The sequence below is a fragment of the Rhodococcus sp. ACS1 genome (genome assembly GCF_002300155.1).
GTDB lineage: Bacteria > Actinomycetota > Actinomycetes > Mycobacteriales > Mycobacteriaceae > Rhodococcus_F > Rhodococcus_F koreensis.
The window spans coordinates 228,571-286,241 of record NZ_NSDZ01000004.1 but is presented as its reverse complement, the minus strand read 5'-3'; the positions used below and the strand labels follow the sequence as shown (position 1 = coordinate 286,241).

44 protein-coding genes and 3 pseudogenes (1 of these 47 running past the window's edge) are annotated in these 57,671 nt (G+C 61.9%); 31 read left to right on the top strand and 16 right to left on the bottom strand.

Annotated elements, in window-relative coordinates:
- Positions 1 to 863, bottom strand: the 5' portion of a protein-coding gene (locus CJ179_RS13650; protein ID WP_095861894.1) for an aspartate ammonia-lyase. It extends 586 nt beyond the left edge of the window; 863 of the gene's 1,449 nt are visible here — the first part of the coding sequence; it begins with the start codon at positions 861 to 863; the stop codon falls past the left edge of the window.
- 243 nt (positions 864 to 1,106) lie between these two features.
- Between CJ179_RS13650 and CJ179_RS13645 the strand changes: the two genes are divergently transcribed.
- Positions 1,107 to 1,757: a GntR family transcriptional regulator gene (locus CJ179_RS13645; protein ID WP_095861893.1), complete on the top strand. Its 651-nt coding sequence runs from the start codon at positions 1,107 to 1,109 to the stop codon at positions 1,755 to 1,757.
- A gap of 234 nt (positions 1,758 to 1,991) precedes the next feature.
- Here the strand turns inward: CJ179_RS13645 and CJ179_RS13640 are convergent, their stop codons facing one another.
- Positions 1,992 to 2,330, bottom strand: coding sequence for a glycoside hydrolase family 3 C-terminal domain-containing protein (locus CJ179_RS13640; protein ID WP_257015660.1), 339 nt, complete (start codon positions 2,328 to 2,330; stop codon positions 1,992 to 1,994).
- 497 nt (positions 2,331 to 2,827) lie between these two features.
- Entirely contained in the window at positions 2,828 to 3,559 is a 732-nt protein-coding gene (locus tag CJ179_RS13635) for a TetR family transcriptional regulator (protein ID WP_095861892.1), read from the bottom strand.
- A 1,029-nt stretch (positions 3,560 to 4,588) separates the two neighbouring features.
- Here CJ179_RS13635 and CJ179_RS13630 point away from each other — a divergent pair.
- From CJ179_RS13630 to CJ179_RS13600, 7 genes and pseudogenes are all read left to right on the top strand, one after another.
- Positions 4,589 to 5,719 carry a 3,4-dihydroxy-2-butanone-4-phosphate synthase gene (locus CJ179_RS13630; protein ID WP_095861891.1) on the top strand — a complete coding sequence of 377 codons (1,131 nt, stop codon included), beginning with the start codon at positions 4,589 to 4,591 and terminating at the stop codon, positions 5,717 to 5,719.
- Between the two features lie 162 nt (positions 5,720 to 5,881).
- Positions 5,882 to 7,048, top strand: a complete 1,167-nt coding sequence (locus CJ179_RS13625) for an LLM class flavin-dependent oxidoreductase (protein WP_095861890.1) — start codon at positions 5,882 to 5,884, stop codon at positions 7,046 to 7,048.
- A 490-nt stretch (positions 7,049 to 7,538) separates the two neighbouring features.
- A complete protein-coding gene (locus CJ179_RS13620; RefSeq protein ID WP_095861889.1) occupies positions 7,539 to 8,069 on the top strand; it encodes a flavin reductase family protein in 531 nt (176 codons plus the stop codon).
- 515 nt (positions 8,070 to 8,584) lie between these two features.
- Positions 8,585 to 8,860, top strand: a pseudogene (locus tag CJ179_RS54020) (alcohol dehydrogenase catalytic domain-containing protein); the annotation flags it as partial.
- Between the two features lie 56 nt (positions 8,861 to 8,916).
- On the top strand, positions 8,917 to 9,231 hold the full coding sequence (locus CJ179_RS53770; RefSeq protein WP_306454242.1) for a hypothetical protein: 315 nt from the start codon (positions 8,917 to 8,919) through the stop codon (positions 9,229 to 9,231).
- Positions 9,232 to 9,895: 664 nt separating this feature from the next.
- Positions 9,896 to 10,273, top strand: a complete 378-nt coding sequence (locus CJ179_RS51370; RefSeq protein ID WP_179377582.1) for a DUF2889 domain-containing protein — start codon at positions 9,896 to 9,898, stop codon at positions 10,271 to 10,273.
- Between the two features lie 1,007 nt (positions 10,274 to 11,280).
- Positions 11,281 to 14,601, top strand: coding sequence for a protein kinase (locus tag CJ179_RS13600; protein WP_095861887.1), 3,321 nt, complete (start codon positions 11,281 to 11,283; stop codon positions 14,599 to 14,601).
- 421 nt (positions 14,602 to 15,022) lie between these two features.
- Here CJ179_RS13600 and CJ179_RS13595 read toward each other — a convergent pair whose 3' ends face one another.
- Positions 15,023 to 15,790, bottom strand: a complete 768-nt coding sequence (locus CJ179_RS13595; protein WP_072938731.1) for an SDR family NAD(P)-dependent oxidoreductase — start codon at positions 15,788 to 15,790, stop codon at positions 15,023 to 15,025.
- A gap of 479 nt (positions 15,791 to 16,269) precedes the next feature.
- Here CJ179_RS13595 and CJ179_RS13590 point away from each other — a divergent pair, with 479 nt between their 5' ends.
- Positions 16,270 to 17,820 carry a 3,4-dihydroxy-2-butanone-4-phosphate synthase gene (locus CJ179_RS13590; RefSeq protein WP_179377581.1) on the top strand — a complete coding sequence of 517 codons (1,551 nt, stop codon included), beginning with the start codon at positions 16,270 to 16,272 and terminating at the stop codon, positions 17,818 to 17,820.
- Complete coding sequence (locus CJ179_RS54015; protein ID WP_095861885.1) at positions 17,729 to 18,094, top strand: DUF3263 domain-containing protein; 366 nt, start codon at positions 17,729 to 17,731, stop codon at positions 18,092 to 18,094. The genes CJ179_RS13590 and CJ179_RS54015 overlap by 92 nt, the downstream gene beginning before the upstream one ends.
- A gap of 389 nt (positions 18,095 to 18,483) precedes the next feature.
- On the opposite strand, the gene CJ179_RS13580 is transcribed toward CJ179_RS54015, so the two are convergent.
- Complete coding sequence (locus CJ179_RS13580) at positions 18,484 to 20,142, bottom strand: class I adenylate-forming enzyme family protein (protein WP_095861884.1); 1,659 nt, start codon at positions 20,140 to 20,142, stop codon at positions 18,484 to 18,486.
- A gap of 152 nt (positions 20,143 to 20,294) precedes the next feature.
- Here CJ179_RS13580 and CJ179_RS13575 point away from each other — a divergent pair, with 152 nt between their 5' ends.
- From CJ179_RS13575 to CJ179_RS54005, 8 genes and pseudogenes are all read left to right on the top strand, one after another.
- A complete protein-coding gene (locus CJ179_RS13575) occupies positions 20,295 to 20,978 on the top strand; it encodes a TetR/AcrR family transcriptional regulator (protein WP_257015489.1) in 684 nt (227 codons plus the stop codon).
- Positions 20,979 to 22,469: 1,491 nt separating this feature from the next.
- Positions 22,470 to 23,765, top strand: a complete 1,296-nt coding sequence (locus CJ179_RS13565; protein ID WP_143548898.1) for a CdaR family transcriptional regulator — start codon at positions 22,470 to 22,472, stop codon at positions 23,763 to 23,765.
- A 566-nt stretch (positions 23,766 to 24,331) separates the two neighbouring features.
- The gene (locus CJ179_RS13560; RefSeq protein WP_095861880.1) at positions 24,332 to 25,540 is read left to right on the top strand and encodes an NAD(P)/FAD-dependent oxidoreductase; all 1,209 of its coding nucleotides are present in this window, start codon (positions 24,332 to 24,334) and stop codon (positions 25,538 to 25,540) included.
- A 37-nt stretch (positions 25,541 to 25,577) separates the two neighbouring features.
- Positions 25,578 to 25,898 carry a 2Fe-2S iron-sulfur cluster-binding protein gene (locus CJ179_RS13555; protein WP_095862659.1) on the top strand — a complete coding sequence of 107 codons (321 nt, stop codon included), beginning with the start codon at positions 25,578 to 25,580 and terminating at the stop codon, positions 25,896 to 25,898.
- A 37-nt stretch (positions 25,899 to 25,935) separates the two neighbouring features.
- The gene (locus tag CJ179_RS13550; RefSeq protein WP_095861879.1) at positions 25,936 to 27,141 is read left to right on the top strand and encodes a cytochrome P450; all 1,206 of its coding nucleotides are present in this window, start codon (positions 25,936 to 25,938) and stop codon (positions 27,139 to 27,141) included.
- A gap of 39 nt (positions 27,142 to 27,180) precedes the next feature.
- A complete protein-coding gene (locus CJ179_RS13545) occupies positions 27,181 to 28,116 on the top strand; it encodes an alcohol dehydrogenase catalytic domain-containing protein (RefSeq protein WP_095861878.1) in 936 nt (311 codons plus the stop codon).
- A 36-nt stretch (positions 28,117 to 28,152) separates the two neighbouring features.
- Positions 28,153 to 28,422: pseudogene (locus tag CJ179_RS54010) on the top strand (hypothetical protein); the annotation flags it as partial.
- Between the two features lie 3 nt (positions 28,423 to 28,425).
- A complete protein-coding gene (locus tag CJ179_RS54005; RefSeq protein ID WP_373560150.1) occupies positions 28,426 to 28,641 on the top strand; it encodes a hypothetical protein in 216 nt (71 codons plus the stop codon).
- Positions 28,642 to 28,684: 43 nt separating this feature from the next.
- Here CJ179_RS54005 and CJ179_RS13535 read toward each other — a convergent pair whose 3' ends face one another.
- The gene (locus CJ179_RS13535; protein WP_095861877.1) at positions 28,685 to 29,890 is read right to left on the bottom strand and encodes an IS4 family transposase; all 1,206 of its coding nucleotides are present in this window, start codon (positions 29,888 to 29,890) and stop codon (positions 28,685 to 28,687) included.
- A gap of 27 nt (positions 29,891 to 29,917) precedes the next feature.
- Here CJ179_RS13535 and CJ179_RS13530 point away from each other — a divergent pair, with 27 nt between their 5' ends.
- The 3 genes from CJ179_RS13530 (at position 29,918) to CJ179_RS13520 (ending at position 33,815) form a co-directional block, all read left to right on the top strand.
- Entirely contained in the window at positions 29,918 to 30,397 is a 480-nt protein-coding gene (locus CJ179_RS13530) for a beta-ketoacyl synthase N-terminal-like domain-containing protein (protein WP_143548897.1), read from the top strand.
- Positions 30,398 to 30,774: 377 nt separating this feature from the next.
- Positions 30,775 to 32,205 carry a 3,4-dihydroxy-2-butanone-4-phosphate synthase gene (locus CJ179_RS13525; protein WP_257015488.1) on the top strand — a complete coding sequence of 477 codons (1,431 nt, stop codon included), beginning with the start codon at positions 30,775 to 30,777 and terminating at the stop codon, positions 32,203 to 32,205.
- Between the two features lie 443 nt (positions 32,206 to 32,648).
- Positions 32,649 to 33,815 carry an LLM class flavin-dependent oxidoreductase gene (locus CJ179_RS13520; RefSeq protein WP_095861875.1) on the top strand — a complete coding sequence of 389 codons (1,167 nt, stop codon included), beginning with the start codon at positions 32,649 to 32,651 and terminating at the stop codon, positions 33,813 to 33,815.
- 240 nt (positions 33,816 to 34,055) lie between these two features.
- Here CJ179_RS13520 and CJ179_RS13515 read toward each other — a convergent pair whose 3' ends face one another.
- Both CJ179_RS13515 and CJ179_RS13510 read right to left on the bottom strand, forming a co-directional pair.
- Positions 34,056 to 35,171, bottom strand: a complete 1,116-nt coding sequence (locus CJ179_RS13515) for an LLM class flavin-dependent oxidoreductase (protein WP_095861874.1) — start codon at positions 35,169 to 35,171, stop codon at positions 34,056 to 34,058.
- Between the two features lie 60 nt (positions 35,172 to 35,231).
- Entirely contained in the window at positions 35,232 to 35,633 is a 402-nt protein-coding gene (locus tag CJ179_RS13510; RefSeq protein WP_095861873.1) for a nuclear transport factor 2 family protein, read from the bottom strand.
- 241 nt (positions 35,634 to 35,874) lie between these two features.
- Here CJ179_RS13510 and CJ179_RS13505 point away from each other — a divergent pair, with 241 nt between their 5' ends.
- A complete protein-coding gene (locus tag CJ179_RS13505; RefSeq protein ID WP_095861872.1) occupies positions 35,875 to 38,544 on the top strand; it encodes a LuxR C-terminal-related transcriptional regulator in 2,670 nt (889 codons plus the stop codon).
- Positions 38,545 to 38,608: 64 nt separating this feature from the next.
- Here CJ179_RS13505 and CJ179_RS13500 read toward each other — a convergent pair whose 3' ends face one another.
- Both CJ179_RS13500 and CJ179_RS13495 read right to left on the bottom strand, forming a co-directional pair.
- Complete coding sequence (locus CJ179_RS13500) at positions 38,609 to 39,172, bottom strand: carboxymuconolactone decarboxylase family protein (protein ID WP_257015486.1); 564 nt, start codon at positions 39,170 to 39,172, stop codon at positions 38,609 to 38,611.
- 101 nt (positions 39,173 to 39,273) lie between these two features.
- Entirely contained in the window at positions 39,274 to 40,935 is a 1,662-nt protein-coding gene (locus CJ179_RS13495) for a class I adenylate-forming enzyme family protein (protein ID WP_095861870.1), read from the bottom strand.
- Positions 40,936 to 41,294: 359 nt separating this feature from the next.
- Here CJ179_RS13495 and CJ179_RS13490 point away from each other — a divergent pair, with 359 nt between their 5' ends.
- Entirely contained in the window at positions 41,295 to 42,011 is a 717-nt protein-coding gene (locus tag CJ179_RS13490; protein ID WP_257015485.1) for a TetR/AcrR family transcriptional regulator, read from the top strand.
- Between the two features lie 103 nt (positions 42,012 to 42,114).
- Here CJ179_RS13490 and CJ179_RS13485 read toward each other — a convergent pair whose 3' ends face one another.
- The 4 genes from CJ179_RS13485 to CJ179_RS13470 form a co-directional block, all read right to left on the bottom strand.
- Positions 42,115 to 42,891 carry an enoyl-CoA hydratase-related protein gene (locus CJ179_RS13485; protein ID WP_095861869.1) on the bottom strand — a complete coding sequence of 259 codons (777 nt, stop codon included), beginning with the start codon at positions 42,889 to 42,891 and terminating at the stop codon, positions 42,115 to 42,117.
- A 16-nt stretch (positions 42,892 to 42,907) separates the two neighbouring features.
- Entirely contained in the window at positions 42,908 to 43,768 is an 861-nt protein-coding gene (locus CJ179_RS13480; RefSeq protein WP_095861868.1) for an enoyl-CoA hydratase-related protein, read from the bottom strand.
- Positions 43,765 to 44,247, bottom strand: coding sequence for a nuclear transport factor 2 family protein (locus tag CJ179_RS13475; RefSeq protein WP_095861867.1), 483 nt, complete (start codon positions 44,245 to 44,247; stop codon positions 43,765 to 43,767). Before CJ179_RS13475 ends, CJ179_RS13480 begins: the two co-directional genes overlap by 4 nt.
- 165 nt (positions 44,248 to 44,412) lie before the next feature.
- A complete protein-coding gene (locus tag CJ179_RS13470; protein WP_095861866.1) occupies positions 44,413 to 44,922 on the bottom strand; it encodes a nuclear transport factor 2 family protein in 510 nt (169 codons plus the stop codon).
- A gap of 377 nt (positions 44,923 to 45,299) precedes the next feature.
- Between CJ179_RS13470 and CJ179_RS13465 the strand changes: the two genes are divergently transcribed.
- Genes CJ179_RS13465 through CJ179_RS13455 form a run of 3 tightly spaced genes read left to right on the top strand, consistent with a single transcriptional unit; the run spans position 45,300 to position 49,851 of the window.
- Entirely contained in the window at positions 45,300 to 46,124 is an 825-nt protein-coding gene (locus CJ179_RS13465; RefSeq protein ID WP_095861865.1) for a mycofactocin-coupled SDR family oxidoreductase, read from the top strand.
- Positions 46,125 to 46,159: 35 nt separating this feature from the next.
- Positions 46,160 to 46,672, top strand: a complete 513-nt coding sequence (locus tag CJ179_RS13460) for a flavin reductase family protein (RefSeq protein ID WP_373560141.1) — start codon at positions 46,160 to 46,162, stop codon at positions 46,670 to 46,672.
- On the top strand, positions 46,669 to 49,851 hold the full coding sequence (locus CJ179_RS13455; protein ID WP_095861863.1) for a carboxyl transferase domain-containing protein: 3,183 nt from the start codon (positions 46,669 to 46,671) through the stop codon (positions 49,849 to 49,851). Before CJ179_RS13460 ends, CJ179_RS13455 begins: the two co-directional genes overlap by 4 nt.
- A gap of 552 nt (positions 49,852 to 50,403) precedes the next feature.
- Here the strand turns inward: CJ179_RS13455 and CJ179_RS13445 are convergent.
- Positions 50,404 to 52,365: an NAD(P)/FAD-dependent oxidoreductase gene (locus CJ179_RS13445; RefSeq protein WP_257015483.1), complete on the bottom strand. Its 1,962-nt coding sequence runs from the start codon at positions 52,363 to 52,365 to the stop codon at positions 50,404 to 50,406.
- Between the two features lie 293 nt (positions 52,366 to 52,658).
- Here CJ179_RS13445 and CJ179_RS13440 point away from each other — a divergent pair, with 293 nt between their 5' ends.
- The 5 genes and pseudogenes from CJ179_RS13440 to CJ179_RS13420 all read left to right on the top strand — a co-directional run bounded on the left by CJ179_RS13440 (position 52,659) and on the right by CJ179_RS13420 (position 57,209).
- A complete protein-coding gene (locus tag CJ179_RS13440) occupies positions 52,659 to 53,984 on the top strand; it encodes an MFS transporter (protein WP_095861862.1) in 1,326 nt (441 codons plus the stop codon).
- 46 nt (positions 53,985 to 54,030) lie between these two features.
- On the top strand, positions 54,031 to 54,279 hold the full coding sequence (locus CJ179_RS54000; RefSeq protein WP_218834814.1) for a nuclear transport factor 2 family protein: 249 nt from the start codon (positions 54,031 to 54,033) through the stop codon (positions 54,277 to 54,279).
- Between the two features lie 53 nt (positions 54,280 to 54,332).
- Positions 54,333 to 54,458: pseudogene (locus CJ179_RS53995) on the top strand (hypothetical protein); the annotation flags it as partial.
- Positions 54,459 to 54,573: 115 nt separating this feature from the next.
- Positions 54,574 to 55,350 carry an SDR family NAD(P)-dependent oxidoreductase gene (locus CJ179_RS13425; protein ID WP_095861861.1) on the top strand — a complete coding sequence of 259 codons (777 nt, stop codon included), beginning with the start codon at positions 54,574 to 54,576 and terminating at the stop codon, positions 55,348 to 55,350.
- 665 nt (positions 55,351 to 56,015) lie between these two features.
- On the top strand, positions 56,016 to 57,209 hold the full coding sequence (locus CJ179_RS13420) for a flavin reductase (RefSeq protein ID WP_179377578.1): 1,194 nt from the start codon (positions 56,016 to 56,018) through the stop codon (positions 57,207 to 57,209).
- Between the two features lie 134 nt (positions 57,210 to 57,343).
- On the opposite strand, the gene CJ179_RS13415 is transcribed toward CJ179_RS13420, so the two are convergent.
- Positions 57,344 to 57,538, bottom strand: a complete 195-nt coding sequence (locus CJ179_RS13415; protein WP_257015482.1) for a hypothetical protein — start codon at positions 57,536 to 57,538, stop codon at positions 57,344 to 57,346.
- Between the last annotated feature and the right edge of the window lie 133 nt (positions 57,539 to 57,671).

The window sequence follows — 57,671 nt, the reverse complement described above, 5'->3', positions numbered from 1 at the left end:
TTGGACAGTTTCACGGCGACACGTTTGAGGATGCCGGAGACCTGGACGAATGCTCCGCAATCCTGGGTAGCCTCGATGAGATTGCCTGCCGGGACGACCGGTTCACCGGTCAACTCACGCAAATAGTTGCAGGCGAGCGCGGAGTACTCGGGATGGCCGTTGATCCCGGTGCCGATGGCGGTGCCACCGAGGTTGGATTCCAACAGCAGAAGCGCTCCCTCGGAGAGCCGGGCGCAGTCCTCGTTCAACATGATCGAGTAGGCCGCGAACTCCTGACCCAGGGTCATCGGTACCGCGTCCTGCAGTTGGGTGCGACCCATCTTGACGATGTCGTCGAATTCGATCGACTTGCGCTCGAACGACTCCGCGAGCCGGCCGAGCGACGCGATCAACCGCCGGAGATGCTCGACCAGCGCCAGCTTGATCGCGGTCGGATACACGTCGTTGGTGGACTGCCCCAGGTTCACATGAGTGAGGGGGTCGAGTTCGGTGTAGGCGCCGCGTCCGAACCCCAGGATCTCGAGGGCACGATTCGCAATGACCTCGTTGGCGTTCATGTTCGACGAGGTACCCGCTCCGCCCTGGATCGGGTCGATCGGAAACTGGTCGAACAGCGCCCCGCCGCGGATCTCCGCGCACGCGGCGACAATGGCATCGGCGCGCCGGTCATCGATGAGACCCAGGTCTCGGTTCGCTTGGCAAGCAGCCTGTTTCACTGTCGCCAGCGATGCAACCAGCGCCGGGTACTGACCGATCGCTGACCCGGTGATCGCGAAATTCTCCATCGCGCGGGTGGTGTGGACGCCGTAGTACGCTCGCGCCGGTACCGCCAGATCTCCAATCGAGTCGTGCTCGATCCGCACATCGCACTCGCTCAACTTTTCCACCAACACCTATTCGCCGTTCTACTCGACAGGGTCTATGACGTCGATCGCCGCTCGTCGAACAGTACACCACATCCAATATATTGGTTTAGTGACGGAAGATGTTCTCGGCGTCTTCACGGCAAGGGCGCCCGGCGCTCGCCCACGCGCCCCCAGGAGCGTGCGGCCTGCAGAGTTACAGTATCCAGTATGTTGCGTGATAATCCGGTGGAGCGCCCTCGCATGAGCGACGTCGCGTTCGAGCGGATCTGCGACGCGATCGTCACCGGTGAACTCGCGCCCGGATCCAAGGTCAAAGACAGCGAACTGGCTGAACATCTCGGCTTGAGCCGGACCCCGGTCCGTGAGGCGCTTGCACGGCTGATCGACACCGGACTCGTCGAGGCCAAACCCGCCGCCTTCACCCGGATCACCCCGCTGAACCGCGCCGACGTCGAATCAACGCTCGCAGTGATGGAAGTTCTGGACCAGCTGGCCGTGAAGACGGGGGTTCCCAACCTCACCGACGACATGATCGCCGTGATGCGCAGCGCCAACGACGACCTCGCGCAGGCGATCAAGGCCAACGACATCAGTGCCGCTCTCGCCGCGGACGACACCCTTCACGGCATCATCGTCGAGGCGGCCGCCAACCCACTCCTCAAGCGGCTCATGCACCAGGTGCACCCGCAGATCCACCGGATCTACTACCGCAAGTTCTCCAGCCTCCGCGGCTGGCAGGACGCCATCGAACACCACGACAAACTGATCGCCCTGTGCGCAACCCGGGACGGCGAAGCGGCGGCCGAAGTGTCCTCGCAGCACCGGCGATTCCTGGGCGGTCTGATCGGCGAACTCTTCGACATGGACGAGTCCGCCTCCGACACGTCGTAACCAGCTACAACAGACCGGCCCGCCGCGGGTGATCACTCGCGGCGGCCGTTCGGCGCGCTGGACCAACGCATCCAACTGCTCAGTGCCGATCGGGCTGCCCGGGAATACCGCGACGCGGTTCAACGGCATCGACGCGGCCATGCGCAGCAGTGCCGGGTCGTCGAACACGCCCGACCCGGCAGTCGCCGCCTTCGACGACCAACCGCGATAGCGCCGCATCGAAATAGCGCCACCTCACGTCCGTCCCGGGGCCGGTGTTCGTACCTTCAGCGCAACCTCGAGTCCGGCGGCGGTCGGCGTCGCGGTGGCGGCCGAATAGTCGACGCTCGAATACGAAAGGCCATACTCAAAAGGGAAACTCACTGACACCTCCCTCCGACCGTAAAACCGGTAGCCGACGAACAGACCTGACCCGTACAGCACGGGCCCGCCGCGCCCGGAAGTCGAGGTACGCCGGGCATCCTCGAGTCGGAGGGGGATCGTCTCGGCCAGCCGGCTCGATGGGTAGACCACCCCGAAGAGCACGTCGGCGACGGCTCCCCCACCGGCGTGACCGAGGAGCCAGCCCTCCATGATCGCGGGGCCCGCCCGGCCCAACGCGACAGTCGCACGACGCTACCGTTGCATGATGGCGGGATTGCGGCCCGGCGCGGACGATCTCGACGCGGCACGGGCGGCTCGCCGTCGACAGCGCGCCGGGATGAGCGCCCAGTACATCGCACAAATCATGGACCACTTGCACTCTCGATAGATGCGGCGGTTCGAGACTGTAGGTTGACACTTTTCACCGCAAAACAACGCAACAACATCTGACCGTCTGGCCATCACGTGACACGTACAACCTGCACCGCAAACCGGGAGGGGCGTTTCAACGACCGGCCAAACCCTGTGAAGCTTCCACGGTTGCTTGCTCGCCGAGCGTCAGGAAGTGGTGTTTGGGACACAGAACGCCGGCAGGGTCCTCACCTGATGTCAGGAAATGACCAGGAGCAATCCCGGTCATTGCCAGGCTGTTGCATCATTGCGATGCGTCGCCTACCCCGAGAGATTCGTATCAGACACACTGGAAGTCAACTACCTTGTTGATTATGTGAACGAGGGCGAGGGCTGATCCCGTCCGACGACTCGATTTCCCACGGTCCAGCAGTGGATCCCACAAGGGGATGCCTACCCATTAGTGCCGAGTGGGCTTGCTCGAAGTTGATCCAGGCCTGCAGAGGCTGGCTGATCAGCGCAAACGTCGCATCGAGCCGCGCCAGTGTTTGTGTGGACGACTCGCCAGTTGCTGAGCTCTCCCGGAAGCCGGCGAGATATGCCGCTTGCAAAGCGCCGCCGACAGCAGCGGGTACGACGTCGGTCGCACGCGAGCCTGTTCTCGCGGCCACATAGCGACTGATGGCCTCACCCCAGGCTTGCCAGTGGGCAGCTTCGCCGTCTCTCAGCTCCGGCGTGGTGTCGAGTAGCTCGAACCGCTTCATCCAGGTGCCCTCGTCATCAGCTACCCCGCCGGTGGCTTCCATCACGGCCTGACGGATCGCTGCCATCACCGGAAGTTCGAGGTCTGCCGAGTTCAAGGCATCCTCCGTCGCTCGGATGTACTCGTCGAAGACCCACCAGACCAGCTCAGACTTGGACCCGTAGTAACGGAAATAGGTCGTCTTGCTGATGCCGCAAGCGACTGCAATCGCCTCGATGCTGGTACTCGAGTAGCCGTCCCGCAGAAACAACCCGATTGCGCGCTGCTCGATCTCGAGTCGCGAACTTCGACGGGGACGCCCTCGTGCACTACCGCGGTTCGTCATGGTCAATCGAGCATACCGACCGGCATTCAGGGATCGGTTGAGAGTTGGGTCACCAAATCTTTTCGGAACCTGGTACCGTTAATGCCGTCAGCAAGACCATCAGCGCGCGTGGGCAGGACCCGCGCGCCCGGCGAAAGGAGTCGAACGCGCCAGCCAAGCTAAAGAATGATGCACCCGCAGGGCCACGCGCGCCGCGCCCGTCGCCGGCAGGAACAGGTCGGCGGGCGTCCAACGCGTAGTCGATGTGTCGATGCCACCAAGCGGGCTCGCAACTGCGTTGCGGATGCAGCAAGGAAGATGCAGCAACTCGATTCGTGACGCCAACGCGCTGCGGCATCGATCAGGTTGCTCACACGAATCGATGCGCACCACTTCGCAGTCGATCGTGTCGAAACAGCCTGCAGTCCCTGCAATTTCGACCGTGCGACCCACGTCCAAAATTTGAATAGCTAATAATGCTGCACTGCAGCACTTTCGGCGACTCTTTCACGAAATCATCGAATCTTCGAGATGGGATCGAGCCAGATTCGCCCAAAATGGATCCCCCTCAGGACTCACCCGCAAGTTCGAATTCCCTTCCATCCGAGATGGATATATCACGGGCGACGGTGACGAGTGCGGCGCATCCGAGTCTACAAGCGCGGAATCGGTTCATACACATCATGTCTCGCGGTTCGCGGCTACCCTTTTCCACATCGGCCATCCTCGAGACACGCTCGTGCGTGCCCCCCACGCTAGACGCAGCCGTGGTCGACATCCGGGCGAGTCGAACTCGCTCGACGGTGCGGTCGACACCCGGTCAACTATATTGCTCGCCAATACATCTCGAACCCATCAAGGCCTTCGGGATCCGTCGGCGTTCCTCCACTTCATACCAAGCGCAGTGCCTGAAAGTAGCGACCGCCAACAGGCAAACCCCAACTCCAACAAGTAAACCAAGACAAAATGTCTACGTTGATGTTGACACATCGCAGAATCTTTGCGACGCTCGTCACAGTGCACATGCCATCGCAAGAATCGAGGCCACAGATGGATGATCCGACCACCCGTGTTCAGCGGGCAATGTCCGAGCTTTACGCGGGACGGCCAGTGGTCTTGACGGGCGCGAACCCTGCCGACGACGCGCACATTCTGATTGCAGCCGAGAAGTCGACGGTGGAATCCGTCTCGTTCCTTGTGCGATACGGTTCTGGCCTCGTGTGCGCAGCGCTGCCTGGCAGCGAGTGCGACCGCCTCGAACTCGCACCCATGATCGGCGCGGACAGGAATCGTGCAAACACCGAATACACCGTGAGCATCGACGCCACTGGATCCGGTACCGGCATTTCTGCAGCCGACCGAGCACGCACCCTCCGGATGCTGGCCGACAGCTCCAGCGCGGTCGGCGATTTCACCAGACCAGGACATGTCCTTCCTGCCCGAACAGCACCTGGGGGTGTGCTCGACCGTCGAGGTCCGGCAGAAGCGGCCGTAGACCTTGCAACTGTGGCAGGACTTCGTCGAGCCGGCGCATTTACCGCTCTCGTCTCCGAGGATGATCAGACCTTGATCGCCGAGACTGCCGAGGCCGAGCGTTTCGCCGACGCGCATGATGTCGCTGTTGTCTCGCTCGAGGACGTAGTCGCATACCGGCGCACAATGGAATCACACCTGCGGACTCAGTTCGCAGTCGTACGGAATTCTGACTACGGGCACATTCACTGTGTCGGCTATCGCAGCGATGTGTCCGGCGTCGAGTATGTGGCGTACTCAATCGATTCTTCACCTTCGGCCACCACTCCGCTGGTGTGTTTCGAGCAAGAGGTTGATCCCGCACCCCACTTGTCGACAGGAGTTGCCACAGCCGCACTGGCGGCGGTCGCCGAAAATGACTACGGCACAGTGATTGTGGCGAGGCGCAACGACGGCCGAGCGAGCACCGCAGACATCCGCGCGGATCTGGCCGAGATCGTGCGAGACTGCGGCTACTGCTCCCCCTTCCTGCGTAACTTTCCCGCAGTGGAGCGCGCCCTGACGTTGCAGCTCAACGGAAGCATCAGCAACCCCGTGGCCGTACCTGACAGTGCGATCGATGCAACTCGTGCGCAAATTGAACGCGGTTGTGCCGCATACGACGAGTTGTTGGGCCACATCGGTGCAACACACTTTCAGACGGCATGACCTGAATCAGCGTGGCCACCGAGGCTGACGCTCGCTCATTCGAAGAGGACCATATCTGCCTTTGGAGGCGCCGTCCGAATGTAATCCGACGAGACAGCACGGAGCTGTCGACACGACCCTACAAAAGCTCACTCATGATGGCGAAATACTAGGAGAACAAACATGGAATGCGGAATCTTTCACACCCCCTACATGCGCCCGGGACGCAAGGACAAGGAGACGTTCGATTACTCACTGTTGCTTGCTTCTGCAGCCGACAAGTTCGGCTACCGCGACTTCATGGTCGGCGAGCACGGCATGCAGGCGTGGGAGAACATTCCCAATCCTGAACTTCTGATCGTCGCTGCTGCGCAGATCACCGAGCGGATGCGTTTCGCCCCCATGGCGCACATCGTGCCGCTACACAATCCGTCCACGCTCGCCGTACAGGTCGGCTATACCTCGCAGCTGCTCGAAGACCGCTACTTCCTCGGCGTCGGCGCCGGCTCGTGGGAGAATGAGGCCGTCCTTCGCGGCCAGCCAGGCGACCTCTCCGAAGCCCATCCGCGACTGATGGAAGGGCTCGAGGTGATGGACAAGGTCTGGCGTCAGGAACCGTTCGACTTCGAAGGCAAGTACTACAAGGCATCGCGGCTCGACGCCCAGATCGATCCGGGCAGCGTCGCATCGCACGGCTCCTTCAAGACCAGGGAAGGCGAGGAGTATCACCTGACTGCCGACCATTCCCCTCATGGTGGTGCAGATGGCCTCGAGATCGCAGTGACGGGACTGAGCAAGAACTCGCCGTCACACCGACTCGCCGGCGAACGCGGCTGGACTCCAATTTCCTTCTATGGCGGGTCGGAGCTGCTGAGGTCTCAGTGGAAGACGTACTCGGAAGCGTGCCAATCCGTCGGTGCGACGGCACAGGGATCCAAGTTCAAGATCGCACGCGACGTGTTCGTCGCCAGGACAGACGAAGAGGCGAAGGAAAAGGCGAAGAACGGTGCGATCGGGTATGCCTGGAAGAAGTATTTGATGCCGGTGTACCAGAAGTACCGGATCCTGCAGGGATTCATCGACGACGCCGACCACAAAATCGATATCGACGATGTCGACCTGGACTACCTCGCCGACAACGTCTGGCTCTGCGGAAGCCCCGAGACGGTTATCGCCAAGATCGAGAAGACGTTCGACCTGGCAGGATTCAGATACGGCCAGATTGCCGTCAACACCCACGATGCCTTGGACGACCCCGCACCCTGGGTGGAGTCTCTCCGCCTCTTCGCGACGGAAGTTATTCCGCACATCCCAGTCGAGGGCACTCACGAAACCGTGGCCGTCAGCTGACAACTGCTCAGCCCACCCTGACCACGGGATCGAACGGGCCTGGAGGATGAGGGCAGCCTCGGGCGCAAAACCGAATTCATGATCGCACAACTCGGGAAATCGCGAGCACCGGTTTCCCGAGTTGTGCATATCTCTGCGCTCCACCATGAACACGGCCTACCTCCCCGAGCGAACCGACCGTCCGGTGCAACGGACAGGCAAGCACGATAGCCGATTCGACGGCACCGGCCGAAGCACTCGGGCGATCGACAGCGAGACGGTTGAGCGAGCGCCACGGCGATCACATTCGCTGCCGTTCGTGCACTGCACCACAGGCATTCAACCAATGTCGGACGCATGCACACAGACTCCATCTACACGTACGTGGATCTCATCAACATTATGGTTGACACAGTCAGACCGTGCAGGCAAGCTACGGAGAAGCGACGCGCATCACACCCAGGTGGATTCGATAGCAATGTTGCATTCACAGACGATTGGATAGCACGCTATGAACTCGAAGGCTTCGCTGGCCTTGAATGATGACCGCGTGATCGATCCTCGACAGTTTCGCGACATCCTCGGCCACTTCCCCACAGGAGTGGTTGCGGTGACAGCGGCGGACAATGAGGGCCGCCCCGTCGGCATGGCGGTGGGATCGTTCACCTCCGTTTCGCTTGATCCGCCTCTCGTTGCCTTCCTTCCGGACAAGTCGTCGTCCACATTTCCGAAAATTCGTGCTGCCAAGCGGTTCTGTGCGAATGTACTGGGATCGGACCAACAGGACGTGTGCCGCAACCTGTCCCGCAAGGGCAACGACAAATTCACCGACGTCGAATGGGCCCCGACACCATCGGGAATGCCCCGCATTCTGGGCTCCTCGGCTTGGATCGACTGCGAGATAGCCGCTGTGCACGATGCGGGCGATCACCACATCGTCGTCGGCCGCGTGGACCACCTCGAACTCGACACTCCCGAGTCACCCCTCATCTTCTTCCAAGGCCGATACGGCGCCTTCGCTACCGCCGAAACGCACGCATGACCGGGTATCCCGTCGCCGATCGTCGCGAGGTTCGATCCACATCACGCGCACGCTTTCCGCACCAATTGTTGCGCTACTGAAGGGTTCCGGCGCAGTAGCCGGTCGCGATGATGCCCTGGTCACCGAATCGGCGATCTCACGGCTAACCTCGTCGCGATACCCCGCAGGTCGACAGCGACGCGACCACGACTCCGCCCGCGCAGATGCCGTCGAGCGTCGACACCAGCGAGGCTGGTGCACCGCGCGGGGATAACCTGGGCGACCTGGACCGCTCGTCGTCGCGCGATGCGCCGCCGACACCCGCCCGCAGAACTCGAGACTCTCACCCCGGCCGACGGACCGCACCCACGTGCGGCGCGATGTTCCGAGCCGTTTCGGTCACGCTGCGCCTACCTCGATCGCATGCAATACATGCAGTCCCGTGTCGGTCAACTGGAGTGTTGACTCCAGTGTGAAGTTGACTGGACGTTCCGGTCATTGCCACTGGATTCTCCCCTCGAGAAAGCGAGCTCGTCATGTCCACCGCCCACGCGGCTGTCCTCGTCGGCCCCAATAATGACGAGACCTGGGAGGTCAATGTCCCCGAGCCCGCACCAACAGGGGCGCTTGTCCGTGTTGTGGTCGGTGGAGTGTGCGGGAGCGACGCCCACATCGTTACCGGCGATGCCGGCGTGATGCCATTCCCGATCGTCCTCGGCCATGAGGGTGTCGGCAGGATCGAGAAACTCGGCGTCGACATCACTACGGATTACGCTGGCGTACCGGTTGAAGTGGGTGATGTGGCGTACTGGGCGCCAATCGCTCTGTGCCACAGATGTTATTCGTGCGCGATCCTCGACAACACTCCATGCGAGAATTCTCGGTTCCCGAGAAGGCAGACCTACCCAACTGGGGCAGCTACGCAGACGTCGCTTGGTTGCGATGGGAGAGGATCCCCGTGTCACCGCGACTGCTCACCGCAAAAAATGTCCAGATCACCGGGGCAACATTCCGGAAACCCAGGCACTATTACGGCGCCGTACAGCTGGTCGCACGGTGTCAGGACACCGTGCCGTTGTCGAGCCTGGTCACTCACCGCTTTTCCATCGACGACGCAGGCGCAGCGTTGAAAGCGATCCGCACCGGAGCGGTCATCAAGGCTGTCATCGACCCATCCCTCTGACCCTACGATCGAAACCCACCTAACAGTCAGTCGGTCGACTCCGTCCGACGCCTTACCTGACCAAGGAGTAAAGATGCTGCCCAACGGAATTGCTACTGAGGGGCACCCGCGGGCAGCGCTGCCGCCGCGAGCTCAGGGCTCGATTCGGCGCACCACGAGCATCGACGTGCTCCATGTACAAGACCCACCCGATCATGTTCAGTTCACCTGCGGAGGAAGAGATCTCCTCACTCGGCGCGGCGGCCATGAAACGATCTCCGAAACATCGTTCACGATCACAATGACGAAGCGTGACGGTATGGTCGATTCGGTGGTGGTACCACACTCGTCATCGGAAGTCCGTCGACTCGTAGGAACAGGTCTGCGTCGAGGATTCCGGAAAGCGGTGGCTGAAGCCGATGTAGCGCAACCTGGCTCGATCACCTCTCAGCTCCTCGACGACCTTCCGGTCGCCCTGGTCGTGTCCGGCTATTCCACCGCAGTCGCGGGCGCTCAAGTTCGCGAGCAACCCAACCTCGACCGCATCGATGTGTGCATGGGATGGCGCCAAGGCGGGACCGTCGATCTCGAGCTTGCCCGGTCTGGGGCGATCCCGATTCCACACGGACCCATCGTCCCCGCACTCGAGGACCACGACGCAGCAGCATGGCATCGACTTCCGTCGTTGGACCACCACGCAGTTCGCCGGTTGCGACGAACCGATGTCGTCAGGGACATCCGAGGGTGGAGGGTCGACGCGTCGTTCCGCGACAGCCACACCGACGGGACCGGGATAGAGACTGTGATTCACGAGTACGACTTGCACGCAATAGTCGAATTCTCCACAGACGAAATCATCGAAGCGCTCGCCACGCCGAGGGTCTTGCCATATCTCGAGTGTCCTGTAGCGGCCGCGGCGGTGCAGAACATCATCGGCATGCCGGCATCCGATGCCCGGCGGACGATACCGTCGTTGATTTCGGGGGCGGCGTCGTGCACACATCTAAACGATTTGCTGCGGACCCTCGCCGACGTGCCGACCCTGGGTAGACACCTGCCTTGATCGGTTCGCCCGCGAGCCGATCACGTCAACCCGGGCCCGGTGTCTGACGTCGTTGCGCTGCCCAGACCTAGGTACCGTCACTGCGGCCATGAAAGAGGCGGTGCAACCGCTCATCGTCGGCGCGAAGATGAACCGGCTGGCTGGCCACGGCCAGCAGCAATGGCATCCAGGCGATACGGGCGGCCGGAGTGCGACGAGTGCAATCGGTGCTGCGATTCCGATGCCGTGGTAATCAGGTATGAGGCCAATGAGTACGGTTGCGATGGAGATCAGCAGGACGATCGCCGACAGGGTCCGTTTGCGGCCGATGCGATCACCGATCGGACCCCTCACGAATCTCCCAGCTGCCGGGTCACGAACGCGCGGGCGAAAACGGCGAACGCGCTCAGTAGCGCGACGACGGGCTCCGCGTTGGGGAAGAATGCCTTCGCGATGATCGGTGCCATCGACCCGTAGATCGCGAAGTCGTAGTACTCGATGAAAGTGCCGGCGGTGGCTGAGCCGATGACGCGCCGTAGGGAGCTTGCCCTCGAGCGGGGGTGTCGTGTTCCGATGGAGGGTGAACGCCGAGTTCCGGAGTAGTGACCAGATTCAACCGTGTCCGCAACAAACGGGCCGCGGACTGCATTCAGCGCGCATTTGCGCACGCGGCTCGAGTCGACAGGACCCGGTCAAGAGTGACTCGTCGAGCTCGCCGATTCTGGAGCAGTACCCTGCAGGATGCTGCACGAATAGATCGACTCTGAAGATCTGTTGCCCATGGGCCCTGAGTGCACGCGATCCACCATCACGGCAGCGTCCCGCCGCGATAGACACCTTCGTTATCGCGGCCAGACCGATTGGTCTGGCCGAATGTCACTCATCGTTCGAGAAATCCATCGCAATCATCAAGAATCGATATCCTGAAGGAACAACCTTCTGAGGTGAGTGGCGTGTTTGAGTCCTCGAGACCCATACCGATCGGATTCTGCGCTCGACGCTGTCTAGGACGGTGAGAGGACTTTCCTATGGCCGCCGATGATCCCTTCCAGACGGAGAAAGCACTGACTCCATCGGTCACGGAGGAGCTGATCGCGGCCGGGTTCGAAGATGCTCACGAAATCGGACGGGGCGGCTTCGGTGTTGTCTACCGATGCCTGCAGCCGTCGCTGGACCGCACCGTGGCAGTCAAGATCCTCGAAGCCGACCTGGACGAGGAGAATCGGGCCCGGTTCTTCCGTGAACAACGGGCAATGGGCCGCCTGACGGGTCACCCAAACATAGTCACCGCCCTGCACGTCGGTGTCACGGGGACCGGCCGTCCCTACATCGTGATGCCATATCACCCAAAGGACTCCCTCGAGGCACGGATTCGCCGCAATGGGCCGCTACCGCTAGAGGACGCGCTCCGGGTGGGGGTGAAGATAGCGGCGGCGGTGGAATCCGCGCACCGGGAGGGCATCCTGCACCGGGACGTGAAACCCGCGAACATCCTGCTCACTGATTTCGACGAGCCGGCGCTGACCGATTTTGGCATTGCCCACGTTTCCGGCGGCTTCCAGACCGCCACGGGCACCGTGACCGGCTCGCCGGCCTTCACCGCACCCGAGGTTCTCAGCGGCGACCCTCCTAGCGAGTCATCGGACGTCTACAGCCTCGGCGCCACCGTGTTCTGCGCCATCACGGGGCATGCGGCATTCGAGCGCCGCAGTGGTGAGCAGGTAATCGCCCAGTTTTTGCGGATCACGACCCAGCCGGTACCGGACCTACGCGAGCAGGGCATCCCAGACGAGGTGAGCGAGGTCATCGAGCGCGCGATGGCCGCAGACCCGGAGACCCGTCCCGCTACCGCCGCCGCATTCGGTGACGAACTGCGCCGGATTCAACGCGTCTATGGGTTCCCTGTCGATGAGATGGCCTTGTCCGGCGGCGTCGGCGCTGCAGGCCACGATCTGGACTTAGCGAGTACAGCCACTCAACCTGCGGAGTCCACGCCGGCTCACCGCACATCGTCGCCTGCCGTACGAGCCTCGGTGGGAGACCTACCTCTCGCGCTCACCAATTTCGTTGGTCGCCGTAACGAGCTGGCCGAAACGAAGAGCATGCTGTCAGCGTCACGTTTGGTGACGTTGACCGGTATCGGTGGTGTCGGCAAGACACGTCTCGCCCTACGGGTGGCCGCTGATGCCCGGAAAGGATTTGCCGACGGGGTGCGGTGGGTCGAGCTGGGTGAGTTGCAGGATGAGTCGTTGGTCGTGGGTGTGGTGGCCGCCGCTCTCGGGGTGCGGGATCGGTCCGCTCGCCGACTCGACGACATCGTGGCGGAGTTTCTCACTCCGCAGCACCTGCTGCTCGTGCTTGACAACTGCGAGCACGTAGTGGATGCGGCCGCCGCCCTGACCGAGAAGCTGCTGCACACCTGCCCAGAGCTGCGGGTTCTGACCACCAGCCGCGAAGCCCTCGCCCTCGGTGGCGAGGCGGTGCTCCGGGTGCCGCCGCTGGCGGTCCCCGCCTCCGAACGGACGCCGACCCTGCGCGGGCTCCCTCAGTACGATGCGGTGACTTTGTTCGTGGATCGGGCCTCCGCCGCGGTACCAGGGTTCGAACTCACCGAGGACAATCGCGGCGCGGTGTCCCTGATCTGCCAACAATTAGACGGCCTGCCCCTGTCGATCGAGTTGGCGGCGGCACGATTACGAGCGATGTCGCCCCAGCAGATCCTCGAGCGGCTCACCGACCGCTACACTCTGCTCACACGCGGCAGTCGCGGCGCACCCACACGCCAGCAGACGCTACGACTGTCCATCGACTGGAGTCACGACCTGTGCACGCCGCAGGAACAGCAGCTGTGGGCCCGACTGTCGGTGTTCGCAGGCAGCTTCGAACTCGACGCGGCCGAGGACGTTTGCGCCACGGATCTCGACGCGGGTGATCTGCTCGATGCGGTGACCTCGCTAGTCGACAAGTCGATCCTGATCCGAGAGGACGCAGTCGCGGTGGTGCGGTTCCGGATGCTCGAGACTTTGCGAGACTACGGCCGGGAGAAGTCCGAGCAGTCCGGGGAGCATCCCGAATTGCGCCGCCGTCACCGGGATTGGTACCAGCAGTTGGTGTTACAGGCAGAGGCTGAGTGGATCAGCCCCCGCCAACGGGAGTGGATCGGACGCCTCGAGCGGGAACAGGCGAATCTGCGTAGCGCGATGGAGTACTCCCTGTCGGAGTTTCGGATATCCGACCCCGGCAGTGATACGGCAGGACTGCGAATCGCCGCCTCGCTGTTCCAGTTTTGGCTCTCCCGCGGCCTTCTCAGCGAGGGACGGCATTGGCTGAGCCGTACGCTTGATTGTCTGCCAGAGCAGCCGACCGCCGCACGAGTCGAAGCGCTGTACGCCGACAGCATCCTGGCCGAACTGCAGGGCGAGATCTCCGCCGGAGCTGCGCGAGTCGACGAGGCGCACGACCTGGCCGAGCAAATGGCTGACCCAGTAGTCCACGCGCGCGTCGCCCATGCCGAAGGACTCCTGGCCCTCTACAGCGGCGATATACCCCGTGCCTGCGCCCGCCTGGAGGAAGCCCTCGAGGTTTTCGGCGCCCACAGCAACCTGTCAGATCAGGTGTGGATTCTCTTGATGCTCGGTCTGGCGTACGAATTGCAGGGAGACGCTTCTCGTGCCATCGACTGCCATGAGCAAGTACTCGATACCACCGAAGCTCACGGCGAATCAGTGTTTCGGTCATATGCGCTGTGGGCCATGGGGGTGGCCGTATTCCAGCAGGGCGATCGTGATCGTTCGGGTCGGTTACTGAAGCAATGCCTACATCTAACCCGGCTGTTGGACGAACCTCTCACTGCCGCCGTGGCCCTGGAGGCGCAGGCGTGGATCGCCGTCGGCGAGGACAACGCACGACGTGCAGCCGTCCTGCTGGCCGCGGCCCAGGCACTGGGCCGGTCAGTAGGCAGTTCCTCGGTGCTGTTCCACAACCTGCTTCCGCACCATGAGCACTGCGAGCAGCAGATCCGACGGGTACTCGGCGAACGAGCGATTGAGGCGGCGTATCGGGAGGGGGCGGCCATGAACTTCGAAGAGGCCGTGGCCTTTGCCCTAAGCGAGCACACCTCGCCTGCGTCGCCGCGCAGCGATCATACGACAAGCTTGACAAAGCGTGAGCGTCAAGTCGCCGACCTAGTCTCCAAAGGCCTGACCAACAAGGCCATCGCCACCCAACTCGTAGATTCCCGGCGAACCGCGCAAGGCCACGTGGAAAACATCCTCACCAAACTCGGTTTCACCTCGAGAGCTCAGATCGCGGCATGGGTTGTAGAGCATGCACAGGGTGAGCATGACTGAACCACCTGGCCATCCTGGCGGACAACTCTGACGAGACCGCATCTCGACCAGCACTTCTGTCTACGTTACCGTTGACTCCGGCACAGTGGGTGCGTCCTCACGACTAGAGTCATCTACAGAGCGGTAGCGCCCGTCGGTGTCAGCGGGCGGTGAAACGGTGTCAGCGGGCGGTGAAACATCATCCCGGCCGCCCTCAGATACAACTCGAACGAGCCGCATGGGCGTGAGCCCGTCGGAGTAGGCCTCCCTACAAGCCCGTCCAGTTCACAGATGTGCCGCCGGATCTCGATCGGAGTTGCGCGGACGAGGCGAATCCAGTTGTGACGGAAGATGAGTCCGTCGTGTCGAACGTTCGACCGGCCCGCCACGTCACAGCACTGAACGATAAACCGAAACCCACAGCCAGGCAGCGACGTTCGTACTACCGCGGCGCCATGCGCAGGGCGCCGTCCATACGAATGGTCTCACCGTTGAGGTAGTCGTGTTCGACGATCATCTGGACGAGTTGTGCGTACTCGGCGGGCTGTCCGAGGCGGGACGGGAACGGCACGCCGGCTTCGAGGCCCTTGCGGTATTCGTCGGTGACACCGGCGAGCATGGGGGTGTCGATGATGCCGGGGGCGATGGTGTTGACGCGGATGCCGAACTGGGCGAGGTCGCGGGCGGCGGGGACGGTCATGCCGTGCACCCCGCCCTTGGATGCGGAGTAGGCGATCTGGCCGATCTGGCCCTCGAATGCGGCGACGGATGCGGTGTTGACGATGACGCCGCGCTGCCCGGACTCGTCGACGGTGTCGGTCTTGGAGATGGCGTCGGCGGCGAGGCGCAGGACGTTGAACGTGCCGAGCAGGTTGACGGTGATGACGGTGCGGAACAGTTCGAGGTCGTGCGGGCCCTTCTTCGACAGAATGCGGCCGGCCCAGCCGACGCCGGCGCAGTTGACGACGATGCGCAGCGGCAGGCCCGACTCGACGATCGTGTCGATCGCGGCCTGGACCTCGTCGCCGCTGGTGACGTCGGTGGCGAGGAGGGTGACGCCGTCGGGGACGGTGTCGCCGGCGCGTTCGATGGACTGCTGCAGGTCCAGTCCGAACACGGTGGCTCCGGCGTCGGCGAGACGCTTGGCGGTGGCGGCACCGAGGCCCGAGGCTGCTCCGGTGACCAGTGCGGCGGTTCCCTGAATTTCCACAGTTCGCATCCTTCGTTTCCGGCGACCTCGGTGGGCCGCCTCATGCTGAAGCGCACCGCCTGTGCGGAGCGCCCCTACTACCTTCTGTGCGGGGGCCTTGTGAGACGGCGGCAATGAGACGATAGCCGCCGAGTTCTTCGGCGGGGGCGTCAGGTTAGCGTGCCAACCAACCTTTCGCGCCGACCTAGGCAATAGACCACGCCCGCGACGGCGAGATGTCAATGCAATCTCCGACCCCTCAGCAACCACCCAGCCCTTTCGACGAGCACGCACCTTGCAATGGCAACTCGGACTCCCCATACGACCCCCAAACCGCCAGCCCAATCTAAACATCTACGTTGATGTTGACTCAATTCGGAAAAGTTGCGATCCTTGTCACAGAAGGAATCCGCGCATTAGTTCGGCAGTAACACAGTCTCCGATATTTCCTTCTACCGCTGGCAGCAAGAGAATGGAGATCCACCGATATGGCTAGTTCGATGACGCGGGTACAACAGAGCCTCTCCGACCTCGCTGCCGGCCGGCCCATCGTGCTTGCGCCCGGCCCGACCGGTGATCCCGATGGATATCTACTTCTTGCCGCGGAGAAGGCATGGCCGGCTTCTGTCGCGTTCCTCGTCCAGCACAGCTCCGGCTTCATCTGCGCTGCCGTCACACGGCGTGAATGCACCCGTCTCGACCTCCCGCCCATGGCGGGAACGGACCGTCAGCAATCCGGTGGCTGGTATGCGGTGGCGGTCGACGCAATCGATGGCGTCGGCACCGGTATCTCAGCGTCAGATCGAGCGCACACTCTTCGGCAGCTGGCCAGCCCCGCGAGTACAGCCCGCCAATTCACCCGACCAGGCCATATAATTCCGCATTGCGTAGACGACGGTGGTGTACTCGCCTATCCGGGCCCAGCCGAAGTGATCACCGATCTCAATCGGGCGGCAGGACTTCGGCGGGTGGGCGCATTCGCGGCGTTGGTCTCGGAGAAGGACCCCACCCAGAATGCGCGCGCACACGAGTGCCGTCAGTTTGCCAAGGTTCACCGACTGAACTGGGTGACCGCCGACGATCTCATTCTCTATCGTCGAGCCGTTGATCTGCATGTTCGTACCACCTTCACTGTGACCCACGCTGGACCGTACGGCGATCTCCGCACGTCTGGCTTCCACAGTGATGCCACCGGGTTCGACTATGTCGCCTACCGGATCGGAGAACCGCACACCATCGACACCCCTCTGGTGCATGTACACCGAGAGTCCAACTACGCGCCCCACGCATCCCCCGTCGACCAGGGCCTGCAAGACATGTTCGCGTTCGTTGCCAGCCACGGTGGCGGCGCAATTGTTGTGGAGCGGAACATGAACGACATTGACTCCTTCACGCTCACGCCAGACGAGCGTGACCGCAAGCGGGTAGGCAGAAACGCCGATATCGCGCAGATCCTTCGCGAATTGGGGATTACTGCGCCCCGCCTGCTCGCATCACCAGCAGATCTCCACGTCGCTCTGTGCGATCTCGGGATCGCTGCCGTGCTGGATCCGGCCAACGATCCTGCGGCGGCTCCCACAACGAAATCGCCAATGGGATCGACCTCGACGTCGATTCATTCCGTGCGCGGCGTGGTCACACACGGTGATCAGCGAGGCCGCGAGTTGGGCTTCCCGACGGCCAATCTGGTGGTCGACGAGGACGTCTACACGGAACTCGTCGATGGAGTGTGGGCTGGTCGTTGTGTTCTCCCCGACGGACGATCTGTGATGTCGGCCGTGTCGATCGGGCGACGATCTACGTTCTATGGGCGCGTGGGACCACGACTACTGGAGGCGCATCTACTCGACTTCCAGGAAGATCTGTACGGTCGTGAGATCACCGTGCAGCTGGACCACTGGATCCGCGGCCAGGCCACCTTCGCGTCGAAAGAAGAGCTGATTGCGGCCCTCGACAGTGATGTGCGCAATATCCGAGCGCTGGCTCGCAACGCTCGCTCGCCGGAACATCAATCCTCCACCGCGCCAGACGAAAACGGCGCTCCCGAGTAGACGTTTCTCGAATACGAAACGCATCGCGAAGAATCGGAGATCGCACGTGCTCGCAGACGCCAATGACCGTTTCGAACGCCAGATGCTGGAATTCGCGCTGCGCTGGCACCCTTTCGGCGGAGGCTCGAGCAGACTGATTTTCGAGGAGTTCGGTATGGACGCACCGACCTACTTCAACAGGCTCGCACGGATACTCGACGCGGACCGATCCATCACCTCCGAGAAAACGCGCGCAGCGATCCGAGGTGTGTGTGCGGCGCGGCTACAGGGGTGAGCAAACCACCGCGAGCGGTGCACCACGCTGCCCTTCGTCAAAAAAACCGAGGTGGACGGGAGTCTGTAGTTGCGACGCCAGTCCGGAAGATAGCGGTGCTCGTGCATCGCGTCAGTGGCCGGAAAGGCGAGTTCCTCCGTCACTACTGACAGGGCGCTCGTCCTCCACACCACCGTGGAGTTGACGGCGAGCGCGGAAATGCTCTGGGAGAGAGAAGCCATCACACACGAGTTTCTCGCCGACTTCATGCCCCAACCGGGTCGCTGCGACGTTAGTGTCCCTCAACCGAATACGTCGGAACATAGTGAGACGGCGCCGAAACGCGACAGACGCTCCGCTCGACAGTATGAATGATCGCGACCGTTGAGCTGAAGTTTGATGCAGTCCTCCTACAAGGCGTCCATTTCGGTTGTCAGTTCCGCGAGTCGGGCCTGCAGTTGGCGCTTGTTGATCTTGGTTGCGGACATCGGCCATTCATGGGGGCAAAGGAAGTACACAGCACGGGGCATCTTGAAATTGCTGATCCTTCCCTGACAGAACTCGATCAGGTCATCCGCTCGGAGTGTGTGACCCGCTCGGATCTCGACAAATGCCACTGGAACCTCGTCGAGCCGCTCATCGGGGCGTCCGATGACAGCGGCGGTCTTCACGGCAGGATGCTCGCAGAGAAACGCTTCGATCTCGATGGCGGCGACGTTCTCTCCACCTACTTTGAGCATGTCCTTGAGCCGTCCGTGGAAGACCAGACAGCCGGACTCCCTGCGGCTGTACAGGTCGCCGGTGTGGAGCCATCGGCCCGCGTCGAGAGCCTCGGCGGTCTTGACCGGATCCTTGTAGTAGCCCTCGGTGACACAGTAGCCACGCACCAGGATCTCCCCGGGCACGTCGATCGGCTGCTCGGCGCCGGTATCAGGGTCGATGATGCGTACCTCGATCCCCGGCGCCGGCTTTCCCTGCGCTCCAGATCGGTCGGCGACGGTCTCCGACCGCTCACTCAGGGCGTAGATGCCCGCGGTTTCCGTCATCCCGCACGCTGCCACCAACTCGGCGGCCGGAAACATTCGCTGCACCTGCTCGATGAGAACGCGCGGCCCGATCAGAAACAGATAGCGCAAGGAGGCGAAGACCCGGGCATCGAACGTCGGATGATCCAACAGAGCCTGAATCGAGGCGGGGAACCACGGCCAGGCGGTCGTGGGGCGTTCCCGTGCAATCAGCTCGAGTGCCCGCCCGGGCTCGAAGTAGATGTCGGTCAGGTACGTACCACCCGCCCCAATGGCTCCCAGCAATGGTGCGAGAGCTGCTATGTGGAAGAGCGGTCCAGCAGCCCAGCTGATATGACGCCCATCGGTCGTCAGCCGCTTCGCGGCACGATCGACCGGACCGCGAGTCAACGCCTCATGCGAGAGCATGCAGCCTTTGGGGTGTGCTGTCGTCCCGGATGTATAGAGGATCGCCGCGGTGTCACGGACGCGCACACGCAGCCGCTGTTGATCCACGTCATCGCAGGTCTGACGTCCGGCCAGGTGGTCGAACTCTGATCGCCCGATGAAACCGGCCTTGCCCTCACCCCGCATGAGCACAGCGCCCCGCAACAGTGGGGCCTCGGGGAGCGCGAGCCGTGACGTGCACGCCGCCCCAGACAAGGACGGGAGAGCGTCATGGACAAGGTCCACGAAGTCGACGTACTCATCGGTTCCTGCCAGCGTGAGGAGCACTTTGAGATCGGCATTCTCGATGATGTACGCGAGCTCGGCTGCCTTGTGCCGGGCGTTGAGCGGAACCACGATACCGCCGATCAAGGCGGCGCCGAAGAAGCCCTCCACGAATTCGATGCCGTTCGGGGCGAGGAGTCCGACGTGGTCACCGAGCTGCACGCCGAGCGCAAGCAGGCCCCTGGCAACACGGGTGGCACGGTCGAGGACCACTTCGTAGGTGTAGCGGTTGCCGGGAAAGACGATCAGGTCCTGATGAGGATGACGGTGGGCACCGCGGACCAAGAGGTCTCCGACGGGTGTCACCTCGCACCAGTCGCCGTTGTACGTCATGGACCCTCACTCATGGAACTAGTGTGGAGCTATAGCAGCCAAAGCGGTGGTTGTACCGACGTTATGCGACGGAGGCCCGCTTTGTCAACGTTGAAGTTGATTGACGTCAACGTTGATAGCAGTTCGGGCGGGATACGCGTACCATTCCGTAGGTGCCCAGAACCACAGTGACTACCAGCAGCGGGATGAGCCGGCGCCGGCGTAGCGCGCAGAACGAAAGCAGTCCCAACTACCAGGCAAAACGCCGCGAGTTGCTGCGGGATGCCGCCATCGTGTTCCAGGAGAAGGGCTACGAAGCCGCAACGTTGAACGACATCGCGGAACGGTTCGGCACCGACCGCGCGTCAATCTACTACTACTTCGCCAGCAAGAAGGAGCTCTTTCAGGCGCTTTTCCACGATGTGGTCAGCGGCGTCCTCGACGAGAACATCAAGGCTGCGGAAGCTGTGCTGGCACTCGATCTATCCCCCGCCGAGAAACTCCGCCGCCTGGTCGAACTCCAGCTGCTGTCGTACGAGAACAACTACCCGTACGTCTACCTGTACATCCAGGAAGACATGGCGAAGCTCGAGTTCCAGTCGACGCCCTGGGCCAAGGACATGCTCCGGAAGACCAAGCGGTTCGAGAAGATCGTCTCCGAGTTGCTCGAGGAGCTTGTCGCCGAGGGAACCTTCCGCGCTGACATCCCGACGCCACTGATGGCCAAGGCGTTGTTTGGGATGATCAACTGGACCCATCGGTGGTTGAAGCCGGGACCGCGCAAGGTCAATGCGAAACAGACCATCGACGCCTTCTGCAGCCTCTTCTTCGAGGGTGCGTTGAACCCCGACGCTTAGGCCGACCGCACACCGAACGTACTACCTGGGAGCGGACTCGACTGCACTCCAATACCATTGGACAGTCAAGCATGACGACCGTGAAACATGCGCGTGTGATACGCGGGCGGAGGCCTACGACATCCGACCGCCTCGAGGTCCGCTGCGGCGAGACGTGCAACTGCCGTCTGGGGCAGGCATGAGCACGCTACTGCGGAGAATCGCCGTTATCGAGCCGCCGAGTGCTGACGCCCGTCTGAGTCGGCGCGGGTCAGGCCTCCCCCACCTGGGCTGGGCAGTCGAGCAGCGCCAAACCACACTGGCCGATTCACCACCAGGTCGGCGCCGCGCGGCCGTCATGGAACTGTTCACGCCGCAGGGCCGCGTGGGCATTGCGGAAGGGCTCCTCATCACCCCTAAGGGACTCCCATGCGTTGGGCTCGGAGCATCGATCCAACGTGACGTCCCAGGCCAACTATCCGGCGCCCAAGCGCGGGTGGCGATCGCCGGGGCGCTGGCCGGCGACGTGCGGTTGCTGCCGAAGGGCGAGCTGACCGGGTCGTAATCGAGCCACATTCGCCGACACCCTCCAGATCCTCCGCCGCCTCGCGGATGAGCATCTTCCCATCTCGATGATCTCGCGCGCAGAGCGCGGACTGCACCACCTGACCGACACCGTAATCAGGATCAAGCTGGCCGAGGACCACCCTGAGGGCTCTCGCACACCGCGACGAGGTATGGCTCTGGCCGGGTACACACGCACGGGAACGCTGCAGCTCGGGCTACGGGGTCACCGCCGGCGTGTTTGGGGGTTGTCTGTGGCACCCTTCTCGTCGACTAACCCGGTTGAGGCCTCCGAATCACGAAGGACCAGCGCCTGATCGGGGGCTGGTGAGTCGTCTGGGGTGCCAGGACCGCGGCACGTATTCGGTGCACACCACGCCCAGTGCAGGCAGTCGATGCCGCGGAGGCTCCGGCCAACCAGAGCCGTGCATCGGAGATGTCGTCTACGAGGGGGCTGATCACATTTTCGCGCGTTGACCTGCGCCGAAGGCACTGCCGCAGGCTTCAATGACCCCACGCTGCGTAGGCGCCTGCGGCGACCTCTAGGTCACCGCGAATGCATGCCGACCACAGCCCGAATCAACCCTGACGTTGACGGTGACGGCCTGAAAAGCCTACAGTGATCACCTGTGGCGCCCGTCACGTCCGAAGAAGAGGAGGTTGCCGATTCTAGAATCGCAGGCGATGGTCAAAATGCCGGTTTCCCTACAAGCGCAGCTCAGCAGAAACACGCCCGAACGCATCGCGCAGCATGGGGCAAGACCGACAGGTTGCAACACCGTCGCAAAGCCGTACGAGCGTGACATCGTTGAATCGCCGGCTCTCAATCGAAAACGCGCACTCTGCACGCTGCTCGCCCACACTCTGCGATGAACGAAAGCCAACATTGACCACTCGAGCGATTAACCTCCGAACGCACAGACTCCGAATCGGAACGGCAGACTAAGGGTGGCGAAATTGCCTGACCCTGTCGAAGGCAGCCGACCGGACCATGCTGATTCGCAAGTGAGAGAGATAGTCTCAGCGATCACGGCCGTTGCCGACGCCCGCCTCAGCGAGATTGCTGGCGCTATCGTCGCGCGCCTGATCACTGAGATCGAATATTTCGCCGCCGATCAACCGATCCTCGACCAGTTGAATGCCGGTGCAGCCCACAACTTCGCCATTACAATGGAGATCTTGCGGCACGACATTGAAATCGAACAGGTAGGGCCGTCGGGGCCCGCCACCGAGCTAGCTCGATTGCTCGCGCAGCGCGACATCCCGATTACAGCTCTCGAGCATGCATACCGGCTGTACCAAGACAGTGTCGTTCGCTGGTGCTTGCAGGAGCTAGCCCTTCGCAGCGAAAGCGCAACGGTCACCGCTGGTGCCGCACTCGAGATCACAACCCTGGTATCCGCCCACGTAAACCTGATCGCCCAACAGTTGTTGTCCACCTACGAATTCGAGCGAGACGCTTGGCGATCGCGTCGTAGCGCCTCCAGATCAGCACGAATCAACGATATTCTTGCGAATCGCCCTGTCGAGGTCGAACCGACCGAGAAGTTGTTGGGATACCACTTCGGCCAATTCCATCTCGGCATCATCGCGTGGAGCGACCGCACGCAGAGCCCCGAAGTGGGGTTAGCGCATCTCGAATCGGCCGCAACTGCTCTTGCATGCCAACTTGGCACCTGTGCACCTCCTCTGTTCGAGGCACGAGACGAGCACATGGCACGAGCGTGGTTGCCGCTGGGCAACTCTGAGACCGTCGACAGTGAACGTCTGAGCGCTGTCAAGCGCCGTTGGGACAGTCCTGTCATCGTCGCAATCGGGCAGCCTCGCGACGGCGTCGAGGGGTTCGTGCGTACTCACAACGAAGCCGATCTCGCCAGAATCGTCGTGCAGGCGTCGGAATCGTCTGGTCCAGGAATCGTATGCGCCAGCGACCTGGGAGCAGTGACGTTGATGTGCAACGACCTGAGCACAACCCGAGCCTGGGTGGCCGACATCCTGGGTCCCCTCGGAGTCGACGACACCGCCGCCGCTCAGCTGCGTGCGACACTACGAGAGTTTCTACGAACGGGCGGCAGTTACGCCGCTACCGCTGACGCGCTGCACATGCACAAGAACTCTGTCGTCTACCGGCTCAAGAAGATCGAAGACCAGCTCGGGTACCCCGTACGGGATCACAGGCTGGACCTCGAAAACGCACTGGAACTGGCCTTTTGGCTTGGGGCGGCAGTACTAAGGCAAGAATGAGCTTGCGCATCAGTCGACGGGCTCTTCGCTGTCCAGGCGAGGACACGCCTCTCCATGACCCCTCGCCGCCCGATATGACCGAGCCCACTTTGCGCGAAGACTGTGATTGGGCGCACAGACTAAAATTCCGAGCCATCTGTGTGCCGAGCGCCCGATGCAATCGACAGCCTGCACGCCTAGGTTGGTAATAGCCCAATAGATCGACATCGACTCGGGAACTGCCCTCGACCGAATCCGTTCCCGAATTCAAACCCACCGAGGACGCCGGTACTCGTGGCCTCCACCGTTGACGGCCCACCGCCGAACAGCATGAGGTATCCGGTGCCGCCCAGATCAGCGAAGCGGACAACGCGCCACTGCGACACCACGAAGGCTGAACGGCAATTAGCGCTCGTGACACGCACCTCGTTGGCCGCCCGCGAATGAAGGAGAAAGTCTCCAGTGTCGGAACAACTTCTACTCACACGCGGTAGCTGCGGCGGAACACAGACTCCGTTCGCCTTCAACGCGCTGAACGGGTGGGCCGAGGACGCCCGAGGAACCGCCACCGAGATGGAGTGTGACTTGTGACAAGCGAAAATCAGACCGCCGTGGGAGGGCGACTTGTCGTCGTGGGCGGTGGCACCGCCGGCGCCGAGGTTGCCTTCGCTTCCCGAAGCGCAGGCTGGACAGGTGAAATCGTTGTCCTGAGCGATGAGGCTTACGCGCCGTACCACCGGCCGCCGCTGTCGAAGGACCTCTTGAAGATGGACGCCGTCTTCGCTGACCCTGATCCGTTGAAAGGCGCACCGCTATACGCCAAGAAGAACGTCGACCTTCGCTTGGGAAGTCGCGTCGATGGCATCGACGCAACTGCTCGAACCTTGAGCATGAATGCGAATCAGTGCCTCTCCTACGATCGTCTGGTCCTGGCGGTCGGAGGCCACGCCCGCGAGCTCCCGCTCATTGCTCAACTCGACACACGGCCCACCAACGTCCATGAGCTGCGCACCCTCGACGACTGCGCGCGACTGCGTTCCTGCTTTCAAACCGGGCACGTTTTGATGATCGTGGGCGCCGGCTACATCGGACTGGAAGTGGCCGCAGCCGCAGTGAAGGCTGGCCAGAGAGTGATCCTGCTCGAAGCCGCGCCCCGCGTTCTCGCGAGGGTGACGGCACCGGTGGTCTCGCAGTTCTTCGAACGGGAACATGCCAAACGAGGAGTGGAGATCTTGACCTCCACGACGATCAAGAGCCTGTCGTTCGGTGCCGACGGGCGAGTAGATCGTGTCGCGACGTCTGACGGGACTGAATACCATGTCGACAATCTGATAGTAGGAGTCGGGTTGGAGCCCAATATCGAACTCGCCAGCGACGCTGGTCTGGAGATCGGCAACGGAATCGTGGTCGACGATTCGATGACTACCAGCGACCCGAACATCCTCGCCCTAGGGGACTGCGTGGACTTCCACAGTGGATTCTACGACCGCCGCGTGAGAATCGAATCAGTCGCCAATGCTGTGGAACATGCCCGCCGCGCTGCAATTACGTTGACCGGTGGAGAACCGAAACCCTGGCAAGTTCCATGGTTTTGGTCGAATCAGTACGAGCACAGCCTGAAGATCGTTGGGCTCTCCACCGGATATGACGAGACACGAGTCATCGACGACTCAGAGGGCACCTCCTTCGCAGTCGAGTATCTGAGAGACGGTCGACTCATCGCAGTAGATGCCATCAACCATGCTGCCGCGTTCCAGTCGGGTAAACGGCGAATTGTGGAGACGATTCACGCCTGAGCGATCAATCAATCGAAGCGCTATGAAGGGACAACCCATGCCAACCGTCACCTACATCTGCCCCGACGGGGAGTTGGAGGAAGTCGAGGTACCGGTAGGAACCTCGATCATGAAAGCCGCTGTATCACATGGCATCGAATCGATCGTCGGTGATTGCGGGGGCAGCGCATCGTGCGCCACCTGCCATGTGTACGTGGAGAGTCACCTCGAAAAGCTGCCCCCCAAGACCGCCAACGAGGACGAAATGCTCGGTGACGCTGCGTCCGAAGTCCTACCCAACAGCCGCCTCGGTTGCCAGGTGGTCATGCGTGACGACTTGGCTTCACTCATCGTTCGAGTCGCACCCGAACAGTGGTGACTACCAAAATCGCTCACACCAACCAGAAGGATATGCCATGACGACCAGCATCGACACCCAAAACCTTCCCAGCAACGTACCGCCAGAGCGAGTGGTCGATTTCGACATGTTCGCGCCGGGGGACATCAGCAGCGGCCTTCAGGCTGCGTGGGCCGGGTTGCAGGACAACGGCCACGGCCTGGTGTGGACGCCACGCAACGGTGGGCACTGGATCGCTGTGCGCGGCAACCTCATCAAGGAGGTATTCGAGAACCACGAGACCTTCTCGAGCAAGTGTCCCTTCTTGCCGAAGGAAGCGGGCGAGCAGTACAGTTTCATACCCACCTCTCTCGACCCGCCCGAGCACCGGCCGTACCGGAAAGTGCTCAACGCCGCCGTTGGCCCGGGGTCGATCCGCCGCATCGAGAGCGAAATCGAAGGCATCGCGGCTGGACTGATCGAGTCGATCGTCGCCGAAGGCAAGTGCGACTTCACGAAGGCGTTCGCCGAGATCTTCCCGGTCGAGGTGTTCTTGCGTCTGGTTGACCTGCCGAGCTCGGATTCGGCTCGCTTGAAGTTCATCGCGGACCAGATGACGCGACCCGACGGTACGATGACGATGACCGAGGCAACGAACCTTTTCTTCGACTACCTTGGGCCCGTTATCAACGAACGACGCGAGAACCCCGGTCCGGACGCGATCAGTGCGGTTGTCACGAGCACCGTCGAGGGACGCCCGCTGACACAGGACGAATGCCTGCGAATCTGTGGGCTGCTTCTGCTTGCAGGACTGGACACTGTCGTCAATTTTCTCAGCTTCATGATGCAACATCTTGCCGAGAACCCCTCCGATCGAAAGACACTCGTCGATAATCCGGAACTCATCGATAACGCGGCCGAGGAGTTATTGCGTCGATACGGATTGGTGGCCGACGCTCGAATCATCAACGGTGACAGTGAGATGGACGGAGCCACCCTCCTCGACGGCGACATGGTCGCCGTGCCGACGATGCTCTTCGGACTGGATCCGCAGGTGACAGGATGTCCCATGGACGTTGACCTGCGTCGAAAGGATCCAAAACACTTCACTTTCGGCCACGGAGTGCATCACTGTGCGGGCTCCTACCTCGCCCGGAAGGAGATCACGACGACGCTGAAGGAGTGGCTCGCCCGTATTCCGGATTTCGAGATCGTTCCCGGAGAGAAGATCGAACACCGATCTGGAATCGTTGGCGCCGTTGTCAGCTTGCCGCTGCAGTGGTGAAGTCCTCGCACACATCGACATCGAAAGGCTTCTGAACAGATGAAGGCATGGCAATTCACAGCGATAGACGAGCCACTCCGCAAGGTCGACGTGGCTGACCCAGAGCCCGGACCCGCCGACATCATCATCGATACCGGGGCCGTCGGACTATGCCACTCGGACATCGGTTTCATGGACGGGACCATCACGGAGTTGTTGGGGCACGTTCCCATCATCCTCGGACACGAGATCGTTGGTACCGTGTCCGCAGTCGGATCTGATGTCACCGAGTTCGCGACAGGTGACCGCGTCGGAGTGCCTGCCACTACCGATGGGCCAGGAACCGCGCTGAACGGTGGGTACGCACAGAAAGTCAAGGTCCCGGCCCATCTCCCGGTCAAACTGCCCGACGGGCTCTCATTCCGCGATGCCGCGCCGGCGACCTGCTCCGGACGGACGGCGTACCGGGCAGTACATACCGCTGGACGGGTCGAATCCGGGATGAAAGTCGGCATCATCGGCTTCGGCGGTCTCGGCTACTTCGGGGTCCAGATTGCGCTAGCGGCAGGGGCCATCGTGTTCGTCTCCGAGCTCAACGAGTCGCGGTGGCCACTCGCGCGCGAGCTGGGTGCGAAGGCCTGTTCGAAGGACATCCGCGATTTCGAGTCCGAGCAATTGGACTTGATCATCGACTTCGCGGGCGCCGACGGAACGCTGAGTTCCGCGGTTGATGCCATTCGCCACAGTGGCCGCATCGTCGAGGTGGGCCTGGGGGTAGCGACATCATCGGTGTCCATTCCCAACATCACGATGAAAGAAGTCCGCATCGTAGGCGCGTCCAATGGAACGAAGGAGGAAGCACGCGCGATACTCGCACTTGTCGCGGAAGGATCGGTTCGGCCCAACACCGAGCAAATCGCGTTCGACGACATTCCCGAAGGGTTGCGCCGCCTGGAGCAAGGTGTAACGGACGCGCGCCTGATCGCAGTCCTGTAACCGGAGAGTATTGGCAACCCACAGGCCCGGAACCGCGTGTGCCTGTGGGTTGCCACCTGGACCCTATGCCCCGGGTCGGTCCGCGAAACGACGAGACAGAAGAAGAGCCACGATCGACCTCGACCAAACGGTTGGTTTGCCAGCCTAGAAAACTCGGAGAAGACGCACGTGACACCGACGGTCTTGGTAGCCGGCGCTCGTACCCCCATCGGAAAGCCGGCCGGGGCGCTTGCCTCGCTCAATGCCATCGAACTCGGAGCGCATGCCATCCGCGGCGCCCTAGCGAGGGCAGGGGTCGACAGGAGCGCGGTGGATGCAGTCATCCTGGGCAATGTCGTCCAGGCAGGCGTCGGGCCTAACCCCAATACCGTTCAGTTAGTGAACAAGGATGGTGCATTTCGGCGGCTGGGTGGGTTGTGGATGGTGTTGATGGTGTGCGCGTTTGGCTGCCCACTTGAGGACTTTGCGTTTGACGACCCGGGGGTTGGCGCGGTGGCGGCGTGCGGGGTTGATTCGGCGCAATAATTTGTCGATGCCGTGGTTCCACAATCTCGTGGCAGCGTTGTGGTTATGAGGGGGAAAAAGAGCTGTGGGACAGGGATCGTCGGGCGATCCGCAAGGCGGCGACGAAGGAGACCCGGTCCGGGTCGTGACCGCCGGCGGTCGCGGCATCGAGCATGAGCGTGCGGATGGCGTAGTGGCAGCACAGGTGCCCCCAGATTTCCTGCTGCACCAATGGTGGGGCCTTCGACCGCAGCACGGCGCGTGGTCCGCGCTGATGGGTTTTCAGCTCGTCGAGGGTGTTCTCGATTTCCCACCGTTGGGCGTAGGCGAGGGCCAACTCTTCTGCAGGTGCATCGGAGGGGTCGAGGATCGTGGTCAGCAGCCGGTACTGCTCGGGGTTCTCCCGCCCGTCGTCGAGGGTGTAGTCGATGACGCGCACCGTGAGCGGTGTTCGTTGCCGCCGATTCTTTCCGGAGGTGGGGATGATCTGCGCCAGCCAGGATCCGTCGTCGAGGGTCTCGAGGTGCCGAGGCGAGAGGGTCGATTTGACCCTCCACAGCAGGTCGGCGCCGGTGGCGGCGGCCCGGGTCCACATGTCGAATCCGTACAGGCCGCGGTCGGCGAGCAGCAGCATCCCGGGTTCGAGGGTGTCCATCAGATCGTGCGCCAGCTCCCGCTCGGAGGTGCGGCACGATCCGATCGCGGCGTCGAAGACCGCGTGGGTGCCGCACTCGGCGACCGCCACCAACCGCGCCTGCGGGAACGCGGACTGCTCGCCGCGACTCGATCCCGGCCGCCCGAAATGCTCGGCGTTGGCCGGGGTGTCGGGCAGGTCGAGGCAGGTCCCGTCGAGGGCCACCAACCGGCGCCCGGCGAGCCAGGATCCTGGTGTACCCGTGTCGGCGAGAGGTCGTGCGACACGGCGGAACAGCTCCCGCACCGGTTCGTATCCCAGACGTGAACGGGCCTGAAATATGGCCGATTTCGTCGGCGGCGACCAGGACTGTGACCATCCCGACGACCACGACAAACCGTCGGTGAGCTGCTCGAAGACCTCCTCGTAGGAGCCTTGCGAATTCAATGCCATGCCGATCGAGAAGTACGCCGTCACGCGAGCGGTCAACGTGCGACTTCGCTGCTCCCTGCGACCGCATTCCGCGATCACCTCATCGACCAAGGACGCGGGAAACACCCTGGTCAGCAACCCCACCGACACCACATCCGACAACCGCCGATCCGAGACCGGCTTCACCCATCCACTCCGAGGCACACCTCATCGTATCGCAACCATCACTAACTGAACGGTATTGGGCCTAACCCTGCACGCCAGGCAGCGGCAGCGGCGTCCATTCCACTCACCACCCCAGCGGTTACGGTTAACAACCTGTGCCTGTCCGGACTGCAGGCAATCATCGACGCAGACCGGCTCATCAAGTCCGGTGAGGCCGATATCGTCGTCGCAGGTGGTATGGAGTCGATGACCTGCGCTCCCTACATCGTGCGTGGAGCACGCGGCGGATTACGGTACGGCGCAGCATCTCTCGAAGACGCACTTGACCGCGATGCCTTGATCTGCGCGTTCGACGAAGTCTCCATGGGCGAGGCGACCGACCGCTACGTCCAGGGTACCGACCTGGATCGCGCGGGCCAGGATGCCTTCGCTGCGCGCTCGCACGAGCTGGCTGCTGCGGCGTTGAAGCGTCGCGGCCGTGGCGTCGGCGCTGCAGCGCTGTGCGGCGGCGGTGGCCAGGGAAATGCACTGATTATCAGGCGGTAGAGCAGCCCGAGCGCATCTACACAGCCGAAGCTTGTCGCCGGTGCGCGCACGCGACCCAACTGATTTCACCAACGCCATCCAAAGATGGTTCGCACAGGGCGACACATCCCCTGTCATGTCCTAGTTGGACATCGAGATACGCCCCTCACTTCCCCACTTCGGATCTTCCGTGCCACCAGGCTGCACTCGCTCGGGCCTACGGCACGGGCACATCTCCTGTACGGCCGCAGCGCGGCGATCCCCGGAAACATTTCAATGTCCACGTTGATGTTGACAGCGGCGAGGATCTTTGCGACGCTCGTCACAGTGCTTTGGCAATCACCCTGGAAGAATTGAGGCCGACGATGGACTGTCCGACCACTCGGGTGCAACGTGCCGTGTCCGATCTCAGCGCCGGACGACCTGTTGTGCTGACAGGTGCGAATCCGACAGATGACGCCCATATTTTGCTTGCGGCGGAGAAGTCAACTGTCGAGTCAATAGCAATCCTGGTCAGGTTCGGCTCCGGTCTGGTTTGTGCTGCGCTCCCTGCTGTTGAATGCGACCGTCTTCAGCTCACCAGGATGGTTGGCGAGGACCGTGACCATTCCGGCATCGAGTACACCGTGAGCGTCGATGCCGTTGGGCCGGGCACCGGTATATCGGCCGCAGACAGGGCCCGAACGCTAACTATGCTGTCGGACGGGTCCAGTGCCGCCGATGCATTCACCAGGCCAGGACACGTGCTGCCGGTGCGTACGGATCCTGCCGGGGTCCTGGCGCGGCGAACTGCTGCGGAAGCCGCAGTCGACCTGGTCAGCGTGGCAGGCCTCCGTCAGGCCGGAACCTTCACTGCCCTGGTCTCCGAGGATGATCCCACCTGCATCTCCAGCTCCGAGGAGGCACAGCGGTTCGCCGCCGCCCACGGAATGGGTGTTGTCTCGATCGAGGACGTAGTCACCTACCGGCGAATGGCCGAATCGCATCTCCACACACAGTTCACGCTCATGCGGCAGTCCACATTCGGACAGGTCCGTTGCGTCGGATACCGCAGCGACGTCACCGACTCCGAATATGTCGCATACTCCCTCGACTCCGCCCCGCGCCTCGGCACGCCCGTCGTGTGCTTGGAGAGCGAAGTCGACCCAGCACCGCACCTGACACCTGACATCGCCACTGCCGCCTTGGCCAAGGTAGCCGAAAATGGCTACGGCACAGTGGTTGTGGCGCGACACAGCAACGGCGCAGTGGGGCTGGCCGACGTCAATGCAGACCTAGTCGAGGTCGTGCGGGAATGCGGATATCGCTCGCCGATTCTGCTCAACTTCTCACCAGAGGCTCGTACGATGATGTGGCATTTCGGCATGAGCATAAGTAGTGGGCCGTTCGGCTCCGTCTCGCCCGACAGCCACCTACCCAGCTCGCAATCCATGACGGAGAACGACGCGCAGTCCACCCACGTCGTCGGGATGGTTGTGCGGGGCGATCAGCGCGGCCGAGAGCTTGGGTTCCGGACTGCAAACCTCCAGCTAGACGATTCCAACTCGATTGCAGACGGAGTGTGGGCCGGTCGGTGCCTCCTGCCGGACGGCTCGGATTTCACCGCCGCCATTTCGATCGGCCGGCGACCCACATTCTACGGGCGGTCGGGGGTAAGGCTTCTCGAGGCTCACCTGCTCGACTTCTCGGGCGACCTCTACGGCCTCACGATCACTGTGCAGCTGGAGCATCGGATGCGTGGGCAGGCAGCCTTCGCATCGAAGGAAGAACTGATCGCGGCACTCTCGGCTGACGTGGTACGAACTCGATCATTGATGAGCGTCGCCTGATGACTCAACGCCGGACTCGCCCTATTTGTAAGCCGAATCAAATACTTCTGTTACAAGGACATTTTCGCGACTAGCTTTGACGGGGTTGCAGGGTGCAATGCATAGAGCTCATACTTCTCGAGCACGAAAATCAACGTCAACGTGGCAGTTGACCGTGATCGCGATCACCATTAATCTGGATGTGCGGTGATCGGCTTGTGCGCACCAACGACACAGCCGTGCTGAGTCGCCGATATGCACGGAGCCCGTGCGCGATGCCTTCCTGCCCATCACCGATGAGGCCGACACGAACACATACGGATTCGCATGAATGATGCAATCCCGCAACGAGCGACCGAACGACTGGAGGCTCATTCCAGAGAGTGATCCGACCGGAATGCACGGCACTGTCAACACGACCTAAATCGATACCTCGACGATGACACCAGATTGGGAGATCAAAGATGGAATGCGGAATTTTTCACACTCCGTACATGCGCCCCGGGCGCAAGGACAAGGAGACGTTCGAGTACTCGCTGCTCCTTGCTGCGGCCGCCGACAAGTTCGGTTATCGCGACTTCATGATCGGCGAGCACGGCATGCAGGCGTGGGAAAATATCCCCAACCCTGAACTGCTGATCGTCGCGGCAGCGCAGATCACTGAACGCATGCGATTTGCACCAATGGCGCACATCGTGCCTCTCCACAACCCGTCGACACTCGCGATCCAGGTCGGGTACACATCTCAGTTGCTCGAGGACCGATACTTCCTCGGCGTTGGGGCCGGATCCTGGGAGAACGAGGCCGTACTGCGTGGTCAGCCCGGCGACTTGTCCGAAGCGCACCCTCGCTTGATGGAGGGGCTCGAAGTGATGGACAAGGTGTGGCGCCAGGAACCCTTCAACTTCGAAGGCAAGTACTACAAGGCAGCCCGCCTCGACAGCCAGATCGATCCCGGTAGCGTCGCATCGCATGGTGAGTTCAAGGTCAAGGAGGGTGAAGAATACCATCTGACTGCAGATCACTCGCCGCACGGCGGCGCAGACGGTCTCGAGATTGCTGTCACTGGTTTGAGCAAGAACTCCCCCTCGCATCGACTCGCCGGCGAACGCGGATGGACCCCCATCTCCTTCTACGGCGGTTCTGCACTACTGAAGTCGCAGTGGGATACGTACTCCGAGGCTGTCCGATCCATCGGTGGAACGCCGCAGGGTGCGAACTTCAAGATCGCCCGCGACGTGTACGTTGCAAAGACCGACGAGGAAGCGAAGGAGCAGGCCAAGAACGGCGCCCTGGGCCACGCGTGGAAGAAGTACCTCATGCCGGTCTACCAGAAGTACCGGATTCTTCAGGGCTTCATCGACGATGCAGACAAGAAGGTCGACATCGACGATGTCGACCTGGACTACCTGGCCGACCACGTCTGGTTGTGCGGTAGCCCCGAAACCGTCATCGCCAAGATCGAGAAGACCTTCGAGCTGGCAGGTTTCCGGTATGGTCAGTTGGCTGTCAACACCCATGACGCTCTGGATGATCCGGCACCGTGGGTGGAGTCACTGCGCCTGTTCGCGACGGAGGTCGTCCCGAACGTGCATGTGGAGGGCACGCACGAGACGGTCGCTGTGAACTGACAGTCACACTCGGTTCTATTTCCCTGGACATTCATCGATGTTCTGGGCACCGGGATCCGATGGATGCCTGCTCGAATTTCGTTCGTCTCGCGACGAAGCGTCGATAGGGCATCACCGGCCGGGAATACCCACCGGCGTCTCATCGGAGATGATGCATTGTTCCCCTGAGACGTAGCGGTGATGAGGGCGATTTGCCCTCATCACCGCTACGTCATTTCTGTGCTTCGTTCGAACCGCGCACTACGCCGTCACCGCTGTAGGAAGTGAAATCTTGGGAGCCACTTCTTCCTGAATCATTGCCAGCGAATTGAACCAGGGCGCCGGATCGTCGGAGTAGTCGTGGGATTCGATCTGCAGGGTGCCCCATCCGCCACTGGCCTCGAACAACGTATTGATCTTCTCCACGACGGTGTCCGGTGAGCCCACACAGAACACGTTGTCGACAACCCATTCGAGGTCGACGTCGGCCCTGTCCGCGCCGGCGTCCTTGATGAAGCCGTCCATCATGCCGAATCGCCACCAGATCGGAATGAGGTAGCGCTCGAAACAGTACCCGATCGGCCCTTCCATCACGAGCCGCTTCGCCTCTTTGTCCGTGTCGGCGACGAATACCGTCTGGGACACGTGGTAACGCGAGCGATCAGCGACGTGCCCATTGGCCTCCGCGGCAGTGGAGTAGATGTCCCAGTGCATCTTCAGGGCGTCCAGACCGGAGAAGATCGACATCGGTCGGAATCCACGCTCGCCCGCAAACTGCATCGACGGTGACTTGGCGCTGAATCCGGTCACGGCGACCTCCGGTGCACCACCCCACGGACTGAGGTCGGCCAGCTTGTGCTGGTCGTCGCCCTCGTCGCCGTGCTTCTCTTCCGGGTAGCCCGCGTTCCAAAAGCGTCCCTCGTAGAAGAACGGCTCGCGCTTCCAGATTTTCTCCATGATGTCGAGGGACTCGCGAACCATCTCGTTGGTGAACTGCGTGTCTTCACCGTTCTTGATGCCATGAATGTACGAGGCGTCTGGATAGGCGCCGGCACCCACGCCGAGGAAGTACCGGCCCTCGAGGATCTGCGACAGCCAGCCGACCATGATCGCGAGCTTCGCCGGACTGTGGTGGGGAAGGATGTGAGCCATCGGCGCAAACTTGATCCGCTCGGTCTGGCGTGCGGCTGCTGCGATGATCAACTCTGGGTTGGGGATATTCTCCCAACGCTGTGATGCATGCTCGGAGAACATGATCGAGTCGAAGCCAATCTTGTCGGTCTCGATGGCCTGCTGTACGCACCAGTCGAACGTCTGGCGCGCGGTCCGCTCGGGGCGCATGTAAGGGTGGACGATGAGTCCTGTTTCCATTGCCATCGTGAACTGCCTTTCTACGAATTTGTGGTCGATTGCCCGGTGCTGGTGCGAAACTTTTTGTCAGGCATAGAAAATGTCATATGCGTGCTTGGTGTCCATGTACTCCTTGACCGACAAGATTTTCCCGTCGCGAAACTTGAACAGGAAGTGGTACTGGTTCTGATAGACCTTGCCGTTCTTCAATTTCGCGTACGAGGTGGCCTCGACGGCCACCTTGTCGCCTTGCGCGATCGCCGCAGTCGGAGTGATCTCGAGAACACCGTTCTCGTACACGGAAGTGACCCCGCTCAGCAGCGCACCGAGACCGGCCTTGTCATAGCTTCCCGACATCCCGTCGATACCCCCGGACACCCAATAGGTCGCCTCAGGGTGGAGAGTGTCGAGGATCCGTTCCACGTCGCCCGTGGAGAAGACCTTCGCGAAATTGTTGGCTGAGTCGATGTTCTGTTCCGGCGTGCTCATTGGATGCTCCGTCTGTGCAGCGATCTGCTCGTGTATGACCTGTATCACTGTGTACCGTCCGCGCCGTGCACGAAACCGTAGTTGCACTCGGATCACCACCTATCCCGGCGCGGCGCACTTGATGCAGGTCAGGGCGCTCCGTTTTTGTCGTGCACCGATCCACGGTTGTCAATGTGTACGTTGTCAGATCTTGACCACGCGGCCCGGCACGCGCATGATCGACCGGTGACACCCATCACAAATCAACCCATGCGGACGAAAGAGCACAGTGAACGCTGACGAGTGGCGCGAGATAGTCGAGCTTCGACAATCCGGTGAATCGATCTCGGGCATCGCGACGCGATTGACGGTCTCGCGCAACACAGTGCGCCGCGCCCTGAACTTCGAGGCACCACCCCGGGACCACCGACCACGGTCAGGGTCGTCAGCTGACGCCCTCCGGCCCCGCATCGCTGCGGCGCTCGACGCGGATCCCGACGTGACGGTGGCACAACTGCATCGAGAACTCGAATGGAGCGGCTCGCGAAATACTCTGGCGAGCGCGGTCCGCCGCATCAAGGAGGAGCGTTCCCGACCAACCGACACCCGCACATCGAGCGTCCGCACGTCCAGTGCAACCGATATTCCACTCTTCTCGACAAGTTTCGTCGGTCGCAGCGAAGAACTGAACAGAATCCGGGCACTGCTCGGCGACAGCCGGCTCGTCACCGTCGCCGGCCCCGGCGGTATCGGCAAGACCCGGCTCGCCGCAGTGGCCGCGGCTGCGTATCGGCGGGCCTTTGCCGATGGAGTCCGTTTCGTGGAGCTGGCGTCGCTGCGGAGCGAAACTCTGCTCCCCCAGACGATTCTGGACGCCTTGGGGTTCGATGAGCGAGATACACCGGAACGAAGTGCAACCGAATCGCTCCTCGAAGCGGTCCGAACCAAGCAGCTGTTGCTGGTGCTGGATAATTGCGAGCATCTTGTCCGCGCGTGCGCCGAGTTGATCTCGCTGCTCTTGCGGAAGACCGAACATGTGAAGATCCTGGCCACCAGTCGTGAAGTGCTGTCGATTCCGGACGAGCACGTGCACGTCCTCGAGCCACTGTCCATGACGGACCACCGTGACCCGGGCAGGCCGGGGGCCGCCATCGAGTTGTTCGAGAGCCGCGCATCGGCCGCACTGTCCGGATTCGCCATCACGGATTCGAGTCGGGACGCCGCCCGCCGGGTATGCACCCAACTGGACGGTGTGCCGCTGGCTATCGAACTGGCTTGCGCTCGCTTGACCGCGCTGTCCGTAGAAGATCTCGCCGAACGTCTCGACGACCGGCTGGCGTTGTTGACAACGGGTAACCGCGGCGGGCCGAGCAGACATCGAAGCCTGTATGCGACGGTCGAGTGGAGTTACGATCTCTGCACTACGCAGGAGCAGGTGCTCTGGGCCAGATTGTCCGTGTTCTCCGAAGGATTCGACCTCGCCGCGGCCGAAAGTATCTGTGCTGGAGTTCCTGTCGATGCCGCAAGCATTTTGGATACGATCACCGGCCTGATCGGCAAGTCGGTGTTACAACGCACCACCGGCGAGGGACGCGTCCGGTTCAAGATGCTGGAGACGATCCGGCACTTCGGTGCAAGCAAACTGTCCGACGGCGATAAGGCCGAGCTACGGGTGGCACACCTGCGTTGGTGCGCTGCACTGGTGCGCACCGCCCGCCGGTCATGGACGGGGGCTGAGCAGGAGCGTGTGAGCACCCGGCTTCGGGAGAACCGCGCCAACTTACGGTCGGCGCTACAGACTGCGCTGACCGACCGGAATCAGGAGACGCTGCACCTCGCGTCAAGCCTCGTCGCGACCTGGTTCCTGTGGTCGTCGGCATTTTCGGTACGAGAACACCGGATGTGGGTGACCGAGTTCCTCGGGCACGACGACATGGCCGAAGATGTCGTAGCTCAGCTCAACGCGACATTGGGATTGCTGCAGACGATGCAGGGCGAGAGAGTCCAGGCAGCCCGAGCGCTCGCTACTGCCGCGCGGCGCGCACGCGAACTCGGTGACGATGCGACACTGGCATTCGCCCTGCAGACGCAAGGCCTCAACACCTACCTCGGCGGTAATTTCGAGGCCGGCGAACGCCACCTGTCGGACGCGTTGGCACTATACGAGCGTCTCCCCGGCATCACCGATCTGATGTGGACGGCCCACATCGAGATGGGAATGCTCTGCAGCTCGCGCGGTGAGACCGAACGCGCTGCCGAGAACTTCGAGTTCGTCCACGCGCAGGCATCGGTCACCGGAGAGAGATGGATGTTGTCCTACGCGGTGTACGGATTGGGATTGGTAGCGCTGGTTCGCGGTCGTCACGACGAGGCAATCACCCACGCAATGAACGCCCTCGCGCTCAACCGCGCCTTCGACGACACGGTCGGAGCCACACTGGTCACCGACCTTCTCGCCTGGGCAGAAGCCGCAGCAGGGTCGGGGGAACGCGCCGCCGTACTTCTCGGCGCAGCATCGTCGATGTGGGAATCGTTCGGCATGCAGTTATATGGTTCTCGGCACTGGGTCCAGCGACGCGAGGTGTACGAATCCCGTGCGCGGACTTCGCTCGGAGACGAGGTCTACACGGCAGCGCGTCGTCGCGGGTCGACACTGTCGATAGCCGAACTCATCGCTTATGCCCTGGACGAGGAGCCCGACGACAGCCCGTCGACATCGTCACATCCGGTGGTCGGACTCTCACCCCGGGAGATGGACATCGCACAATACGTGGCACACGGACTCACCAACAAGGAGATCGCGGACCGGTTGGTCCTGTCCGTCAGAACCGTCGAGGGGCACGTCGCGCACATGCTCCGTAAGTTGGGAGTAGCCCGCCGCTCTCAAGTGGCAGCCTCACTCGCGGCAGCGACCAGAGCCCGACTGGAGTGAAACACTTGGTTCGCCGCAGCGGTGGTGCCCTTCGTGTCGGCCCGCGGGAGCGGAAACGGCTAAGTCAGCCGACGCCGCGGTGCTCGGGAGCGGCCGCCGAGATTTCGAGAACCTCGCGGATGCTGCGGGCACCGGCACCGAGGTCGAGCGCGTTTCTCAGGTGTAGCAGGAACCCGGGCTTGTATCGGTGGGTGGGAGTGGAATCGGCGGCGAGAGAGATCAATTCCTTGGTCACTGCCCGCAGTGCCCGACTCTTCCACGGCACCGCGCAGTAGTCGAAGAACGCTACGAACGTTTCCGGTGACATCCTGAGCAGTGCGTCGAAGAAGCCCGGAAGCTCGGCTTCCATGCGCTGCCAGTACGGGTCGGTGCCGATGTGGCGATCCCACAGGTTCTGCTGCGTCTGATCGAGCGGTGCGTCCTCGCCGCCGTTTCTGCGGCGAACGGCAGACGCCAATTGCCTGGACGACTCGAACAGTGTGTGCACCCCGAGTCCCGATACCACCGTCAGCGCTTCCTGGATCTGTGCAGCGTCGAGGCCCAGGTCGAGCGCCTCCTCGATGTAGCGGCCGGTACCCGCGACATCCATCGTCGTTGCTACCGCGCGAACCGCGATATGTGTGAGCACACGGGTTTGCTCATCGAGGCCGGCTCCATCCTGAACTCCTTCCAAAATCTCTTCCGCCAACACACGAAGATCTTGGGTTTCGAATCCGACTGTCACGGAACTCATCCGGCTGCGCTCATGGACTTGGCCGGCGTCGTCAGTTGTGTTTTGAGCCCTCGTTTGTTGATCTTCGTCGCCGACATCGGCCACGCCCCCGCCTCGACGAAGAAGACCGCGCGCGGAACCTTGTACCGGCCGATCCTGCCGTCACAGAATTCGATCAACTCCGCTTCTGTGAGCTGATGGCCTTCTCGGACCTCGACGAAGGCCACCGGCACTTCGTCGAGCCGGTCGTCCGGGCGGCCGATCACGGCGGCAGTCAACACCGCAGGATGCTCACAGAGGAACGACTCGACTTCGATGGCCGCAACGTTCTCGCCACCGACCTTGAGCATGTCCTTGAGCCGTCCGTGGAACACCAGGCACCCCGACTCGGTACGACTGTAGAGGTCCCCGGTCCGCAACCAGCCGTCGGAATCGATCGACTCGGCGGTCTTTACGGGATCCTTGTAGTACCCCTCGGTCACGCAATACCCTCGAATCAAGATCTCACCGGGAACCCCCACGGGCTGCTCCGCACCGTCGAACGGATCGACAATACGAATCTCAACTCCCGGCACGGGTTTACCTTGTGCACCGCTTCGATCCTCGAACAACTCGTCCGGCTCGCTGAGCGCATAGATTCCGGTCGTTTCCGTCATTCCGCATGCTGCCATCAATTCGGCCGCCGGGAACAGATTCTGCACCTGTTCGATGAGGACCCGGGGGCCGATCAGGAACAGGTACCGGATCGAGTCGAACTGGGCCGCGTCGAAGTTCGGGTGCGCCATCATCATCTGCATTGGTCCGGGGAACCAGGGCCAGACGCACGTCGGTCGCTCAGCCCTGATCAGCTCGATGGCGCGACCAGGTTCGAAGAACGTGTCGGTCAGAAACGTTCCCCCGGCACCGATCGCGCCGATCAACGGGGCCAGTGCAGCGATGTGGAACAGAGGACCGCCGGCCCAACTGATGTGGCGCTCTCCCGCCGACAGGCGACCGGTCGCCCGTTCCACCGGGCCACGCGTCATCGATTCGTGGGTGAGCAAGCATCCACGGGGGTGGGCGGTCGTCCCCGATGTGTACAGGATCGCGGCGATATCCCGCGTCCTGACTCGTCGGCGATGTCGATGGACGAGCGATGGGTCGACAGTCTCTGCCGCAGCATCCAGGTCTGCCCTGGAAGTGAATCCGGGCTTGTTCGCGCCTCGGAGCAGTAGCGCACGACGCAGACGCGGCGCTTCGGGTAGGTCGAGGTTGCCGTGGCCGCTGGCAGTCGCCAACGACGGCAGCGCTTCGTGTAGAACCTCGACAAAATCAACGTAGGCGTCAGGACTGGACACTGTCAGTAGCGCGGTGATATCTGCGTTCTCGACGATGTAACCCAGTTCCTTGGCCTTGTGCCGTGCATTGAGCGGTACGACGACTGCCCCGATCAAAGCCGATCCGAAGAATCCCTCGACGAATTCGACACCATTCGGGGCCAGGAGCGCGACATGGTCGCCGGACTGAACCCCCATAGCCAGCAGCCCACGTGCAACCGCAACTGCACGCTCGAGGACCTCAGCGTAGGTGAATCGCTCCTCAGGAAACACGATCAGGTCGCGGTCGGGATGGGCGTGTGCTCCACGCACCAACAGATCGCCGAGCGGAGTGACGGTGCACCAGTCGCCGAAGTCAGTCATGTCGTCCTCAAATTGTCGATCGTCGTAAGCGATATCGCCGACGAATTGCCTGTATGAATGGCACAGAGTTCGCGTGCTGCGCGTAGAAGATCTCGTTGACGTTCACGCTAAGCGACTCGCCCCACGCTGTCAACGTCAGAGTTGATTGTATCAACATGAGATTGTGTCAAGATGAGAGCGGAATCTGAAGTTGGATCTCACCCGACGTCCCGCTATCGACCGGGCTAGAGCGCGTCCCTACGGAGTGGCCGAGGGCGAACCGTCTCCGCCGATATCGGCCCTTAGCGATTGCAGGTCGCCTACATCGTTCGGAATCTGCTCTGCACCTGATTGATTTAATCGGTTGAGAATCTACGTAGGTGTTGATCAATCACGTCGGTCCCGGCATATTGTTTGACATGATTACCTCGACCGCAGCCAACAGCGGCATGAGCCGACGCCGTCGCAGTGCCCAAAATGACAGCAGCCCCAACTACCAGGCCAAGCGTCAGGAACTGCTACTCACTGCAGCAGCCATCTTCGGAGAGAAGGGCTTCGAAGCGACAACACTCAACGACATTGCCGAGCGGCTCGGGACCGATAGAGCCTCGATTTACTACTACTTTGCGAGCAAGACAGAGCTGTTTCAGGCCCTTTTTCATGACATTTTGGTCGGTGTGCTGGATGAGAACATCGCGTTTGCTGAGGAAATCATCGGTAGCGACGAAGACGCGATCGGAAAACTGCGCCGCCTCATCGAGCAACAGATGAACTCATACGAGAGGAACTATCCCTACGTCTACCTGTATATCCAGGAGGACATGGCTCAGTTGCAGTTGGACACAACGTCGTGGGGTAAGGAAATGGCGCGTAAGACCAAGCGCTTCGAAGCCATTGTTCTCGATACCTTGCAACAAGGCGTCGACGAGGGCACCCTGCGTAGCGAGGTACCCGTGCAGCTGATGGCGAAGTCGCTGTTCGGGATGATCAACTGGACACATCGGTGGCTCACACCTGGAATGCGCAAAGTCGATGCCAAGCAGACCAGCGAGGCCTTCTGTGCTTTGTTCCTCGAGGGCGCGAGGTTGAGAGAATGAAACCGACACCGCCACACGCGGTGAGCAGCTCCTGGGCTGTGAGGCCCTGTGCACTGGGTCAGGCAGCGATCATCCCGACCCAGCTCACGTCACGTACGTACGGTCAGCGACCAGTCCATTGGGCTGCACGCTTCTCGGCGAACGCTGCCCTGCCTTCGAGCCTGTCGGCGCTGTTTGCGTATGCCTCGATCGGCTCGTATCGGGTTGCCAGCGCGACGTCGAGCGGCCATCCCGCGCGTGACAGCACAGCGTCCTTCGCTGCTTGAACGGCGAGAGGCGACGCCGAGGCGATTCGCTCTGCCCACGATGTCGCAGTCTCGAGCAGTTTCTTGAGCGGGACGACCTCATTGACGAGTCCGTATCGCTCGGCTTGCTGTGCATCGATGCGCTCGCCGGTGAGGATCAAGGCCATTGCGATGTGATGCGGCAGCTGCCGAATCGCACGGTGCATGATGCCTGCCTCGCCGATGATGCCCACCTTGGTCTCGGGAATGCCGAACTGGGCGTTGTCCGCGGCGACGATGATGTCGGCACACATGGCGAGTTCGAAACCGCCGCCGATCGCATAGCCCTGAACGGCCGCGACGAGAGGCTTGCGCAGCGTCAGCATGGGTCCACCGACGCCGGTGAGGCCACCACCGAGTGCAATCCTGCGGCCATCACCTTCAGTCCCTCCGCTGACGTTGGCACCGGCGCAGAATGCCTTCTCCCCCGTCGCACCGAGCACAGCGACCCAGATGTCAGGATTTGAGTTGATTTCGGTCCATGCCTCGAACAACGCCGAATCCATTTCGGGATCGATGGAGTTCAGCGCCTTGGGGCGATCGAGTGTCACTCGTGCGACGTGATTGTCCAGCTCGAACAAGATTCCGCTGCTCACGGTAAGTCCTTCCTCATTATTTCTCTGCCATAGGTTGATCGGTCAGTTCCACGGGTACGCGGTAGGCGGCGATAGCGCCCTTCAGGCCCACCTCGGCCACGAACCTGCGGACCTCGGCCACCGACGGCGACAGATGGAGCAGGGCATCCATTTCCGCGCCGCCCTGCGCCGCGGTGCGCACGCCCATTGCTTCCATACTCCTGTTGATGGACAGCTTCTTGATCCGCAGGATGTCCGACGGCGTGCGTGCGATGCGAGCGGCAAGCGCTTCGACTTCACCGATCAGGTCTTGCTCGTCCACGGCGTGATTGGCCCAGCCCCACTCGACCGCGGTAGTGCCGTCGATCGAGTTACCGGGCACGAATGCCAGTTCTTTGGCGCGCTTGGGGCCGACCAGCGGGGCCCACAGTGGGGCAATGTACCCACCACCGAGCGGGATCGCCGGTTCACCGATCTTCGCGTTGCGTGCCACGAAGGTGATATCAGTGAATACGCACAGCTGAGTTGCTCCCGCGATGCAGTAGCCGTGTACGGCGGCGATCACCGGTTTCGGATGATCCCAGATCGCGAGGAATCGGTTGACGTTGCGAGCCAGTCGCTCTCGGTCAGCCACGGGATCCGGATCCGCCACCACTTTGCCGACCTGGCCGATGTCGTAGCCGGCCGAGAAGCCCTTGCCGGCGCCGCGGATTCCGATGACCGGACCTCCGGAGGTTGCCAGCGCGGCCAACGCTGCACTGAACTCATCCAGCAGCTCGTTCGACAGAGAGTTGGCCTTGTCCGGTCGGTTCAGGACGATCCAACTGATGGGGCCCCGATGCTCGATCCGCAGGTTCTCGAACTGAGCGTCCGGTTTGGTCTCGGTGACCGCTGTCATGCCCGTCCGATCGGAATCTGCTTCTTGACGTGGAAGTCGACGACACCGGACGCACGCAGTTCCCGTCGGGAGAAACGCCAGCCGTGCTCGTCGTCGTACACGAAGTCATCGTGGTACTGGCCGAAGAAGTAGCCGTCGGCCTTGCCTTCCTTGGTGTACCGATGCCATGCGTAGAGGACCGAACGGACCTTGGCCGAGGTCAGATCCTCGGAGAAGTCGACGACAACGTTCGAGACGTGGTGACTGGTGGCCGTGAAGAAGGTGCCGATTCCGTCGAGTGTCTCGCGGTAGGCAGCGCGCCCTTCGGCGCCGAAGTCGGGCCCGTAGGCGACGTAGCAATCCTCCGTGAAGAGCTCGGCGAGTTGGTCGGGAAGGTTCATGTCCAGGTTGTACGCGTAGTCGAACAGAACCCGTTCGATCTTTCCCTTTTCGACGAGCTCGGTGAGCTCGCGCGTGGACACCTCGCGGGTGGCAGTCATGAGGATCTCCTTCGAGTTACGATTTTGCGACCGGTTCGATTCCGGCGAACTGGATTTTTCCAGTTTGATTTTGTCAACGTCTTCGTAGATTCACGAAGACGTTGGAATTGGTTGCGGGTGACTCCCGCAGTTCGACTACGCCTCGGGTTCGGCGCGCCGCAAGGATCAGGCGTTGACGGGATAGTCGGACACTGCGGCGTCGGCACCGGGCCAGCGGACCGGCAACTCCGCGGTCAACGACGATGCGACGTCGTCCCAAGGGCCCACGTGAATGGTGCGCATGTTGCGGGAAGCGAATCGCCAGCGGCCATCGACGCGAACGTACTCATCTTCGTAGCGCACGGCGCCGAACACGGTCGTACCGCCCGACGCGATCTCGAGGTGGGCGCCGACGATACCCGTTGCGTGATCGTCGTCGACGAAATCGACGAGTACGTAGTTGGGCGTGTGGATCGTGGTACCAAATGCCGTTCGCGCTTGCCGAATCATGTCGGCGATCCCGTTTCCGCCGGTTGCACCGGGGAAACCTCCAGCGGAGAAGGTGCCCTCGGGCGCGAAGGCGTCGGCGATGGCGTCGAAGTCGTCGAAGTCCGACGCCAAGAAGTATCGAACCGCCAGGTCTTGAAGCTCGGCTCGGTCTTCGAGCCGTCGCACCCTGGCCTCGATGTCGGTCATGTCTACTCCCTAGGGGCGAGCTCGTTGTGCGCATCCGTTGTCGTCGGTACGCGCCACGATCAACGTCAGCGTAGATCGCAGTTCCGATCATTGTGCGCCGTGCCATAGATGTCAACCTCCAACGACGTGCACGCAGGGGCCAAAATCTACGCGGCTGTGGATTACATCAACGACACAGTTGACAGAATGGGCGCGTGAAGGCAGGCTTCCGAGGGAGCGATGCACGTCACAGTTCGGTGTGGTAGCGACACGACGAGCTGTGTCACATGTCGACGGCTGTCCGCCGTGGGCGGAGACGTCAGACACACAGAATGTCGGGCTGGGCACCTTATTTCTTCGATGCCCAGCCCAGGTCCATTTCGAGAGGGAGATTTCCTATGAGCGGCACGCTTGAAGGCAAGGTTGCATTCATCACCGGTGCGGCCCGCGGGCAGGGGCGCAGCCACGCGATACGGCTCGCTGAAGAGGGCGCTGACATCATTGCCGTCGATATCTGCCGCTCGATCGAGACTGTGCCGTATTCACTGGCGACAGAGGACGATCTTGCCGAGACAGTCGCGCTTGTGGAGAAACTCGATCGTCGAATCGTTGCCCGAACAGCTGACGTGCGCGACAAGAAGGCGCTGTCGGCCGCACTCGAGGCCGGCGCCACTGAACTCGGCGGAGTCGACATCGTCGTGGCCAATGCAGGCATCGCGCCGCAGCAAGCTCACGAACGAGATCGTGACGCAGTCTTCGCGGACGTGATCGGCGTCAATCTGGTCGGAGTGTTCAATACCGTCGAGGTCGCACGGGAGCGCATGATCGCGCAGGGGCGCGGTGGATCGATCGTGATGACGAGTTCGACGGCCGGAATCAAGGCTGTGGGGGGAAGCTCCGGTGCAGGCATCGGCTACACAGCGAGCAAACACGGGGTCGTCGGTCTGATGCGCCAGTACGCCGTGCTGCTGGCCGAGCACAACATTCGGGTCAATTCGGTACACCCGACCGGGGTGAGCACACCGATGGTGGTGGGAAACACCGCGTTGGCGGAGGCATTGGCAGATCCGACCAACATGGGTAACTCGATCAGCAACTTGCTGCCGATCGACATCCTCGAACCCGAGGAGATCAGCAATGCTGTGGCCTGGCTCGTATCCGATGAATCCAGATACGTAACCGGCGTGATGCTTCCCGTCGACGCAGGGTTGACGATCAAATGATCGGCACCCGGAATCCGGGAGTCGTCGAGGGATCGGTGGTCGTCGACGACGATCGGGTTATCGACCCACAACTGTTCCGCAACATTTTGGGTCATTTCCCCACAGGGGTGGTAGCGGTAACAGCAATCGGCGCCGACGGTCGACCGGTCGGCATGGCGGTGGGATCGTTCACCTCTGTCTCGCTGGAACCCCCACTCGTGGCCTTCCTCCCCGACAAGTCGTCGACGACATTCCCCAAGATTCTTGCGGCGCAGAGATTCTGCGCGAACGTGCTCGGGGACGATCAACAGCACGTGTGCCGAAGTTTGTCCCGAAAAGGCGACGACAAGTTCGCAGATGTCGATTGGACACCGACACCTTCGGGAACGCCTCGTATTCTGGGTTCTTTGGCGTGGATCGACTGCGAGGTCGACGCCGTGCACCACGCCGGCGACCACTACATCGTCGTGGGACGGGTCCATCATCTCGAACTCGACACACCCGAGTCTCCCCTTATCTTCTTCCAAGGCGGTTACGGCGGCTTCGCCGCCACCGACACCTCCGCATGACGGGGTTGCTGATCGCCAATCGCGGCGAGGTTGCGCTCCGAATCATGCGCACTGCGGCCGCACGAGGTCTGCGCACCGTTGCCGTGTACAGCGAGGACGAGCCTGATTCTCCGCATGTGACGCGTGCGGACGAGTCGATTCCGATCCCTGGGGTCGGACCGTCGGCGTATCTGGACGTAGCGAACATCTGTGAAGCGGCGTCGTCGACCCGGGCAGCGATCGTGCACCCCGGGTACGGGTTCCTCAGCGAAAGTGCGGAGCTGGCCGAAGCATGCGCCGCGGCCGGGCTGACGTTCGTGGGCCCGGACGGTCCAACTCTGCGCCTTCTCGGGGACAAGTCCACCACCCGAGCGCTGGCCACCCGATGCTCTGTTGCGGTGCTGCCCGCCACACCTGGTCCGACTACCAAGACAGCGGCTCGCGACTTCGCCGAGTCGCTCGGAACGACCGCGGTCATAGTCAAGGCCTCCGCCGGTGGCGGCGGGCGCGGCATGCGCATAGTGGACGATCTCGAGAAACTTGATCAAGCCATCGACAGGTGCCGTTCAGAAGCCGAACGTAGCTTCGGCATTCCCGACGTCTACGTCGAGGCATATCTCCCGCGTGCCCGCCATATCGAAGTTCAGGTGGCCGGCGACGGTAGCAAATTCCCCATGCACCTGTTCGACCGCGACTGCACTGGACAGCGTCGCCATCAGAAGATGGTCGAGATCGCGCCGGCGCAGTTCTTGCCCGACACAACGCGCGAGGCACTGTTCACCGCTGCTTTGTCACTCGCCTCCGCAGTATCACTGCGAGGCTTGGCGACGTTCGAATTCCTCGTGGACGCCGATGACCTCGACCGGTGGTATTTCATCGAGGCCAACCCCCGGTTGCAGGTCGAGCACGGTATCACCGAGCAGATTACCGGCCTGGACCTAGTGGACCTCCAGATCGACCTCGCACAACACAGGGCTCTCTCGGACCTGAACCTCTCCCCCGATGTCCTCGGCACTCCCCATGGTGTTGCAATCGAGGCCAGGATCACCGGAGGACCCAGACCGGACGGTTCGGACCGACTGAATGAAGTGCGGTTTCCTACCGGACAGCACCTTCGAGTCGAGTCCCACATGCAGACCGGGATGCGGGTCGGCACCGGTTACGACCCCTTGCTCGCAAAGGTGATAGTTCACCGGGATGACGGTGACTTCGCCACTGCCGCTGCAGAGTTGAATTCATCCCTCGACGAGGTTCGTCTCGATGACCTCGACACCGATATCTCCACGCTCCAATGGTTCCTCGGCAGCGACGCGTTTCGCTGCGGTCGAACCACGACACGGACGATCGACGACCACCTGGTGACGGAAGCCCCGGCAAGCGAGGCGGTGTCGGATGAGGCATCGATCGACGTTCGGACTCCACTGACCGGTACCGTCGTAGCGCTGTCGGTGAAAGCAGGTTCCACCGTCGAGCGCGGCGACGTCCTGGTCACCGTCGAAGCGATGAAAATGGAAACCGACGTACGCTCGCCAGTTGCCGGTTCCGTCATCGCAGTCGACGTGGAGATCGGCCAGTCGGTCTCAGCCCGAACACTGCTTGCCGTCATCGAACCGGACGGACATCAACCCGAGCAAGCGGCTGTCATCGACCGGATCGACCTCACCGCCGCGCGATCCGACCTCGACGACATCTTGGCTCGACACCGACGAACTCTCGACGAAGCCCGCGCAGGTGCCGTCGAACGTCGCCATGAGCGAGGCAAGCGCACCGCCAGGGAGAACCTGCAAGACCTGTATGATCCCGAACCGTTCCACGAGTACGGTTCACTTGTGGTCGCAGCACAGCGCCGCCGTAAATCACTTGCTGAACTCGAAGGCTCCACACCTGCAGACGGTCTCGTCGCCGGCTTCGGAACCGTCGACGGTCATCCGACTGCAGCATTGGCCTACGACTACACCGTGCTGGCTGGGACGCAAGGCCTCCAGAGCCACAAGAAGGCCGAGCGGATGTTCGACCTCGCCGGCAGGCGAGGGACCCCTGTCGTCGTGTTCGCCGAGGGTGGCGGCGGCAGGCCAGGCGACACTGACGACATGTCTCGCGCAACACGGATGGATCTGGGAACGTTCGTTGCACTCGGCCGCCTCAACGGGGTAGTGCCGACAGTCGGGATCGCGTCGGGACGATGCTTTGCAGGCAACGCGGCCCTGGTCGGAGCCTGTGATGTCGTCATCGCCACACAGGACTCGACAATCGGCCTCGGCGGTCCGGCGATGATCGAGGGGGGTGGTCTCGGATCCTTCGGTGCAGACGAGATCGGGCCCGTATCAGTTCAGGGCCCCAACGGTGTCATCGACGTGCTCGTCGATGACGAGGCAGAAGCAGTAGCCGTCGCACGACGCTACCTGGGCTACTTTCGTGGGTCCACGACAACCTGGAGCGCACCCGATCAGCGGCAGCTGCGGCACGTCGTGCCCGAACGTCGCAGCCGCCCCTTCGATATGCGCACCGTCGTCGACACGATCGCAGACGAAGACTCTGTGCTGGAGCTTCGCCGCGAATTCGCACCGGGAATCATCACTGCGCTGGTACGAATCGAAGGGCAGCCCACAGGCGTGGTTGCCAACGACGGAAGCCGTGCCGGTGGGACCATCGGAAGCGCCGAAGCAGACAAAATGGCGCGCTTCCTGCAGCTTTGCGAGGCCTACGCGATACCGATCGTGTCGCTCTGCGACACGGCGGGCTTCCTCGTCGGACCCGACGCGGAACAAACGGCATCGGTTCGGCACGTCAGCCGCCTGTTCGTCATCGCGCCATCCCTCACGGTGCCGTTCTGCACCGTGATCGTGCGTAAGGCGTACGGACTCGGAGGCCAGGCGATGGCCGGAGGCAGTTTTCGTGTTCCCGACGCAATCGTGGCATGGCCGACCGGTGAACTCGGTGCGATGGGCCCGGAAGGCGCCGTGAAGCTCGGTTTCCGCCGTGAGCTCGACGCCATCGAGGACGACGACGAACGGGACCAGGCCTACCGAGCTCACCTCGAGCAGTACGAAAAGCAGGGTAAGGCGATCAATGCTGCGTCGGTTTTCGAGATCGACGACGTCATCGATCCGATAACGACGAGATCTTGGATCACCTCGGTGATCAGCACGCCGCGGCCGGACCGCCCGTCCAGCGTGCGGCGGCGAATCGATACGTGGTAGCGGCGCCTTAGGTGCAGCGAACCGCAAGCTTGTATCTGGTTCTACTCGAGTTGGTTGATGCCGCTCTCGACTGCATGGCGCTGCTTGTAGTGCTCGAGGCCTTGTCCGCGAGAACGCAGTCCGGTCGATTCCGGGGCCGCCCAGGGCCGGGCCGTGGCACGCTGATCGCTTCGACAACCGCGGTGAACTGCGGACTGTCACCACGCTGCCCTGCGGTGACCGATGATCGACCATGGTTTGCGGCTCCCGGCGGGCGCCGGTCGCGTGCTGGTGGGCCCTCGCGATGGTCGAGTCCACATTGACGTCCCGCCACAGTGTCCCCGGCCGGCCCGGCACCGCTTCGCTGGGCACGAGGTCTCCGATATTCAGGTTTCTTCTTGGCCGCTAACCCCAGATACCGGCGACCTCGCTCATTCAACGGCAGCGACACAACCCGCTTGATCGAAAACCCACAGGCGAAACACCTTCGACGCACGTCCAAGACCAGGTGCTTCCTCCGACGAACAACGCCCCGGCGCCGTATGCGGCGCCGGGGCATTCTTCGTCGGTGGATCAGCGTGCGGTGTAGTTCTCCAGGTCGGGGCGCTGGGTCATCTGCCAGTATTCGACGTTCAAGAAAGGCATTACGAATACCACCCTCCCCTTTGAGTTGCGGTAGTAGGTCGACATTCCGCGGTGGGTCCAGACCGTACGAGCATGCGTCGAGTCGACGAGCTCGTTGTACTCCCGGTTCGCCTCGGGTGTCGCGTCGAGGGCTTTGATTCCGTTGCGGAACATCTCGGTGAGAAGGCCTCGGATGTACCGCATCTGGACCTCCATGAAGAACATGAAGCTACCGCTGCCGGGGAACGAGTTCGGCCCGCCCAGCATGAAGAAGTTTGGAAAATCGGGTACGGACACACCCAAATATGCCTTGGGGTCGTCATCGTTCCAGGCCTCGCGGAGCGAGAGTCCACCGACTCCGCGCACATCCATCGAGCTGACGAACCGTGCGGCCTCGAACCCGGTAGCCCACACGATCACGTCGACGTCGGTTTGGGTGCCCTGATCGTCGACCAACCCCTCTGCCCGTACACACGCGACGGACCTGTCGATCAAGTCGACGTTGTCCTTCCGAAGGGTCGAGTACCAGCCGTTGTCGAGCAAAATGCGCTTTCCGAACGGGGGGTAGTCCGGCATGACCTTGTCGAGAAGGTCTTCCCGGTCACCGACCTGTGCTGTGATGTACCGGGTGAAGTACTCCCGGTGCGCGTCGTTGCGGGCGTTCACCGAACGCTCGGGGTGATCCCATTCCTGATCGACTCGCAACGATTCGATGACCTTGTCGCCGAACTGCCAGAACAGTCGAATCCAGTACCAGCTGTGATAGATCGGGCACGTCTGCATGAGCCGCCGCAGCTCCATGGGGATGGGCATCCTGAACTTCTCGAACGGAGCCACCCACTGGGGCGAACGCTGGAAGATCGTCAGTTGCGCTACCTGATCGGCAATCGCCGGGGCAATCTGCATCGAGCTCGCACCCGTTCCGACGATCGCGACGCGCTTGCCGTCGAGTTCGAGGTTCTCCGGCCAGTCGGCGGAATGGAAGCTGATCCCCTCGAACTGCTCCATGCCAGGAAGGGTGGGCTTCTTCGGTCGATTCAACACGCCCACGGCGCTGATCACCACATCGGACCGCAAGGTCGAGGAAGAACCGTCTGGGTTTCGCACCTCGACGGTCCACTGAGCTGCAGATTCGTCGTAGGTCGCCGATCGCACCTCGGTTCCGTACCGCACACGTTCTCCCGCGCCCAGGTCCTTCAGGACCCGAGCAAAGTAACCCTGCAGCTCGTTGCGGAGCTCGAAATGCGTAGTCCAGTCATTCTTGGCGAACGAGAACGAGTACAGGTGGCTGGGCGTGTCGACGCCGGCGCCGGGATATGTATTCTGCCACCAGTTCCCGCCTGCCTCGGGCTGCTTCTCCAGGATGACGTAGTTCAGCCCCATCTCTTCGAGCTGCTGGGCGGCGGCGATGCCGGCGACGCCCGTGCCGATGACGATGACCGAGAAGCCTTCGGGGGCGTCGATCGGATCGAGGGCAAGATGCGCCGACTCCGGCGCCGCCCGGCGAGCCAACTCGAGCGAGAGCATCGGTCCGTACTCCGCACCGACGGGTTCACCCATGCACACGCTCATCATGCGCACGGTGAGCTCGGGGGACGGTGCCTCGATGGCCGGTCGGGCGCCGTTCTGCAGGTCGAGGATGGCGGAGACAGCAGCTTCGCGAATCTCGTTCTGCACCGCCTCGTCGAGACCGCCGGAGTCGTGATCGCCGAGCCCCTTTCCTCGGGTGGGTCGGTACGGTGCCTCGAGCCACTTCTCGTCCCCGGTGGTTTGGAATACGACCATCAGCAGCGAGGGAATGTTTGCGCGTCCAACAGCCGTCCGGACCTCGGCTTCGGTCAGCCTGTCTGGATTGAAGCCCACCTCGGTTGCACCGTCCGGGCCCGTGAACTCACCTTGCACTGTCTTCATTCGAGTACCTCTCGTGTCGATGTGGCTACCGGAGGCAAGCGCTCCTCGCCCAGATCACCCTCACCCTTCAACGCGCGCGTTGACGAGTCGCCCCCTTATCGTGGCAGGAGGCACCTGAATTTGTCAACGCCGAAGTTGATTTTTGCCACCCCGTCCACGTACGCGTTGACATTCGGCGCCGACGAAGGCAACATTCACGTTGACGTTGATGTGGCTCGAGTCACATCAACCAGTCTTCCCTGCTGCATCCACCTCGCCGGATGGGTGGAGCACATCCTGAAACGGACGAATCCATGTCGAACACCACGAGTTCAACCCCAGGTACCGAACTGGTGCTGGATGTCAGCAAGTCACGAAAAGCGCTGGTAGCAGGCTCTCTTGGAAATCTCGTCGAATGGTACGAGTTTGCCATCTACGCTTACATGGCTCCGATCATCGCACCGTTGTTCTTTCCCTCCGAGAACCCGACGGCCTCTATTCTCTCGACGTTCCTGCTCTTCGCTCTGGCGTTCTTCCTCCGCCCCATCGGTGCACTCATCTTCGGGCGGATGACCGACCGAATCGGGCGCAAGCCAGTCTTGGCGCTCATCATCGCCCTGATGTCCGTTGCGACGACCTGTATCGGCCTCCTACCTACGCACGAAGCAATCGGGGTGCTCGCACCATTGCTTCTAACGCTGTGCCGAATCGCTCAAGGCATCTCGGCGGGCGGTGAAATGGGTGGTGCAGTATCGCTGATGGTCGAGTCCGCGCCTGCGAACAAGCGCGGCGTATACGGATCCTGGTCTTTCGTGGGAACGACGCTGGGCTTCGTTCTCGGTGGTGGAGTTGCCACATTGCTCGCGGTCCTCCTCTCGGAGGATGCAATGGCTTCCTGGGGCTGGCGGATCGGATTTCTGCTGGCAGCCCCCATGGGGATCGTTGTGTTGTATCTGCGATTGAAGGTCGACGAGACGCCGCACTTCAAGCAGGTCAAGGTCGAGGCCGAGGCCGGGGATCTCGTCTCCCCCACAAGTGCAGGACGCCGTCCGCTGACATACCTGCTGACCACCCTGGGCGTGGTGGTGGTCTACAACGCAGTCGGAAACACGTTCATGGTCGGCATGCCCACGTTTCTGTCCACCAGTTACAACATGTCGTTCGAGCGCTCGTACTTCCTGGCGCTGGTGACTGGACTGATTGCGGGACTGACGATGCCTCTGTTCGGCGCCGTGTCCGACCGAATCGGCCGACGACCCGTACTGCTGTTCGGCTCCATTGCCGTGGTTGTGCTGTCCTACCCGCTGTACTACATGCTGAAGTTGGGATTCGGTGGAGGCCTGGTGGCGCTCATCATCGCAGGGATTCTGATCGGCGTCGTGGGAGGACCCATGCCGGCGTTCTTGTCCGAGCGTTTCCGCACTCGTAATCGTGCAACCGGGGTCTCGGTGACTTATGCACTGTCCGTGGCGATCTTCGGCGGTACTGCACCGTACATCATCACATGGTTGGCCTCTACGACTGGCGATCCCCTCTCTGCCGCCTACTACACCCTCGGTTGTGCAGCCATCAGTACCGTTGCTTTGCTGACTATTCGAGGAACGCAGCGAAATCAACACCGTGAAGAACTCGCACTGTGACGCGTTCGTCGATCGAACTCGCCCAACGATTGCAGACAGGTTGGACATGAACGAGGACCTGAAGAACCTGCTGGACAAGCAGGCCATCACAGACGTTATCCACCGTTACTGCCGCGGAGTCGATCGGTGTGACGTCGAGATCCTCAAATCGGTGTACCACTCAGACTCCTACGACGATCATGGCTATTGGAATAGGAAACGGACTGGAGTTCGCCACCTTCGTGGCCGATCGACGTACGGAGTCGAACTCGGCAACAACCCACTCCGTCACCAACACACTCATCGACCTACTTGACCACGAGACTGCGCACGCAGAGAGCCAGGTCATGAAGGGCTACTCCGTAGTCGGTGTCTACTGGAGCACCTTTGTGCAGTCGAATCCCGAAGAGAAGGCCCGCAAACTCGAAGGGGCTCGCGCGACTATTCGCCGCAGGCAAACTGCGACCGCTGGTGTCGAACACGTACCCCATGCACGCTGTCGCCGAAGCATTGAATGTCGTCAACATCCGAGAGGTGATCGGCAAGCTCGTCCTGACCGTTCCCCGTATACATGCGTACACCCCAACCGACAATAGCGAAGGAATCATCAATGCTGCTCGAAGGCAAGCGAATTCTGGTAACCGGCGGCGCTCAGGGCATCGGTGCTGCAATAGTCAAGTCCTATGTATCCGAAGGCGCCAAGGTCTATTCTTTCGACCTGAACGAAGAGGACGGAAACACAGTCGCCAGAGAAGCCACCGAGACCGGGCCGGGAACCGCCACCTTCAATAGACTGGACATCACCGACGGGCCCGCAACAGATTCACTATTCCGCAACGCGGCACAAGACCTCGGTGGTGTCGACGTCCTCGTCAACATCGCGGGCCTCCAGCGATCCGCAATGGCCGAGGACATAACCGACGAACTTTTCGACAGCATCTACCGCGTAAACGTACTCGGCACGATCCACACAAACCAATCGGCCTTCCGGATCATGAAGGATGTCGGCACCGGTGCCATCATCAATTTCGGATCGATGTCAGGCTTTACCGGCGAACTCTCCAACTCCACATATGGCTCGTCGAAGGGTGCCGTACACACGTGGACTCGGACAGTGGCACGAGAATGGGGTCCGTCTGGAATCCGAGTCAATGCTGTTCTTCCCTATGTCAATACACCAATGTTTGACAAGTACACCAGCTCACTGGGAGCGGATGAGCTCGCGGCATATCAAGAACAGCTACGCAAAGATATTCCGCTCGGGGGAACATTTGGTAACGCAGAGAGAGACCTTGCACCGGTTCTAGTGTTCCTGGCAAGCGATGCTTCGCACTTCATCACCGGCCAGTTACTACCTGTGGACGGCGGCTTCGCTGCCGTACGCTGACCAATGGTGGGCTCGCCTCGAGGCAAGCTCGTGTGAGGTGCTGCTGCTGTTCATCGATTGTCGGCGCTCACCGCGAGCGGGGTGTGGGACACGCGGGAAGGCGACGATGACAATCCGACTGTAGTCGCGGCCCCACAAGCACGATCATGTCGTCGGCATCGAGCAACCCTGCAGACCGGACAGGGTACGGATCTTCTCGACCGAGGCGAGCCCGGCTGGTGACCCGCTGGCTGCTCGACCACTACTCGCCAGTTCCCTTGTCGCCCAATTTGAAGTCAACGAGGTTCGGCCTACCGATACGTTCCATCGACAATTGACACTTATGTAGACGCCTGGTCCGTTCAGCCCCGTCTCACCACATCCTCAAATGCGGACATCTCAGCACGTCACATGACATCCACCGACTCGAGAACGCCGTCTCTATTGTCAACGCACTTGTAGATTAAATTCAACGTTAGAGTTGACGCGTCTCGCGATCGGTGCGACCATATTTGGAGAGCGACGCACGTCACATGCCCGACCGCGATGTAGACATACGCAGTTCCACCTCAGGCGGACCGAGGGTGATCGGGCGGCGCTCGGAGTTCGGTGAAGCCCGAGCCGTACCAGCGCGATCACCAAGGATGAACCGGCACCTACGCCCTGACGCCGAGAAGGATGACCCGATGACACTCACCGAGATCAGCACAGTGATCGACCCGGTGCATTTTCGCACCGTGCTCGGCCACTTCCCGACCGGCGTCGTGGCAATTACCTCGACCGATTCGGCAGGCCTACCGGTCGGCATGGCCGTCGGCTCTTTCACATCGGTCTCGCTCGATCCAGCGTTGGTCGCCTTTCTTCCGGACAAGACCTCCAGTACCTTCCCAAAGATTCGCGAAAGCGGCCGTTTCTGCGTGAACGTGCTCGGCGCCGGCCAGCAGGACATCTGCCGAAGCCTGGCCCTGAAGGGTTCTGACAAGTTCGCGTCGATCGACTGGACACCGACACAGCATGGCAATCCGCGTATCCACGACTCCATCGCGTGGATCGACTGCGTGATCGATACCATCTACGAGGCGGGTGACCATTTCCTGGTCATAGGTCGTGTCGCATCACTCGAGGTCGATGATGCGACCTCACCGCTCGTATTCTTCCAGGGCGGCTACGGCTGCTTCTCGTCGACGTCTCTCACCGCCCCCGGAGAGGCTGACCTGCTACGCCCCCTCAGCATCGTCGATCAGGCACGTCCCGAGATGGAAGCCATCGCCCGCGAGCTGGGTGTCGAATGCTGCGCCTCCGTCTCGATCAGGGACCAATTGGTCCTGGTAGGGAGCAGCATGGCAAGCACTCTCCCGACGTCCCCACACATCCGTCTCGGTCAACGGATGCCCTTCGTTCCGCCGCTCGCATTGCCACTGATGGCTTGGACCGAAGGACGCGAATTCGACAAGTGGATCGGACGCGGCGGACAGGCACTCAATCGCGACCTACTCATGCAAGCAACCTCCCGCGTCCGTGAACGTGGCTGGTCGCTCGTACTTCGCAGCGATGCTCAGGTGCGATTCGAAGGGGCTGTTGCCCGGCTTCCGCTGACCGGTGCTACGGGCGATCTGGCAGGGGAGGTCACCGCAGCCGCCCGCGCGCTCAGCCTCGAAGGATATGAACCGGCCGAGATCGACCCTGCCGCCACATACGATGTCCGAATCATCAGTGCACCGATATTCGGTGTAGACGCTCAGCCGGAGCTCCTGTTGAGTCTCTATCAGCTTCCCAATCAATTATCCGGCGCGGAGGTCGAACGGTACCGAGATCGTTTAGTAACCGCTGCCGAGACTGTTACCGCGAAACTGGGCGGAAGTAAGCCCCCCACCGCGTGATTCGAATCCACCGAAGGACGCGGCGCCACCGACGGATCGCCGCAGCCAGCGTTGGTTCGTTCCTGGAACTCCTCCGTCGCGAGCTTCAGCAGGGCTGAATCTGCGAGGAGGTCCATCGCCGATCCGGCCATGACCTAGGCTGCGTGGATCATGCCCTTCTGTGCGGCGGGGAGCTTTCCTTTGGCGACCAGCTGCCATGAGTGCGCGAGAGTGCCGTGAGTGACACAGTCGGTGGTGCATAGCGTGGTGGGCGTGACCCAGCTGACGTCGCCGACATCGGTCGACCCGGTGAGCACGCGCCGGGTCGCGCCGGCGTCGAAGATGATCACGCCGTCGTGGAGGGGCTGTCGCCCACATTGCCACTTCCAGCACCGTGTTCCCCAATAGGCTCGAGGGACCACCCCCCGATCGAGTACCTTTGTCTCCCAGAAGTTCTCACCGCTGACGAGCGAGCCCTACTCT

What these genes read in the sequence shown, in the direction of transcription:
- CJ179_RS13590 (WP_179377581.1), top strand. Translation starts at nt 16,270, where the DNA reads ATGACGCGGGTACAACAGAGCCTCTCCGACCTCGCTGCCGGCCGGCCC.
- CJ179_RS13470 (WP_095861866.1), bottom strand. Translation starts at nt 44,922, where the DNA reads ATGACCGACATCGAGGCCAGGGTGCGACGGCTCGAAGACCGAGCCGAG.
- CJ179_RS13630 (WP_095861891.1), top strand. Translation starts at nt 4,589, where the DNA reads ATGGATGATCCGACCACCCGTGTTCAGCGGGCAATGTCCGAGCTTTAC.
- CJ179_RS13455 (WP_095861863.1), top strand. Translation starts at nt 46,669, where the DNA reads ATGACGGGGTTGCTGATCGCCAATCGCGGCGAGGTTGCGCTCCGAATC.
- CJ179_RS13475 (WP_095861867.1), bottom strand. Translation starts at nt 44,247, where the DNA reads ATGACTGCCACCCGCGAGGTGTCCACGCGCGAGCTCACCGAGCTCGTC.
- CJ179_RS13545 (WP_095861878.1), top strand. Translation starts at nt 27,181, where the DNA reads ATGAAGGCATGGCAATTCACAGCGATAGACGAGCCACTCCGCAAGGTC.
- CJ179_RS13440 (WP_095861862.1), top strand. Translation starts at nt 52,659, where the DNA reads ATGTCGAACACCACGAGTTCAACCCCAGGTACCGAACTGGTGCTGGAT.
- CJ179_RS13620 (WP_095861889.1), top strand. Translation starts at nt 7,539, where the DNA reads ATGAACTCGAAGGCTTCGCTGGCCTTGAATGATGACCGCGTGATCGAT.
- CJ179_RS13635 (WP_095861892.1), bottom strand. Translation starts at nt 3,559, where the DNA reads ATGACGAACCGCGGTAGTGCACGAGGGCGTCCCCGTCGAAGTTCGCGA.
- CJ179_RS13515 (WP_095861874.1), bottom strand. Translation starts at nt 35,171, where the DNA reads ATGGCAATGGAAACAGGACTCATCGTCCACCCTTACATGCGCCCCGAG.
- CJ179_RS13420 (WP_179377578.1), top strand. Translation starts at nt 56,016, where the DNA reads ATGACACTCACCGAGATCAGCACAGTGATCGACCCGGTGCATTTTCGC.
- CJ179_RS13495 (WP_095861870.1), bottom strand. Translation starts at nt 40,935, where the DNA reads ATGACTGACTTCGGCGACTGGTGCACCGTCACTCCGCTCGGCGATCTG.
- CJ179_RS53770 (WP_306454242.1), top strand. Translation starts at nt 8,917, where the DNA reads ATGCGAGAATTCTCGGTTCCCGAGAAGGCAGACCTACCCAACTGGGGC.
- CJ179_RS13625 (WP_095861890.1), top strand. Translation starts at nt 5,882, where the DNA reads ATGGAATGCGGAATCTTTCACACCCCCTACATGCGCCCGGGACGCAAG.
- CJ179_RS13600 (WP_095861887.1), top strand. Translation starts at nt 11,281, where the DNA reads ATGGCCGCCGATGATCCCTTCCAGACGGAGAAAGCACTGACTCCATCG.
- CJ179_RS13580 (WP_095861884.1), bottom strand. Translation starts at nt 20,142, where the DNA reads ATGACGTACAACGGCGACTGGTGCGAGGTGACACCCGTCGGAGACCTC.
- CJ179_RS13465 (WP_095861865.1), top strand. Translation starts at nt 45,300, where the DNA reads ATGAGCGGCACGCTTGAAGGCAAGGTTGCATTCATCACCGGTGCGGCC.
- CJ179_RS13445 (WP_257015483.1), bottom strand. Translation starts at nt 52,365, where the DNA reads ATGAAGACAGTGCAAGGTGAGTTCACGGGCCCGGACGGTGCAACCGAG.
- CJ179_RS13425 (WP_095861861.1), top strand. Translation starts at nt 54,574, where the DNA reads ATGCTGCTCGAAGGCAAGCGAATTCTGGTAACCGGCGGCGCTCAGGGC.
- CJ179_RS13640 (WP_257015660.1), bottom strand. Translation starts at nt 2,330, where the DNA reads ATGGAGGGCTGGCTCCTCGGTCACGCCGGTGGGGGAGCCGTCGCCGAC.
- CJ179_RS13480 (WP_095861868.1), bottom strand. Translation starts at nt 43,768, where the DNA reads ATGACAGCGGTCACCGAGACCAAACCGGACGCTCAGTTCGAGAACCTG.
- CJ179_RS54000 (WP_218834814.1), top strand. Translation starts at nt 54,031, where the DNA reads ATGAACGAGGACCTGAAGAACCTGCTGGACAAGCAGGCCATCACAGAC.
- CJ179_RS13645 (WP_095861893.1), top strand. Translation starts at nt 1,107, where the DNA reads ATGAGCGACGTCGCGTTCGAGCGGATCTGCGACGCGATCGTCACCGGT.
- CJ179_RS54015 (WP_095861885.1), top strand. Translation starts at nt 17,729, where the DNA reads ATGTGCGCAATATCCGAGCGCTGGCTCGCAACGCTCGCTCGCCGGAAC.
- CJ179_RS13520 (WP_095861875.1), top strand. Translation starts at nt 32,649, where the DNA reads ATGGAATGCGGAATTTTTCACACTCCGTACATGCGCCCCGGGCGCAAG.
- CJ179_RS13550 (WP_095861879.1), top strand. Translation starts at nt 25,936, where the DNA reads ATGACGACCAGCATCGACACCCAAAACCTTCCCAGCAACGTACCGCCA.
- CJ179_RS13510 (WP_095861873.1), bottom strand. Translation starts at nt 35,633, where the DNA reads ATGAGCACGCCGGAACAGAACATCGACTCAGCCAACAATTTCGCGAAG.
- CJ179_RS13555 (WP_095862659.1), top strand. Translation starts at nt 25,578, where the DNA reads ATGCCAACCGTCACCTACATCTGCCCCGACGGGGAGTTGGAGGAAGTC.